The following is a 55,221-nucleotide window of genomic DNA, read 5'->3' on the forward strand; positions in this document are numbered from 1 at the left end:
ACGGGAAGCTCGACTGGCTCACGCCAGCCGCCTACGCCGCCCGTTGGGCAAGGAACGAAGAGCTTGAAGGACGCCCATTGGGGGCGTTTGATGAGGATCGGACTCCAGTGGCGGCTGGATGAGAAACGGGGGTCACGTCAGCCGCGTTCGAACGCTTGGCCGGTCCCTTGGTGCGCGCCGCCTTCTTCGCCGCGGCGGAGCGTTCGGACGGGCTGCGCCGCGCCGCGGCGCGCTTGGCTTGCTTCGACAACGCCGATTTCGACACCGTGCTCTTCGGCTCGCGCTTCAGCGCCTTCGTAACGGCGCGCGAGACACGCGGGCGGCGCGTGGTCTTGCGTCGGCCTTGGCCTGCTTCGTAGGCATAACGTGCGCTCTTGCGCGTGCTCGCCTTGGCCTTGCCCTTGGCCGGCGGCGGCAAATCGACCCCGGCGCGACGCGCCTTGGAGAGTCCGATCGCGATCGCCTGCTTGGCCGATCGGGCGCCGTGTTTGCCGTGGCGGATGTTTTCGATCTCCTCGCGCACGAATTCGCCCGCCTGGGTGGTGGGCGCCTTGTGCTCACGCTTGGCTTTCTTGACCTTCTCGACGGTGCTCTTCTTGGGCATGGCGGACCTCGCCGTTCAGAAGGCGAAAATCCGGGCGCGGAGTTCGGTTCCGGCCGCGCGCAAGCGCGGTCGAGATTGGAGCGGACGCATGCTAAGGAGCCGCCCGCATGTTCGTGCTTCAGTCTGCGGTGGTGAAGGGACGCGGCGGCATCGCGACGGCGGTGGCGCACTACGAGCGCATGTTTCGCGCCGTCGGCGTGCGCTCGGCGGTCCTGTTCAGCGGGCCCTCGATCGATGCGCTGCGCGAGCAGGGCGTCGACGTGATCGCCGCGTCGAAACTGCTGACGTCGCCGATCGCCGCTGCGCTGCCGCTGTTGCCTTCGCTTCGTCGAGAGGTGCTGGCGCGTGCGGCCGGGGCGCCCATCGTCGCTATCGTGCATAGCGATCTGACGCTCCCGGCGTTGCAGCGGCTGTTCCCCGAGGCGCGTTTCGTCACGCCGTGTCACTCGGACAAGTTCAAGCACAAGAAGGCCGCAGATCTCGTGGTCACGCTGAACGCGGCGCAGCACGAGGCCGCGCGCGCGGCGCTGACGCGCCCTCGCATCGCGCAGCTCGGCAATCCTTATGTCGCCGCGCCGCCGCCGCCGCTGCGTGAGGATGGAGCGCCGCGACTCAACTTCGTCGCCCGCTTCATCCCGACCAAGGACCCGCAGGCGTTGCTGCGCGCCGCGGCGCTCATGAGTCCGCCGCCGCCGCTTCGCTTTTTCGGCGACGGAGAGCTCGCCGGCGACTTGCGCGCCGCCGCGCAGTCGGCGGGGCTCGCCGTCGAGTTCGCCGGTTGGCGCTCCGCGCCGTTCGCGGACTTTCACCGCAACGATATTCTCGTTCTGCCGTCGCACTGGGAGGGGCTGCCGTATCTGCTGCAGGAGGCGCTGGATCACGGCGTCCCCACCATCGCCAGCGACATTCCCGGCAGCCGCACTGCGCTTGGCGACGGCGCCTACGGCGCGCTGTTCCCGCTGGGCGATGACGCGCTCCTTGCCCGCACTGCCGCCGAGGCGCTGGCGAACCTTGACGCTCTCCGGGACAGAGCGGAGAAGGGCCGCGCCGCGCTCCGGGAGCGGTACGGGGCCGAGGCGTTCTGGCGCGCCTTGTCCGCGGAATTGCAGCAGGTGGGCGAGCGTTCGCATGTTTGATTGGCGCAAAGTCTCATCGGATCCGACCAATCGGCAGGCGACGCTGGGCCTGGATGCGTTCCTCCGTTCGATCACGCGGATCGAAGAAACCTCGCGCCTCGACATGGTGCTCGATTTCTGCCGCGGCCAAGAGGTGCTCGATATCGGCGCCGGCGAGCACGACGTCTCGTTCTTCTCCGAGGAGGGTTGGGAGCACGGCCGCATCGCCAAAGTGGCGAAGCGCGTCGTCGCGGCCGAACTGATGCCGGAGCTGTGCGAGCACTACAACGCCAAGGGCTTCGACTTCCGCCAAGTCGACGCCACCAGCGACGTTGATCTCGGCGACCGCTTCGACCGCGTCTTCATCGGCGATGTGATCGAGCACGTGAACGATCCGGTCGCGCTCCTGAATTTCGCCAAGCGTCATCTGCGGCCCAGCGGACGCATCCTGGTGACGACGCCCAATCCGTTCGCGCCGCGCTTCCGCCAGCACCGCCGCCAGCGTGGGACACGCTACGTGATGGCGAACCTCGAGCACACGCGCTGGGTCTCCATCTCGAACATGCACGAGATCGTCTGGCGCGCCGACCTGGAGATGGTCGCGCTGCACTGGCCGCTGATGAAAAAGCCGAAGCAGGGCCTCGCCCGCGACTGGGCCATCTTCAGCAAGAAGCTGCTGCTTTCTTTCGCCGCTCTCGAAGACGTGTTCGTCGAGTACGCTTTTGAGCTTGCGATGCCGGCCGAGACGCGTTCGGCTGCCCGCCTCGACGCGGAAGCGGCGCAAGCGAAGTGAATTCATCGCCCGCCTGGTGAAGCCGCGACGAGTTGACGGGAAACTGCGACGAACGGGCGGCTCTGCTGCAGTGGGAGATACCCCTTGCGCCGCCGAGTTCGCTAGGCTGGCGCGATGGTGTTGCGGCAGGTCGAAACAGGGACTGCAGTCGGCGGGGCCAAAGGCCTGCTCGATCACCCCGGCTGGACGCGCTGGGGCGCGCACGTCGCCTTTTGGCTCATGTACTTCGCCTTCCGGACGGCCGCCGCCGCCGCCGATCCGCCTCACGACCCCAGCGACTTTCCCTACCTTCTGAACCGGGTGATGGTCGTCGCCAGCTACGCCGTGCTCACCGGCGCGCTGCTGGCGGTCGTCGCCGGCCCGCGCGCCAGCCGTTCGAACTGGGCGCGGAACCTGGCGCTGGTGCTCGGCGCCTTGGCGTTGGCGCCGCTGACGCAATACAGCGAGCAGGTCTGGCCGCTATGGCTCGCGAAATTCACGCCCGACCCGTACCCGTTCATCATCTATCTCTTCCAGTTCGGCTGGGCGCTGCCGCTCTGGGGGCTCACACAGGCGCTGCTCGGCTATCACTTCGAAACGATGGCGCAGGCGCGCGCCGTCTCGCGGGCGCAGGCGCTCGCCTACGACGCGCAGCTCAAAATGCTGCACTACCAGATCAACCCGCATTTCCTCTTCAACACGCTGAACGCGATTTCGACTCTGGTGCTGGAAAAGCGCAACGCGCAGGCCGAGAGCATGATCCTGAAGCTCGCCGGCTTCCTGCGCTACTCGCTCGACCGTCAACCGACCGAGATGGCGGCGTTGACCGCGGAGATGGAAGCGCAGCGCAAGTATCTCGAGATCGAGCAGACGCGCTTCGACGACAAGCTCAAAGTCAAGTTCTCGATCGAGCCGGGGCTGGAGAATGCGCGTCTGCCCAGTCTCATCTTGCAGCCCATCCTCGAGAACGCGATCAAGTATGCGATCACGCCGCGCGTCGAGGGCGGCAGCATCGACGTGAGCGCGACGCGTGATGGCGATCTTCTGCGCATCACGATCGAGGACGATGGCCCAGGCTTGCCGCCGGATGGCGATCCGCGCCGCCGGCGCGGCGTCGGCCTCGCCAACGCGCGCGAGCGGCTCGAATTGATTTATGGCGGACGCGCCGGCCTGACGGCGCGCAATCGCGAACCGCAAGGGTGTCGCGTTGAAATCTGGTTGCCTGTGGAGGAAGAACGTGTTGGCCGAACCCCTGCGCCTGCTCTTAGCTGACGACGAGCCGTTGGCTTTGCGCCGCATGAAGCTGGCGCTCGAAGACATCCCCGATGTCGAGATCGTCGGCGCCGCCAGCGATGGCGCGCAGGCGATCAACGCCATGCGCGATTTGAGGCCGGATGTCGTGCTGCTCGACATCAAGATGCCGTTGGCGGATGGCTTCGAAGTCGCGAACGCGGTCGAGGACAGCGGCGGGCCGGCGGTGATCTTCGTCTCTGCGTTCGACTCCTATGCCGTGCGCGCGTTCGAGACCTCGGCGGTCGATTACCTGGTGAAGCCGGTCGAGTTCGAGCGGCTGGCCTCGGCAATCGACCGTGCGCGTGAACGCCGGGCGGCGCAAAGCGCCGGCAAGCGCGCCGAAGAGCTGGCGGCGGTGCTCGATGCGCTGAAGAAGGAGGCCGACGAGCGCGAAGGGCCCCGCTACGAGAAGGAGTTCTGGATTCGCGACCGCGGCCGCTTCCTGCGCGTGCCGGTCGACGACGTCGAGCGGATCGAGGCGGAACGCGACTATGTGCGCCTCTATTGGGAAGGCCGCACGCTGCTGCATCGCGAAACCATGTCGCACCTCGAAGAAAAGCTCGATCCCAACGTCATGCTGCGCGTGCACCGCTCGGCGTTCGTGAACTGGAAACGCCTCAAAGCAGTGCGCCGAGACGCCAACGGCCGGTTGATGGCGGTGCTGCAGAGCGGCGATGAAGTGCCCGTGAGCCGGGCCTACGCGCAGCGCGTCATGGCGGAGATGAAAGCGCGGAGCTGAAAAGGGCGGGCGGCCGAAGCCGCCACGCCAAGGAAGGCATGAGGCGAGGGAATTCTCGCCCCGCTTTGAAGATGCTTTCACCAGCGCTTTCGGATGCGCCGGCGGAGCGCTAGAAGCGTCGCGAGGAGAGGCTCGCGGCATGCAAGGCAAAGTCATCGTCATAACGGGCGCGTTTGGCGCTCTGGGCAAGATTGTCGCGGCGCACGCGCGCGAGCGCGGCTGGACGACAGCGGCGATCGACTACGCGGCTGCGCCCACCGGGGCCGATCCGCTGACGATCGGCGGCGCGGATTTGACCGAGGCCGACTCCGCCTCGGACGCCATGCGGCGGATCGCCGAACAGGCAGGCCGCATCGACGCCTTGCTGAACATCGCCGGCGGCTTTGCTTGGAGCCAAGCAGCCGATGCAGACGTGGCTATGTGGGACCGCATGCATGCGCTCAACCTGAAGACGGCCGTCAATGCGTCACGCGCGGCGCTTCCGCGCCTCCTCGAAAGCAAAGGCGCGATCGTGAATGTCGGCGCCGCAGGCGCGCTGAAAGCGGGCGCCGGCTTCGGCCCGTACGCGGCGTCGAAGGCCGGCGTGCACAAGCTGACCGAGAGCATGGCGCAAGAGCTGAAAGGCAAAGTGCGTGTGAACGCGGTGCTGCCCTCGACGCTCGACACGCCGCAGAACCGCAAAGACATGCCGAAGACCGATCCCAAGATTTGGGTTCAGCCCGAGGAGCTGGCGCGGGTGATGCTCTTCCTGGCTTCCGACGAGGCCAGCGCCGTCACCGGCGCGCTGATCCCGGTGATGGGCCGCGTCTAATCGAACCGGCCGTGCCGGCCTTCGCCGGCGCTGAAGCGTTGTGCGCCGGAGGCGGTTTCGCCGGAGCGCAAGGTGATGATGCCGTGGGCGATTTCGTTGTCGGTGGCGGCGCTCTCGTCGAGATCCCATTGTTCGAGCGCGGAGAGGCGGTCATGGCGTAGACAGGTCTGCGGAAACGCCGCGAGCTCCTCCGCCAGCGCTACGGCGCATTCAAGCGCCTTTCCGTGTGGCGCGATGCGATTGGCGATGCCAATGGCGTGCGCTTCGCCGGCCTCGACGGCGCGGCCCGTCAGCAGCAGGTCCATCGCACGTGAGTGCCCGATCAGGCGCGGCAGCCTGATCGTGCCGAGATCGACCAGCGGCACGCCGAAACGTCTGCAATAGATTCCGAAGACCGCGGTTTCGGCCATCACGCGAAGATCGCACCAGAGCGCAAGTTCGGCGCCGCCGGCGACAGCGTGGCCTTCAATCGCGGCGATCACCGGTTTGCCGAGGCGCAGGCGCGTCGGTCCCATCGGGCCGAATGAATCCATCCCGCCGGGCTGGACGCGTTTGCCGCTCTCGCCCTCCGCCAATGCTTTGAGATCTGCGCCGGCGCAGAAGGTCCCTTCGGCGCCGGTGAGGATGGCGACGGACACTGTGTCGTCGGCGTCGAACGCTCTGAACGCCTCGTAGAGCGCCCGCGCCGTGGCGAGATCGACGGCGTTGCGCCGCTCCGGCCGGTCGATGGTGACGATGACAACGGGGCCGTCGCGCTCGGTGCGGATGCTCATGGGCGTTTCCTCCGCGCCCATTCTCGGCCGCGCCGCGGCGACGATCAATGCGCGGCTTGCTTGGCTTTACGGCGCCAGGCGTTGAGGATGAACTCGGTGTAGCCGTTCGGCTGCGCTTCGCCTTCGAACAGCAGTGTCCGCGCAGCTTGGAACGCGGCGCCGTCGAAGCCGGGCGCCATCGGCTTGTAGAACGGATCGCCGGCGTTCTGGCGGTCCACGACGCCCGCCATCCGCCGCAAGGAAGCTTCCACTTCGTCGCGCGTGACGATGCTGTGGCGCAGCCAGTTGGCGACGTGCTGCGATGAGATGCGCAAAGTGGCCCGGTCCTCCATCAGGGCGACATTGTGGATGTCCGCCACCTTCGAGCAGCCGATGCCTTGGTCGATCCAGCGAACCACGTAACCCAGGACGCTTTGCACGTTGTTGTCCAACTCCTCCAGGCGCTCCGTCGCGCTGGGCGGCCCGCTTGCGAATGGCGCGGTGAGCAACGCGGTCAAGCCGCCTTGGAAGGGATGCTTGCGCATCTCGGTTTGAAGCGCGAACACGTCCGTCTCGTGATAATGCATCGCGTGGAGCGTCGCTGCAGTCGGCGAAGGGACCCAGGCGGTGTTGGCGCCGCTCTTCGGATGCGCGCCCTTCTGCGCCAGCATGTCGGCCATCCGGTCGGGCGCAGCCCACATCCCCTTGCCGATCTGCGCGCGTCCGGAGAGGCCGCAGGCGAGGCCGATACCGACATTGCGCGCTTCGTACGCCTTGATCCAGGCAGCGTCCTTCATCGCCGCCTTGCGGATCACGGCGCCGCCGCGCATCGCGGTGTGGATCTCGTCGCCAGTGCGGTCGAGGAAGCCGGTGTTGATGAAGACGAGGCGCTTGCGCGCCGCGTGGATGCAGGCGGCCAGATTGACGCTGGTGCGCCGTTCCTCGTCCATGACGCCGATCTTGATCGTGTCGGGCGCGAGCCCCAGCATGGCCTCCACCCCCGCGAACACGTCGACCGCGAATGCGACTTCCTCAGGTCCGTGCAGCTTCGGCTTCACCACATAGATCGAACCCGCACGCGAGTTGCAGACGCCGCCGAGGCCTTTCAGATCATGGATCGCGCAGAGCGCGGTGACTACCGCGTCAAGCAAACCCTCCGGTATTTCTTCGCCGTCCGCGTCGAGGATCGCGTCCGTGTGCATATGCAGACCGACGTTCCGCACCAGCAGCATGGCGCGGCCGGGCAGCGCCAGCGTGTCGCCGTCGGGGCGGGTGTAGATGCGATCGCCGTTCAGGCGGCGGGCAATGGTCGATCCGCCCTTGTCGAAGTGCGCCGCGAGATCGCCGCGCATCAGCCCGAGCCAAGTGCGATAGGCGGCGACTTTGTCGGCCGCGTCCACGGCGGCGACGGAGTCTTCCAAATCCACGATGGTGCTGATCGCTGATTCCAGCACGATATCGGCGACGCCGGCCGGATCACGCGCGCCGATCGGGCGCCGGCGGTCGATCGCGATCTCGATGTGCAGCCCATTGTTGCGCAGCAGGATCGCTTCGGGGTTCTCAATCGGCCCGCGATAACCGACGAACCGACCCGGATGGGCCAAGCGCGTCGTGCGTCCGCCCAGGCTGACGGCGAGCCCTTCGCCATCGACGGCGTAGCCGCGGGCGTGCAGGTGGCTGCCCTCCGCGAGCGGCGCGGCCTTGTCCAGAAACGCGCGCGCGGCGGCGATGACCTTTTCGCCCCGAACCGGGTTGTAGCCGCCGCCACGTTCGGCGCCTTCCCGCTCGTCAATCGCGTCCGTGCCGTAAAACGCATCGTAGAGGCTGCCCCAGCGCGCGTTGGCGGCGTTCAGCGCATAGCGCGCGTTGCTCGCCGGCACGACCAACTGCGGGCCCGCGATGCGTGCAAGTTCGGCGTCGACGTTCGCCGTCTCGATCTCGAACGGCGCTGGCGTTCCGACGAGATACCCAATCTCGCGCAGAAAGCTCTCGTGGGCCTCCGTGTCGAAACCGTTGCCACCGGACGCCGCGTGCCAGGCGTCGATCTCCGCCTGTAGCTGGTCGCGTTTCGCTAGCAAGGCGCGATTACGGGGGCCGAACTCCGCTACGATCGTGGCGAGGCCGTTCCAGAAGCGTTCGGGGCTGACCGCCGTGCCGGGCAGCGCCTCCGTTTCGACGAAAGCGGCCAAGTCGTCGTCGATTGTCAGTCCGTTTCGCTTCATGGCTTACCCCGCTCGGCAGGGCAGTTAAACCGTCCTCGGCCGAAAGCCGCTTAGAGAAAATCCGCCGTCGCCTATAGGCGCGATGCATAGCCGGCAATCGGTTTCACTGAAGCGGCGGCGGCGCCTCGCCCGAGGGCTGCGGGTCAGTCCGGGAGCGCCGCGGCATGTGGCGCTGATCTCGCAACCAGGGCTCGACCGCACGCAGAATCGCCTCGGCCCGACGACGCCACGTGTGATAGCTCCGGAAACGCTGGTAACCCTGCTCGGCGATGGCGTTGCGCAACGCCGCGTCGGCGTGCAGCCGCGCCAGCGCGGTCGCCCACGCCGAGAGATCGTCCGGATCGCACAGCAACGCTGTTTGCCCATCCTGCAGCACTTCGCGGATGACCGGCAGGTCAGACGCCACCACCGCGCGTCGCGCCGCCATGTATTCGAACAGTTTCAGCGGCGACATCCAGCGCGCCGTGTCGGTGCGCCCATCGGCAGCCATCACCGATCGTTGGTAAGGCGCCATCAGGACATCGAAGCGCGCGAGGAGCGCAGGCACGTCCGCATGTGCGACGGCCGCTTCGTAGCGAAGGTTCGGCGGCGGGTTCGGTGTTTGCCGCTGCTCGGCGCCGGCGCCGACCACAGTGAAGGCGTGGCCGCATTCCCGCGCGAGCGCCTCGATCAACTCCACACCCTTGCCGGGGTACAAACTGCCGACATAGCCCACGCTGAGCGGCGCACCAGGCGGCTTGGGCGGCGCCGGGTCAGCGTCTCTGTCGTCCGCCCCATCGTGCGCAACCAAGATGCGTCCCTGCAAGTTAGGAAACATCGCCTCCATGTGCCGCGCCAACGCGTCCGAGATAACGATAAGTCCGACGAGCATCCGGTGGCGGACGACGCGGCGAAAAGCTTGTTGGCCGAGACCGCTGAAGGCTGAGATGTCGGTATGGACTTCGAGCAGGGTCGGCGCGCCTGCGGCGCATGCGGCCAGCGCGGCGTGCGGCGCGCGTGTCCAGACGAGATCGGCGCCGAGCCGCTGCGCGTGAAGGGCGCCCGCGATCGCGGCGGCGGTCGGGCGGGTTGCGAACGCCGGCAGCGCATGGACGTCGAAGTCGTGCTCCAGACCGTAGTGCGCCCGCAGCGCCGGAGCGAGCGGGGCCGCGCCCGCGCCATTGGCCGCGATCAGCGACACCTCTACGCCAAGCCCACTCAGCGCATTGCACATTTTGGCGACGTTGACCGTGTTCGCCTCGCGCCCTGGCATGGCGATGTTATGGATGTAGACAACCCTCATTTCTCGGAGCGCAGCAGCCCGGTCCGGCGCGCCAGTCCGCGTGCGGCGTCCATCCACGGCACCACCAAGGCTTCGCGCCCGGCGAAGTGTTTGCCCGGGTGCAGGAGCCGCTCGGCGTCGGGCAGACAGTCGAACTCGAACATGCCGCGCCATTTTTCCGGCTGGCGCACGCCGACCGCGAACACGTAGACGGACGCGAGCTTGTCGCTGTTCCAGGTAATGCGCGCAGGCGTGAGGCCTGCGTCAATCATAAGGCGTGACATCGCCAGCGGCGAGAAGCGCCAGTAATCTCCGTATTGGCTGTGAAAGGGCTGCAGCCATGGCGCGACGACGATCAGCACGTCGCGCGTCATCGCCGCCATGTTCTCAAACGCCGTGCGGAAATCGTAGATGTGTTCGAGCGTCGTGTGATTGAACACGACATCGAATCGCGCGCGCAGCGCCTCCGGAAGCGGCTGCTCCAGGTCAAGGAAAATCTCGCCGTCGGCGCCCTGGAAGCCGCGCATGTCGGCGCGGAAGTTTGTCAGCGTATAGGAGCGCGCGCGGGGAAAGTAATCGCGATAGCTCTTTCCAGCCTTGTCCTGGTCGCGCCAGGCGCTGACATTGACGACGTCGCCTTCGAACAATCCGCCCACGCGCGCGAGCTCGGCGTTCGACCACAGCCGCGGCACCCTGTGCACGCGATCGACGAACAAGGGGCGCGGCGGGGTCGCATATTCTTCTGACGCCTCGCTCATGCGCTCACTCCATCGCGACTGACTGGAAGGGGTTTGGGATGCGGCGCCAGCATGTGTCTCTTCAGGCGGGCGGCGCTGTCATAGGCCCAGCCGAATGCGGTCAACGGCAGCACGCTATGCGAAAGCGGCGCCGCGTCCGCGCCCATCAGTGTCTTCCACGCCGCATCGCCGACGCCGAAGTCGAAGGTCTCCAGGCCATGCGCGTAGCACCACGCGATCAAGTCTTCGACCAGCAGGCGCGCGGGCGAATACTGCGCCAGCGGCGAATCTGCGTAAGCCAGCATCAGGCAATAGAAGCGCCTGCCGTAGACCAGCCCCCAATGGGTCGCCAATAATTCGCCGTTCACTTCGAGCGCCGAAAGATGCACGTGCCCTGGATGCAGACGCTCGGTCATCATCTCGAAATAGCGCCGATAACCAGGTCGGTCGAAACCGTCGGCGCCGTTCTTTTCGATGTAGCGGCGCGTCTTCTGCTGCACGAAGGCCGCATACAGCCGGCCGACCTGGCTCCTGGTCTCGGCGATCAACAGACGAACTGGGCCCGCCTCGGCGAGCCGGCGGCGCTTGCGGCGGCTGTCTTTCGGCCGGTGCAAGCGCGATTTCTCGTAGCTCCGCCAATCGCCCGTGAGCTGTAGCGCATAGGCCGAGGGCGGCGCTGCTTTGCCCGATCCTGCGCATAGAGGATTGGACCGATCGCCCAAGATGAACGGCATCTTCTCCAACACCACAGTGTCGACCGGGGCGACGGCGGCGATGATGTCCTGCCAAAGCGTCTGCGCCGGCGGAACGCCGTGCGGTGCGGCAAGAACGATAGGAGCGTTGTAATCGCTGACGCCGCCGTCGAGGAACGTCAGCACGCGCGCGCCGCGGCGGACCTCGATACCAAGCGGCGCGAGGATGTGCAGACCGGCGTCATCCGTGATCGAGACGAAACAGGGCCGGACTTTTCGCGCGGCGCCGATGGTCTGCAGCCAGATGTCAAGAAATTCGCGCGTCTGGAAGACGTGCGCGCCCGGAAGCGGCGCGGCGATACTCGGCCAGATATCGCCGAATTCGTTCAGCCGAGAGCACACGCGCACGCAGCGTGCGCGAGCGGGCGCCGCCTTGCTCATGGCGCCTCCGCGAGCCGGTCCTGCATCGCCCGCCGCCGCGGCGCTCTGGCCGCCAGGGATGCGCCTAGTTGAATCATCGGCCGCTCGACGAAGCGGTGCAGCACCTCGGACAGGATCAGCGTCGACCCGAGAGCCGACGCCCCGATCAGCGCGAACGCTTCCCACTGGGAGAACGCGCCCAGCGGCAGCAGCAAATAGGCCGCCGCCTGGATCACCGGCCAATGGACGAGATAGACCGCATAAGACCGAGCGCCGAGCGCCGTGGCGGGCTTCGAGCAGAATGCCAGGCTCCAAGTCCGGACAACCGTCTGCTCGATGCGGCCCTGCGTGCGGTCGGCGATGATCAGCAGCGAGAGAAACGCAAACCAAAGCGCAATGGCGAATATGGGCTGAATCAGCGCTGCGCTGGCCAGGCATCCGACAGCGACCGCGACCGCGTAGACGCGCGCGCGCTTGAGGTCCTCGAACACTAGGCGCGAGGCGATGCCGACAAGGAAGAGGTAGCCGATCGCCGGGAAGAAACTCGGCAGATTGAAGTGGCCGAACACCTCGAGTCGCGAAAGCACCGCCAGGACCGCGATCGTCCCGACTGCGACGATGCTGCTGAACCGTCGCCGCAGCATCCAGATCAGCGCCGGCGCAATCAAGTAGAATTGCCACTCGAGCGAAAGGCTCCAGGCCGGGCCAAGAAAGCTCGTCTGCGAGAAGGGGAGCGTGGAATCGGGAATGGCGCCCTGGAACAGCAGAAGATGCGGAATCCAGTGCGCCATTTGCGCGGCGTTGACGCTTTCGAGGGTGCCGATCGCCGTGTCGTCGTACCTGAATCGCGCGTCGGCGGCCCAACTCATGTGCTCCAGCGTGGGAATCGTGAGCAGCATCGTGATCGCGCCGATCGGCAGCAGCAGCAGATAGACCGGAAAAATACGGAAGGCGCGCCGGACGATGTAGCGTCGCCAGCTCTCCTGCCTCTGGATGACCACGCTCGTGATGACGAAGCCGCTGATGATGATGAAGACGTTCACCGCCTCGGTGGCGAGAAACTGCGTGACCCAAAGACCGTTCACGGTTCTGTCGAGTCCGCAGATCTGGATCACATGCGCCAGCACCACGGCCCAGGCCAGCCAAGCGCGCAGGCCCTCGATCGCCCAGATACGTTTCCCAGACGCCGCCGCCGGCGTCTCGTAGACCGCCGCGCTCACCATGACGCCGCCCTCCTTGTCGCCGCGGGCCTATCGTGGGCAGGCGGCGGGAAACCGTAATGGCTCGTCAGCGCAGCGATTTGGCGATCGTTGCCGCCGCCGCGCGCCGTGTTCTCGTGCTGCAACGCGACACGCTGCGAACCGGGCCAGCACGTGAAGTGGCGTCGGCGTCCGATCTTTTTGAATCGCCAGCCGGCGCGACGGGCCATCCAATAGAGCCACGCGTCATCGCTCGTCGGGCAGAGTTTCGTGAACTGCGCGGCGTCACGGGCCTCGGCGTCGAGGCTGAGTGGCGGAAAAAGAACGCCGCCTACGCCGGTGGGAAAGACGAGCTCCGACATCTCGGGCTCGCGGAGCAAGCGCCAATCGGCGTACGGGCGCGGCTTTCCTTGATTGGTGAGCCGGAGGCGATGGGCGCGGTGACACGGAATGATCCGGTCCTCGGGCCGATAGGCGCGGACCAGTTCTTCGAGCCAAGTGCGAGGATAGAACACATCGTCATCGGCGGTGGCGATGAAGGCGTCGCGATGTCGGGCGAGCGCAGGGATGATCTTCTTGAACGACCGGATGTCGGGCGCCCGCTCGATCCGGAGACCAGGCAGGCGGCGGATCGACTCGGGCAGCTGCTCCGCTTCGGCTTCGGTGAGCCAGAGGATCACCGCGTCCGGCTGGATCGTCTGCTTCAGCAGGCATTTCAGCGTCAGCGTCAGAGTCGCAAAGCGCGGCGGGAACGAGGTCAGCGAAACGTAGAGCCGCGCCGGCAGGCCATGGGGCCGCGGCTTTGGCGGCGCAAGCCAGCGCGCCTGGGTCTGCGCCGCTCGCGTCAGTCCGCCGACGTCGCGCGCGAACGCGCGCAGCGGCCGCAGCCGCCGTCGAAGTGCGCGATACAAGGTCCCCCTTGAGGGCATGAAGCACGGACCCCCGGAAAACCCTTTGAACGCATTGGCGCTTTGTGCGTTCCCACTTGCCGGACGGAGCGACGGCCCTAGCTCCGCCGGTGGTGTCGTAAAGGGGAGCGGAGGCGTGGCCGATAGCGCAGCAAGCCGTGAGCGGCCGAAGGCGCTCGTCATTTCGTCCGTGCATGACCCGCGGATGAAACGGCGCGGCAGCATCCAGGCCATCGCCGACGAACTCTGCCGCAAGGGCTACGACACCTCGTTTCTCTCGATCCGCTTCAGCCCGTTCTCCTTGTTGAAGCGCGACTTGCGGTCCTCGCTCTGGCCGAAGGCGAACCGGCTCGAGCGAACCGGCGAGCTCCAATGTTATTTGTGGCGGACACCTTTCCATCCGTTCACAAGTGCCTCCCGCCTTACCCGCGAGGCCATGATCCCGCTCCACGATCTCTACGGGCGTTGGCCGGACCGCCAGGTGGACCGGATGATCGCCCAGGCGCACATCATCATCGTCGAGTCCGGACTGGGGGTGGCGCTGGCGCCGCGCATCCGTGATCTCAACCCGACGGCGCGATTGATTTATCGCGGCGCCGACACGCTGGACACGATCGGCGCGCATCCGCACCTGCAAGCGTTGCTGCAACGCTACAGCGGCGCGTTCGATTATTTCTGTCTGCTCGGCCGAAAAATGGCCCCGCAATTTGCCTGGGCCCGCGAGCGCACCTATTACGTCGGCCAAGCGCTCGACCCGCACGAGTTCGAAGCGGACAATAAAAGCCCTTACGACGGTCTGGAACCGGTGGCGGTTTCCGTCGGCTCGATGCTGTTCGACGCGGAGTTCTTCGCCATTGCAGCGCCGATGTTTCCGCACGTGCATTTCGTCGTCATCGGCTGCGGGCAGGCGCTGACGCCTCTGCCGAATTTGACCGTTCTCCCGGAGATGAAGTTCCGCGACACGATACGGTTCATCACCAATGCCACGATAGGGCTTGCTCCGTATCGCGACGTGGCGAACGCATCTTACCTGGCTGAGTCGAGCCTGAAGCTCACTCAGTACGCGCACCTGCGGAAGCCCGCGGTGTGCCCGCACTTCGCCGTCGGCGGCTTTTCGCATCGCTTCGGCTACGCGCCGGGCGATTCCGAGGAGATCGGCGCGGCCGTTTCCGCCGCACTGGCGGACGAGTTCACTGTCCCTGCCGACACGCTGAGCTGGAGCGACGCGGTCGACCGCATGCTCGAACCAACCCGTTTTCCGGACACCGCGATAGCGGCCGAGATGTTTGGCTGAGCTATTGGAAGTAGCGCTGCAGGATGCGCATCTGCGGCCGGTGCTCCGGATTGCGTATGGAGAGCGGCGCTATACTGAGCGGATAGTCCTCGTCCCACCACGGCCCTCCCGCCCAATAGGTCCAGCCGATCCAGACGTCCCGGTTCGCCGCCATGTGATCGAGCAGCGCCGTCAGTTCGCGCGCACAGCTCTCGTCGGCCCCCGCGCCGAACTCGCTCAGGAACGCCTTTTGACGGTTCTCGCGCGCCCACGCTGTGAATCGCTCGAGCCGATTGCCCGCCCTCGCGGGGCAGGCCGCATGGGTGCCGCTAGAGTCTGCGTCCAGAAACTGATGCACGTCGAGGGCCATGTTGCCGATCGGATCGCGCAGGCCGAGCATCGCCTGATTGCCGCGGCGCAGCCATGCATGCGCGCCGGACCAGCCGTTGCCGGGCGCCAGGATGAGCTGGCGCGCGCCGGCGGCGCGGATCGCTGTCATCGCCGCGTTCAGTACGCCGAGGAGCACATTCGTGTCCTGGTCGTGCGGTTCGTTCTGCAGGCCGAAGATGACATGGGACGCACGGCGATATCGCTGTGCTAGCGCGCCCCAGAAGCCGGCGAAGTGCGCCGCCGTCACCGCGCTCTCGCCGATAATCACCGCTTCGCCGCGAATGATCCTGCGCCCGTATTGATGCGGATCGAGGACGACGCGCATCTGGCGCCGTCCGCTCTCTTCGACCAGCCGATCCAGCAGCCCGAGATAGTCTTCGTTGAGTTCGCCGCCGAGTTCCGGCTGCGCCCGCTCCCAACGGAAAGGGATGCGCACCGCGTTGGCGCCTGCGTCGCGGTAATAATCGAGTTCGGCCGCGCTGGGCGAGACGAAGTCGTGATCCAGCCGCCCGGGTAGGCGGCCGCTGTTGAATTCAAGGCCTGCCAGATTGACGCCGGTGATCATGGGCGGTTGCGGCTGCGCGGCGGCGGCGCTCGGCAGCGCGGCGGCAGCGAGGAGGAGAGCTCGGCGGGAGAGCCGCATCACGCCGGCGCTGTGCGCGTCACCGCACGTCCCATGACGCGTCTGCTCTCCGTCTGCAGCCCCGCGAGCGCACCGAGCGCAAACCAGCCCAGCCCTGCCGTTTTCAAGGCGAACAGCGAAGATCCGCTAATGCAGAGGAGCGCGCAGGCGTAGACGCCCAGCATTAGCTTGTATCGCGCCGCTTCCCTGGATGGCGTGGGAATGCCGACGAACGCGCCCCAGAGCAGCACGCACATCGGCAGCCCCAGCGACGCCAGCGCGTACGCATAACCGCTGTCCACGGTGGTCAGGCTGTTCGGCGCGAGCCCGAATAATTGGTCGAGGTCGAACTCGGTCAACAGCCGCCCGGAAAGTGACAGCCGCGATAGGAAATTGTCGCCGACCTCGGGCGCCGCGTAGCTGACGCCGATGAGGATTGCGACAGCGACCAGCGGCAGCGGCGCGAGCGCCAGCACCGTCCACTTCGTAGGCAGGAAGCGCGACAGCGCGAACAGGACGACGACGGTGGCCGCGAAGCGCGCGTCCGAGGCGATGATCGAGAATGCCGCGACTGCCCCGAGGGCCGCAGCCAGTCGCCAGCGGCGCGGCTCGAGCGACAACGCGAACGCGGCCGCGAGCGCGCCGAAATTGCCCATCGAAACCGGCTCGAGAAAAACCGACGACGCGCGGTGAGCGCCGAAAAACGAGGTCAGGAAGCGCCCATCGCCGCGCTCGCCGCTGATGAAGAAGGCGGAGGTCTGGTACTGGGCCTCTTCGGCGCTCACCAGGCCGCGTCCCATGTAATAGCGCAGCACGTCGAATATCTGCGTGTAGAGCGCCGGCGCGAGCAGTTCGAGCAGCGCGATCGGGACAACGATAGCAGACGCTACAAGAAAGGCCGTCTGCGCCATGCGGGCGCCGCCGAAGCGCTGCCCGAGCGCGACGAACGCGATCAGCACCAGCGGATCGCGCACCGCCTTGAGATTGAACTCGTTTGCAAGCAAGGCGATCAGCAGGAAATTCACCGCGAGCGCCAGCAGCATGATCCAAAGCCCGCGCCGCGGTGCAAGCATCGCCATCCCAAGCGCAGAGAGCACGATGGCGCCATCGACGATGGCGATGAGATCATTCGAAACCCGCGATGCGTGCGTGTTCACGAAGCACAACGCCGCCGTGTAGGTGAGCGCCGCGATCACAAGGGCGATGGCCGGCAGATTGATCGGATGAGAAAAACGCAACATTCCCGGCGCCGCCCTGTTCGCGTCGGCCCGTGAACGCGGCGTAGTGGTTTTCGTTTCCTGGCTCAGGAAACAAAAGCACCGCGCGCACGTTTGCGCACGTTCCCTCCATGCTGCATCGGGGTCAGCTCATGGCGTTGCGGGCGCTTTTGATTTCGCTCTTCGCGTTGTGCCTATCATTTGATGCGTTCGCGCAAGCCGCCCCGGCCGCGAGTCGAACGCCGGAGGCCTACACGTTGGGTCCCGGCGACCAGTTGCATATCATCGTTTTCGGCGAAGCCGACCTCACCGGTGATTTCAGGATTGGCCCGAGCGGCAATCTGCCGTTTCCCCTGATTGGCGAAGTGGATGCGAGCGGCCTGACGGCCCAGCAGCTTGGGGGTGTGCTCGAACAGCGGCTTCGCGAAGGATACGTCCGCGCCCCGCGAGTCAGCGTGTCGATTTCGCAATACCGGCCGTTCTTCATCCTCGGCGAGGTGCAGAACCCTGGAACGTATCCGTTTTCGGCCGATCTCACCGTCGTGAGCGCGGTCGCGACGGCCGGCGGCTTCACCTATCGCGCCAATCGGCGGCGCGTCTTCATCCGGCGCGCCGGCGAAACGGAGGAGCGCGCGCTCGAACTTAACGGTGAGACGCGCGTCTATCCAGGAGACACGATCCGCATCGGCGAGCGGTTCTTCTGAGCAGTGAGAGTTCGAAACGGGCGGGTGGCAGGAGCAAAGAATGGACGGCTTGACGACGCGTACGGAAGTGGCTCGGCCCCTGGAGGACGCGACTTCCTATCCGCCCGCCGATTCGTTCGGGCTGCAGCGCGCGTTCCGCGTCCTGCGCCGCCGGCGCAACATAGTCATCGCCATCGCTGCCGCCATTACGCTGCTGGGCATCGGATACGCCGTTTTGCGTCCGGCGGTCTATGTGGCGCATGCCGAGCTGCTGATCGCACCGAATGAGCCCGGCGGCGTCGCGGGCAGCCAGGATCCGACCGAACGTCCCGACGCCAATTTCGTCGAGAGCCAAGTGGAGATCCTCCGCTCGCCGGCCTTGGCGCTGCAGCTGGTCGATCGAATGGGCCTGGAGAACGACCGCGAATGGTCGCCGGGCGGCGACAACGGCCGGATGGCCGCCGCGCGCGCGGTGCAGGCGGCGACCGAAGTCGAACGCCGCAACGGCACCTATGTCGTCGACGTCTCGGTGAAGTCGCGCGATCCGGTCAAGGCCGCGCAAATGGCCAATACCTTGGTGGAACTCTACTTCTCGTCCCGCGCTTTGGCGCGCCACCAGAACGCGGCGCGCACCGGCGACTGGATCAGCGGCCGTCTCGCAGAATTGCGCAACGAGGTGCAGCTGCGGGAAGCCGAGGTCGAAGCTTATCGCGCCGAACATGGGCTGCTGACGGTGGAAGGCTCGATGCTGACAGAGCAGCAGATGCGGGACGCGGAATCGTCCGTCGTCGCCGCGCGCACCGATCTCGCCGAGCGCGAGGCGCGCTATCGTCAGGTGCAGAGCCTGGTGAACGGCGGCGGCTCGGCCGAAACCCTGGCGGGCGTGCTGAACTCCGAAGTGATGGTGCAGCTGCGTGCGCGCCAAGCCGATGTGATGCGCCGCCTGGCCGAATACAGCGGCCGCTACGGCGATCGCCACCCGGCCATGCAGGCGGTGCGCGCCGAGCGCGCGGACATCGAAGCGCAGATCCAGGCGGAAGTGCAGCGCCAGGCGCAGAACCTCAGCAACGAGGCGGCAATCGCGCGCACACGCGTCGGCACTTTGCAGGCGCACCTCTCCGGCGTGCGCAGCCAGCTCGTTGGCAACAATGCAGAACAAGTGCGGCTGCGGGAGCTCGAGCGCAACGCCGCGGCCGCGCGCAGCGTCTACGAGGCGTTCCTGCAGCGTTATCACGAGGTCGCCGAGGGCTTCGCCGGTCTGGGCGGCGACGCGCAGGTGGTCGCGGCCGCCACGCCGCCGAGCAATCCCGCCTCGCGGCCGCTGCTGACGTTCGCGTTCCTGGCCGCGGCGCTGGGCGCGTTAGCTGGCGCGCTGGCGGCATTCCTGGTTGATCAGTTCGACACCCGCATTCACGCGGCGGAAGACATCGAAGAGAAGGCCGGCGCCGACATGCTGACGTCGATCCCGCTGCTCGGCCGCCAGGATCTCACCGCGCTGCCGCGCATCGACCGCCACCCGGCCGGCTTCGTCGCCGCCAAGCCGTTGTCGGCCTTCGCCGAGGCGATCCGAGTGCTGCGGCTGCGCATCCTGCATGCGGGATGGTCGCAGAAGGTGCGCGTTGTCGCCGTGACCTCGGCGCTGCCCGGCGAGGGCAAGAGCAGCACCGCGCTCTGCCTCGCCCGCGTGTGCGCCTTCTCCGGGCAAAAGGCGCTGCTGATCGATTGCGATCTGCGGCGGCGCTCGCTCAATCATCTGCTCAGCATCGACCCGCAGGTCGGCATCATGCAGGTCCTGCGCGGCGAAGCGCAATGGGCGTCCGCGGTGGGCGTGGACGAAGCCAGCGGCGCGCACGTGCTGCCGGCCGCGGGCGATTGCTACACCGCCGAGGACGTGTTCGGCTCGGATTCGATGAAGACGATGTTGCGCAATTTCGGCGAGAGTTACGACATCGTCATTCTCGATTGCGCACCCGTGCTGGCGCTCGCGGAAGTCCGCGACATCGCCGCTTTGGCGGACGGCGTGGTTGTCGTCGCGCGGCGGGGCCAGACCGATGCGCTGGCGTTGCAGACCGCGCTGAACGAATTGCGCGCCGTCCGCGCGCCGGTGCTGGGCGTTGCGCTGAACGGCGTGAACATGCGCGCGCCGGGCCGTTCCTCGTACGCAGACCCGCTCTATTTCAGCCACGCCGAAGCGGGAATGTACACGCTCTAGAGATCAGGCCGCTTTCGCGAGCGCGGCCTGATAGTGCGACAGCGTCTGCTCGGCGTGCGCGCGCCAGGAATAGCCGCCGGCGAAGCGCACGGCCTGCTTGCGGCGCTCGGGCGAGAGCGCGTCGAGCTCGGCCCGGATAGCGTGCGCGGCCGTGGCGGGTTCGGCGTAGCGGGTGATCTGCCCAACCCGCGATTTGCCGATCAGCTCGCGGAACGAGCCGTTGCCTTCCACCACCGGCACGAGACCGATCGACATCGCCTCGATCAGCGCCATGCCGAACCCTTCGTACTGCGAGGCGGAGACGAACAGCCCGCACGAGCGGGCGATACGCTGCAGCGCCGCTTGGTTCAGGCCGCCGTGAAAGTTCACCCGGTCGGCCACGCCGAGTTCCGCCGCGCGCTGCAGAAGATCGGAGATGCGGACGTCCCAGGGCGCGCCGACGACGTGCAGCGTGGCGTCGGCCAGTTTCGGCTCCGCCATGACCGTCAGCAGCCGGTCGATGCGCTTGTGGCTGGCGAGCCGGCCGAGGCAGAGCAGATCGGCGCCTTCCGCGACAAAGTCGCCGATCGGCCGGATGCCGTTCGGCAGCAGCGCCACGTCGTCGGCGATCATCGCCAGCCGGCGCCGGTCGAACTCGCTGTTGGCGAGGCAGATGTCGTATTGGCGCGCCGCCAGTCGCGTCACTGTATGGAAATAGACCTGCTTCGCGGTGCGCATGAACGGCGTGTGGAAGAAGGCGCCGTGCGTCGTCGCCACCAGCGCTTGACCCTTGCGGCGCGGTTGGCGAGCTACGCGGTCGAACATGCCGTCGATGCCGTGCACGTGCAGCACGTCGAACGGCTCCAGCGTCTCGCGCCGCACCAGCGGCACGAAGAAGCGCGGGTGCCCGATCATCGGCACGCGCCGGATCGGCAGCCCATGCGCCGTATCGGTTGGCGCCAGCGTGCTGTACTCGGCGTTGAACACCCGATCGAGGGTCAGAACTTCGCACTCGACGCCGAGCGAAGTCTGTTCGCGCGCCAGCTCCATCACGAAGCTCTCGAGTCCGCCAACGCTTGGATGGAACTGGCGGACGATGTGGCAGACGCGCATCACGCCCTCCGCATAAACCGCTCTCTGCAGATCAAGGCCGCCAGCACCAGCACTTCGATCGTGTAGCGCCGCCACAACCGCTTCGGCTCCCGCAGCAGGCGGAACAGCCATTCCAATCGGAGCCGGCGCCACGCAGCCGGCGCGCGTGGAGCGGCGCCGGCGATAAAGTCGAACAGCGCGCCGACGCCGATGAACACGCTCTCCCGCCGGCGGCTGCAGTCGGCGATTAGACGCTCCTGTAGCGGATTTCCCATCGCGACCAGCACAAGATCGGGACTGGCGCGCGCCACCTCCTCGATTGCCTCCGCTAGGCCTGCGTAACCATCGCGCACGCCGCAAACGAGCAGACCCGGCCATCGCTCGGCGATCCTGCGCGCGGCGGCGACGGCCACATCAGGCGTGGCGCCGAGCAGGAAGATGCGAGAACCATCAGGCAGCGCGTCGAGGACCCGAGGCGTTAAGTCCGTGCCGTTGAGGTTCTCAGGGAAACGCTCGCCCGTCGCGATCCGCGACAGAAGGTCGACGCCCACGCCGTCATTGACGATGCAGAACGCCTTGAGCTCCCGCGCCAGACCTGGATCGCGCGCGGCGCAATAGAGCAGGTGCGTGTTGGCGAAGGCGACGCGCATCGCCCGATGTTCCCGCACCGCCGCCACGATGTCTTTCACCATGGCCTCGCACGTGCTCGCGCGCACCGTGAGGGGCCCCAACCGCCGCTCCGCCGCCGCAATCAAAACGCGTTCCTGTCGCTGAACAGTAGCCGCACGGTCTTGAGCAGGATGAGCAAGTCTCGCCCGAACGACCAATTCTCGATGTAGTCGAGGTCGAGTTCGAGCCGCGCCTCGACCTTTTCGGTCGTATCGGTGCGTCCGCGCGCGCCGGCCACCTGGGCGAGGCCGGTGATGCCCGGGCGCGCATGGAAGCGGCGCGGATAGAACAAGTTGACGCCGTAGAAGACGCGGTCGTGCGCCAGCGCGTGCGGGCGCGGACCAACCAGGGACATGTCGCCGCGCAACACGTTCAACAGCTGCGGCAGCTCGTCGATGCTGGTGCGGCGCAGGAACCTCCCGAACCAGGTGACGCGCGGATCGTCCTCGCGGGTTTGGACCACTTGGCGGTCCGGGGCGGGCGCCTCGACCATGGTGCGAAATTTGTAGATTTCGAACACCCGGCCGCGAAAACCGCTTCGGGCTTGGCGGAACAGCGCCGGCCCCGGCGACGTCAGTCGGATCACCAGAGCGATCAGGAGCAAAGGGCCTGAGAGGACCAGCAAAGCCGCCGAGGCGGCGCCGATGTCGAAAGCCCGCTTTGCCGCGCCGCCGATCGGTTCGAATGCGAGCTTGTAATCATAGCTGCAGCGCCGGTGGACCAAGTGAATCGGACGCAGCGAAACCTCGCGCGCCTCGCGCTCGGCCCGGCGTCCGATTGACGTTACAATCATGTGGTACCTCGACGCTCCCCAACGTCGACAGCGCGCGTTTGTTTCCGCCCGGACTCAGCTTTGTTCAAGCTGTGACAGGACCGTGAACCCCGCCGAAGGACGTGACCTCTTGCGGAACCAGCGCTGTTAGCTGGCGCTCGGAACAGCAATAAGCGGCAGGCTTGCGCTGGCCCAATGAGGATCCGCGCTTCGAATGCGCGGCCGACATCGCCGGAAGGCCGATCCACGTGCGTGTACCGCGCTTATGCCGCGTCCGCTTCGCCGTAAGCGTTCGGGCCGCCCCGCCCTGGCGCGAAGCCGACGAGACCGTAGAAGCCGAGATAGACGAGCGCAGTCGCGGCGGCGAGCAGGGTGAATTGCCCTTCGGGCGTGGCGAACGTCCAACTCGTCGTGGGCGGATTGTCGGGGCCGCCAAGCTGGAAGTAGAAGAACGCAGCCGCAAACCCGAACGCCATCGGCACGAGTTGCAGCCACGCCGACAACGATAGATCATGCAACCGGCGCGCGTTGACGGCCAACGTCGCCACCACCCACGGCAGGGTCAGCAGCGTCCCGATCGCCGGGACTGCGCCGACGATGACGCTGACCACAGCGTTGCCGAGCGTCGACAGCCACCACTCCCGCCGCCCGGCGCGGCCCTTGAACGAACGCGGTCCGGGCCCGCGATGGCCGGCGACTTTGCCGCGCCGCTGCCATTCGTCCCGCAGCGGCCCCGCATTGGTCACCGCATTCCAGATCGCCGGCAGCACTAGCCGCGCGACGATGATGAAAATCCAGATCGCGACGATTGCGGACATCGGCGCGCCCTATGCCGTGTCCGCCGGCGCTCGCGCCTGCTTGTCTAGTCGCGGCTTCCCCGCCATGCTCCGGCCTCGGCTTGCCCGCCCCCGTTCTAGCGCGCCGCGCGCCCATGGCAACGGAGCGGGCGTTTGCGCTGCGGGGGCGGGCGTGATTATCGGCATCGATCTGGGCACCACCAACTGCGCCTGCGCGATCTTTCGTGACGGCGCCGTCGAGATGGTCCCCAACAGTCTCGGCCAGGTGCTGACCCCGTCCGCCGTCAGCATCGACGACGACAAGGTTCTGACCGGTCTAGCGGCGCGCGAGCGCCAATCGACCCACGCGCAGCTCACCGCCACCGCGTTCAAACGCTATATGGGCACGCGCCACCGGACGCAGCTCGGCAAGCTCGCCTTCAGCCCCGAGGAATTGTCGGCGCTGATGCTGAAGAGCCTCAAAGCGGACGCCGAAGCCTATCTCGGCCAATCGGTCGAAGAAGCCGTCGTCACGGTGCCGGCCTATTTCAACGACAAGCAGCGCAAAGCCACACGCCGCGCCGGCGAACTGGCCGGTCTCAAGGTCGAACGCCTCATCAACGAACCGACCGCCGCGGCGCTCGCCTACGGCCTCCACCAGCGCGACAAGCAGACCAAGTTCCTGGTGTTCGATCTAGGCGGCGGCACTTTCGACGTCTCGATCCTCGAAATCTTCGAAGGCGTCATCGAAGTGCGCGCCACCGCCGGGGATAATCGCCTCGGCGGCGAAGACTTCAACGAAGTGCTGATTGAACTCGCCCGCAAGCGCTTCGAATCCGATCTCGGCCGCTCGGTCAAGGATGACAACGCGCTCTATCAGCGATTGCGCGAATCCGCGGAGCGCACGCGCCGCGCGCTCAGCGAGTCCGCGGCAGCCGAGTTCGCCTTCGTCTGGAAGGGCAAGGAGCGCCGCTTCGAAGTATCGGCTGAAACCTTCGAAACCCAATGCGAACCGCTGCTGGCGCGTCTGCGCGATCCTGTGCTCCGCTCGCTTCGCGACAGCGATATCGCCTTTGAAGCGCTCGATGAGATCGTTCTCGTCGGCGGCGCCACGCGGATGCCGCTTGTGCGCAAGGCGGTGACGCGCATGTTCGGGCGCTTCCCTTCGGCCTCGGTCAATCCGGACGAGGCGGTCGCGCGGGGCGCTGCGGTGCAGGCGGCGCTGAAGGCGCGCCAGGTCGATTTGCGCGAGGTCGTGTTGACCGACGTTTGTCCTTATACGCTGGGCGTCGCGTCGGCGGAGAAACAGGCGGGCGGGCGCATCGTCGAGGGGCTGTTCACGCCGATCCTCGAGCGCAATTGCGTCGTGCCGGCGAGCCGCGAGGAGATCTTCTCGACTCTGATCGATAACCAGCCGGCAGTAAAATTCCCGATCTACCAGGGCGAGTCCCGCTGGGTGAAGGACAACGTCTATCTCGGCGAGGTGACGATCCCGGTGCCGCGTGCGAAGGCCGGTCATACGCCAATCACCTGCCGCTTCAGCTACGACATCAACGGCTTGCTCGAAGTCGACCTCCACGTCCCGGAAACCGGCGCGCGCCAGCAATTGGTCATCGTCGACCGCGAAGGCATGAGCGAGGCCGAGTTGGAGGAGCGCCGCAAGGCGCTGGCCAAGCTCAAAGTGCATCCGCGCGACACCGACGCGGTGCGCGCCACGCTCGCGCGCGCCGGGCGCTGCTACGAAAACCGCGTCGGCGCTGAGCGCGACTATGTCGGCCGCCTCATCAGCCAGTTCGAAGAAGTGCTGGCGCGCCAGGACCCGCGCATGTGCGAGGAAGCGCGTGTCGAGCTCAGCCAGATTCTCGATCGCCTTGAGGGCGAAACCTTTCTATGAGCGCCGAGATCTGGCGCCATCTCGGCATCGCCGAAACGGCCGACGAAGCCGAGGTGCGCCGCGCCTACGCCGAGCGCCTCAAGCGCACCAATCCGGAAGACGATCCCGAGGGCTTCAAGCGCCTGCGCAACGCCTACGAACGGGCGCTGCAGATCATCCGCTGGCGCGTTCGTTATGCGGCGATCGAGCCGGTAGAGGACAGCGGCGAGTCCGTGCTCGAAGCGGCAGGGCCAGTCGCTGTCGACGGCGCCGCGCCGGCGCAAGCTGAGTCAGCCGCGGCCGAGACCCGCGAGCCGCCGCCACGCGACGAAGTTCTCGAAGCGCATGATGCGGCGTGCCGGCGCCTGGAAGCGGCGATCCGCGACGGCGCTTCGCCCTGGGAAATGCAGGCTGCATTTCAGGCGCTCGTCTCAGGCGCGGCGATGGAGCGCCTCGGCGTCTATGTCGAGACCGAGAGGTGGCTCGCGGATGTGCTTCGCCGCTACGGCCATGGCGGGCCGGTGCTCGAGGCGGCCGTCGCGCACTTCAAGTGGGAAGACCGTTCGCACGCCGTCGGCGACCGCATCGGCGCGGGCATGCTGGCCTTCCGCGAAGGCTTGGCCGAGGACGCGAAAACGCGCGCCTTCATCGCCCGCGTGCGCGATCGCCGCCACGAATTTCACGCCGCCTACAAGGAGGCGACGCGTCCGCTGAGCGAGCGCTCCTGGCTGTCGCGGCTCGTCTCGTTTCCGCGCATCGGCCTGATGCGCCGCTTCTACGATTATATCGACGACAAGATCCCATACGCGGAGGACGAGCTCGATTACGAGGCGGGCGATTGGTGGCGGCGGCGCGCCGCCTTTTGGCGCCGCCCGCTCTCGATCCTGACTTGGCTGATGCAGATCGGTGTGGTGGTCGGCGTCATTGCGCTATTCGTGGTGCTTGCGCCGCCGAGCGCGCCGGACGCGAACAGTGCGAACATGTTCGAGGTCCGCCGCGCCTGCGCCCAGTCGGTTGAACAGCCGGCGGCGAACGGCGCCGCCTGCGCGAGCTTCCTCGAACGCGCGCCGGAATCGCTGCTGATGCGCCAGTACGCCGGCATCATCGCATTGCGCGAGGACCGCGCCGCAGATGCCGCCGCTCATTTCGAGCTGATCCTGCGCGCGAGCCCGGTGGACGCGGCGGCGCGGTACGGCTACGGCCTCGCCTTGAGCCGTAGCGCCGACCCGTCAGATCAGGAGCTTGGCCTTGGGCTGATGCGCCAAGCGCTCGCCGTCGATGACGCCGTCAGCATTTATTTCGCGCAATACGGCGTCGTGTCGGGAACGGTGCTCGCGCCGGCGGAGTCCGCCGTGACTTTCCCGGAGACGCAAATGCCCCGCTTCGACACGCCGCCGAGCGACATCGGCGTCGAGGGCCGAAGCGTGTTCGACCAGGCCTACGCGCATTTCGGCATCGCCGATCACTTCGGCGACGGCTCGGTCGTTGTGCAGTGCCTCGCTCGCACGACCGGCGCCGTGACGGACTGCCAAATCGTCGAAGAGACGCCGCTCAATGGCGGCCGCGGCGAGGTGGCGCTCCGCGTCATGGCGAGCGCAACGGTAACGCCCGCCCGCTTGGGCGGCCAACCTGTCGATGGCGTGCCGGTCCGCGTGCCCGTGCGCTTCGCCCTCGAGTGAACGCCTTGGACTACCGCGCTCGAGGCTCGACCAGGAAAGCGAGGCGAGGATCGGCGCGGGACGGCGTGATCTCGATGACCTCCGCACGCACGACGCCCTCTTTGACGAATGGATCCTCATTCACCCGGGCCTCGATATCCGTTCGGGAAGCGCCAGCCGCGAGAATCGCGCCGCCGAGCCCAGTCTCCAGATTGCCGAGCAACACAAAGACCTGATCGGCGAAGCCGTCCGCGATCCACTCCTTGTGCGCCTCCATGAGCGCGGCGGCGCGGCTTTTGTCGGCGAAGCGAAGCAAGACGACGAACATGGGTTCAGCTCTCCTTGTGGGGATCGGCGCCCGCAGCTACGCCTGCGAGCCATTCGCTCATTAGCCGCACCTCGTGGCGGAGGAATTTCTCGTCCCGAAAGGCGTTGGCGAGCACGGCCACGCCCTGGCTGCGGGCGAGGATATGCAAAGCGAGTTCGTCCGCATCCGCTTTGCGCCCGAGCAGCACGAACTGCCGGCGCAGCCAAGTGCGGAAGAGCGTGAAAAGCGCGTTGGCCCCGGCTTGCGAGGGATGAGCAAGCTTTGCGAGTTCGGTGCAGAGCGTGCCGACCGGGCAGCCGTGGCGCTTGATCTTGGCGCGATTGACGAGAAGAATCTCGACGAAGCGGCGGATGCGGGCGATCGGGTCTGCGCCGGCGAGCTCCCATCGTTCCAGCATCGCCCGCGTGCCGGCGAGTCGGCGCTCGATCACCGCGTCGAGAATCTCGTCTTTTGTTTTGAAGTGATAATAGAAATTTCCGCGCGAGATGGCGACCGCTTCGGCGATGTCCTGAAACGAGGTGTGCTCGAATCCTTGGCGATAAAAGAGATCGTCGGCGGCCGCGACGATCTCCTCACGTGTCGTGCTGGCGTTCACCTCGGCTCTCCTCGCCGCCGCTCGGCCGCATAGGTCGTGGCCTAGGACGGGTGTCCAAATGATGTAGGACGAGCGTCCGAGAGTCAAGCGGCGCTGGTGAGTGGTGGTGCGGCTTTGCTGCAGGCGCTTCGTCTCATCCCTTTCGCGATCGCCCGATCCGTGCAATGGGGCGGGACAGGAACGCCAGCGATAGAGCAGATGCGCGGGCCCCGCCGCCCGCAGCGAGATGAAGCACCAATGCCGCAAGGTCTCTCCCGCAAGTTTTCGATTGCCCCGATGATGGATTGGACGGACCGCCACTGCCGCGCCTTCCATCGCGCGCTGACGAAGCGGGCGCTGCTCTACACCGAGATGATCACCGCCGACGCCATCATCCACGGCGACCGCGCGCGTCTGCTCGGCTTCTCGGAAACCGAACACCCCGTCGCTTTGCAGCTCGGCGGCAGCGATCCGGCCAAGATCGCCGAAGCCGCGCGCATCGGCGCCAGCTTCGGCTACGACGAGATCAACCTGAACATCGGCTGCCCGTCCGACCGGGTGCAGTCAGGCCGCTTCGGCGCTTGCCTGATGCAGGAGCCGGCGCTGGTGGCCGAACTCTGGTCAGCGGCGCAGACCGCCGCGCCCGACGTCGAAGTGACGATAAAATCCCGCATCGGCGTCGACGAGCAGGAGCCGCGCGCGGCGCTGTTCGCGCTGGTCGACGCCTGCGCAGCCGCCGGCTGCCGCAGCTTCACCGTGCATGCGCGCAAAGCGTGGCTGAAAGGCCTCTCGCCGAAGGAGAACCGTGACGTGCCGCCGCTCGACTACGAGCTCGTGCGCACGCTGAAGCGCGAGCGCCGCGAACTCGAGATCGTCCTCAATGGCGGCCTGCGCGACCTCGATCACGCCATGGCGGAAAGCGCAGGGCTCGACGGCGTCATGCTCGGCCGCGCCGCCTACCAATCGCCCGCCATTCTTCTCGACGTCGACGCCCGCATCTTCGCCGCGCCCAACCCGGCCCCGAACGCGATCGCCGCCGTCGAAGCGCACATCCCCTACATCGAAGCGCGGCTCGGCGAGGGCGTCCCGCTCCACGCCATGACGCGGCACATGCTGGGCCTCTTCAACGGCGTGCCGGGCGGGCGCGCCTGGCGCCGCGTGCTGTCGACCCAAGCCGTCCGCTCCGGGGCCGATGCGAGCGTCGTTCGCGCTGCTCTTGCCGAGATCGCGCGACCCGCCGCAGATGCGGCATGAGCGGCGAGATTCTCTGGTTCATTGCAGCTTTGACCGGCGCCGGCCTCGCCGCGGGCTTCGCCGGCGGCCTGTTCGGCATCGGCGGCGGCGCCGTCGTCGTGCCGGCGCTCTATTTCGTCTTCACCGCGCTCGGCGTCGACGAAGCCGTGCGCATGCACGTCGCCGTCGGCACCTCGCTCTCGACCATCGTCTCCACCTCCTGGCGCTCGCTCGCCGCGCACACCAAGGCGGGCGCGGTCGACTATGACGTGCTGCGCAAATGGGGCCCGTGGATCACGCTCGGCGCGCTCATCGGCGCCGGCGTCGCCGGATTGGTCGACAACGAAGTGCTGCTGATCGTCTTCGGCGCCGGGCTCTTGCTGATCGCGCTGCAGATGGCGTTCTCTTCGCCCAACTGGCGCGTCTTCCGCGACTTGCCGCACGGGCTGTGGCGCGCGCTGACCGCCGGCGGCATCGGGCTCTTGTCGGCGATGATGGGCATCGGCGGCGGCGCCTTCGGTGTCACGGTGATGACGCTCGGCGGGCGCCCGATTCACCAGGCGGTGGCGACCGCCTCCGGCTTCGGCGCCGCCATCGCGCTGCCGGCCGCGCTCGGCTACGTCGCCATGGGCTGGGGCAGGGAAGGGCTGCCGCCCTGGTCGCTCGGCTTCGTCAGCCTGCCGGGCTTTGTCGTGCTGGCCGCGCTTACCGCGCTCACCGCCCCGCTCGGCGCCCGGCTCGCGCACCGCTTGCCGCAACTGGCCTTGAAGCGCGCCTTCGCCGTCTTCCTGGCGCTGGTCGCGCTCAACATGCTGCGCGAAGCCGCGTTCTAGCGCGCCTTCGCCGCCAGCCGCTCCGGCAGCGCCGCCATGATCGCGCGCCGCTCGTCTTCCGAGAGGGCGCCCCAGCGCGCGATCTCGTTCAGCGTCCGCCCGCAGCCGATGCACAGACCCGTCTCGCCGCTCACGGCGCAGACCTTGATGCAGGGCGTGGAGATCGGCTGGCTCATGGCCCCTCAGCTAAGGCCCTGAAATCCGGCCCGCAATCGCCCGCCACCGCGCCTGTATCGAATTTCGATAAATTCACATTGACTCTCGATACGCCTTATCGTATATCGATATCAGTCTGAATTCGCGGCAAGGATGCATCCGCCTCAGCGGGGCGCGGCATCTCCAACACGGGTCAGGCAAAGGTGCTGACTTGGAGGGAAAGTCCCATGCGTTTCGCTGTATTCGCCACCGGCGCCGCCGCGATCGTGGCCGTCCCCATGGCCCTGAGCGCGACTGGCCCGCAAATGTCGGGCGATCAGTTTCTGAGCGCCGTGCGCTGCACCGCCTATGAAGCCGCCGCGCAGCCCGGCGCCGAACTCGGCGCGGTCAAGATGCAGCTCAACGCCGAAGCCCGCCGCCAACCGGCCGAGACTGCCGCCCAGGCCCAAGCCGAGGCCCGCGCCATCGCTCGCCAAGCTGTGATCAGCGAATCTGGCGCGGATGGGTCTATGCTAGCGTCAGCGGCGTGCGCCGGTCCGCAATTCGCGGCCGAAGCTGCGGCTGACGCGGCGTAAGAAGGGATGCTTGAGCGCGTCGCCTTCTGTGAGGCGCGCGCGGAGGGGAGTGAGATGAAGGTCCTGATCCTAGCGAGCGCCTTTACGGCCATGTCCGCGCCGTTCGCCTTCGCCACTGAGACCGACCTGCCGTGCCAGGTCGAGGATCGGCGCGTGCCGCAGGTGCGCATCGATTCCGGCGCGCCCGGCGGCTCCGCGCCGCAAGCGACGCCGACCAACCGTCCCGCCGCGCGCGCGCCGACGACGGAGACGCAGGCCGCCGAGCGTCAAGCCGCCGAAGCCGCGCGTTCGTTCGCCGAACGGCGCCGCAGCGGCAAGCGCATTCCCGACGCCGAGTTGATAGGCCCACGCGGCGCTCTATAGTCGGCGCGCAACGCGCGCGCTTTCCGCGCGCGTCAACGGGCCGGCCATATGGATCTCAATTTCTCCGCGGAAGAGCTCGCGTTTCGCGACGAAGTCCGCGCTTTCATCGAACAGAATTATCCGAAGCACTTGAAGGGCAAGGTGCTGCGCGAAGACCTCTCGAAGGAGGACTTCCTCGCTTGGCACAAGATCCTTGGCAAGAAAGGCTGGTCCGCGCCTGCTTGGCCCAAGGAATACGGCGGCACCGGCTGGACCGCGACGCAGCGTTACATTTGGCTCGAAGAAAACGCGCGCGCCGAAACCATTCCGCCGCTCCCGTTCGGCGTCTCCATGGTCGGCCCCGTCATCTACACGTTCGGCACGCCTGAGCAGAAGCAACGTTATCTGCCTGGCATTCTCTCGGGCGAAGTCTGGTGGGCGCAAGGCTACAGCGAACCCGGCGCCGGCTCCGATCTCGCCTCGCTCAAAACCCGCGCCGTGCGCGAAGGCGATCATTACATCGTCAACGGCCAGAAAACCTGGACCACGCTCGGCCAGCACGCCGATTGGGGCTTCTTCCTCGTCCGCACCGATCCGAGCGCCAAGCCGCAAGAGGGCATCAGCTTTCTCTTGATCGACATGAAGTCGCCCGGCGTCACCGTGCGCCCGATCAAGTTGCTCGATGGCGGCTATGAAGTGAACGACGTTTTCCTCGAAAACGTGAAGGTGCCGGTCGATCAGCGCATCTACGAGGAAAACAAGGGCTGGACCTGCGCCAAATTCCTGCTCGCGCACGAACGCGCCGGCATCGCCGGCGTCGCCCGCTCCAAGCGCAATGTCGAGCGCCTCAAAGCTATCGCCAAAGCCGAGATCGGCGACGACGGCAAACCGCTGATCGAAGACGAAGACTTCCAGCGCAAGCTCAGCGAACTCGAGATCGATCTCTCCGCACTTGAGATGACCGAACTCCGGACGCTCGCGCGTGAGCAAGCCGGCAAGGGCCCCGGTCCGGAAAGCTCGCTGCTCAAGATCAAAGGCACCGAAATCCAGCAGCGCTTGACCGAACTTACGCTCGAAGCCGTCGGCAATTACGCGCAGCCTTTCCCGCGCGGCCTCGGCTCGAACGAATTCCCGGTTGGCCCGGACTATTCGAGCCACGCCGCGCCGATCTATTTCAACTGGCGCAAAGCCTCGATCTACGGCGGCTCCAACGAAATCCAACGCAACATCATCGCCAAGATGGTGCTGGGGCTTTGATGGCGATCTATCGCGCTACCCTTGTATGGGCATTGCGCGCTGCCGCTGCGATCGTCTTGGCGCTCGCGGCGTTCAGCGCCGTCCGCGCCGTCGTGATTTACGACAACGCAAGCGCCTCGCTTGAACCTGGCGAGTTGGCCTACGTGCCCACTCCCGCAGACATCGCGTTGCAGGTTGTTCCTGCCGCTGGGCTGGCTCTGCTGTCGCTTGCGTTGGCGGAGATATTGGCGATGCAACTGCGAAGCGCCCGAAAATCCTAGGAAGATCTCCAATGAACTTCGATTACACCGACGAACAAAACATGCTCCGCGACTCGATCGCGAAGTGGGCGGCTGGGCAGTACGATTTCGACAAGCGCCGCGAAGCGCTGTCGCACGAAGACGCCTGGAAAACCAATTGGGCCGCGTTCGCTGAACTCGGCCTGCTCGCAGCGCCCTTGCCGGAAGATTTCGGCGGCCTCGGCGGCGGCGCCATCGACATCAGCGTCGTCACCGAAGAGTTCGGCAAGGCGCTGATCGTCGAGCCTTACGTGCCCACCGTCGTCCTCGGCGCCGGCGCGCTCAAATACGCCGGCAATGCCGCACAGAAGGACGAACACCTCACCGCCATTGCCTCCGGCGAGCGCGTCATCGCCTTCGCCCAAGCCGAACCGAAAAGCCGCTGGACGCTGCACGATGTCGCGACCAGCGCCAAGAAGGACGGCGCGGGCTGGGTCCTCAACGGCCACAAGGCCGTCGTCCTCGGCGCGCCGCAAGCCGATCATCTCCTGATCAGCGCTCGCACCGCCGGCGCCCAGCGCGACGAGAAGGGTATTTCGCTCTTCCTCGTGCCGAAAAGCGCGAACGGCGTCTCCACCCGCGATTATCCGACCATGGACGGCACACGTGCAGCGGAAGTCTATCTCGAAAACGTCAGCGTCGGCGCAGCCAACCTGATCGGCGAGGTCGACAACGCGCTCTCGCTGATCGAACGCATCGTCGATGAAGCCAACGCCGCGTATTGCAGCGAAGCTGTCGGCTGCATGCGCATGATGTCGGACCTGACGCGCGAATACGCCAAGACGCGCAAGCAATTCGGCAAAGCCATCGCCGACTTCCAAGTGTTGCAGCACCGCATGGTCGACATGTTCATGGCGACTGAAGAGAGCTACTCGATGGCGCTGCGGGCCACCATCAAGCTCGGCGAAAGCAACGAAGAACGCGCCCGCGCCGTCTCCGCCGCCAAAGTCTCGATCGGCAAGCATTCCCGCTTCGTCGGCCAAGCCGCTGTCCAAATCCACGGCGGCATGGGCGTCACCGACGAAATGCGCGTCGGCCACTATTTCAAGCGCGTCACCATGCTCGACGCCACCTTCGGCAACGTCGACTCGCACCTGAAGCGCTACACGGCGTTGAGCGCCGCCGCCTAACCCTTGGCGCGTTTCCCCCTCTCCCTTGCGGAGAGGGGGCAGGAGGTGAGGGGCGTTCAGCCGCCGCGGTGCAGCAGGACCAGCACTGCGGGCCGCCATTCAAAAGCTCACCCGCTCCGCTGCCCGCACACTCGCCCGCGCCCCCGCGAACCGATAATCGGCGCGCGCGGCCGCAGCCTTCCATCGCCGCCACGCGCGCATCGCCACGCGGCACGCCGGGCAACCGCCTTCATCGTTTGGCAAACGCACAAGCGCTTCACGATGCGCCAGGCTCGCCGGGGTCTTGATATCCCATGCGAGGCCGAGCCTCTGCAGCAACAGGATGAACCACCAACCCGGATCAGGTTGATCTTCCGATAAGCCTATGCGCGCTGAGCCCGGGAAGGCGTGGTGATTGTTGTGCCAGCTTTCGCCCATTGAAAGCAGCGCAGCGATCGGCACATCGCGGCCTTGAACGCCGGCGCCGTTCACGCGCCAGCGCATCGGCCCTTCATTGTGGGCGAAATAGCCGATCAACCAATGTCCGGTCACGCACGCAGCCACGCGCGCCGCAACGCCCCAAACCACCCAACTCCAGCCGCCGAAGGCGAACAGAACGAGGGCGATCGGCAATTGCTGCCACATCCAAGTTCGCTCCATCCACCGGTAGACGGAATCTTCGGCGATGCGCCGCTCGGGCTGAAAGCGCGGCGGATGATCGAGTTTCAAATCGCAGTGAAGCTGCCACCATCCGTCCGTGACAATGCCGCGGCCGTGTTTGAGATAATCGTGGCAACGGGACTGACGCTGCGCCCAATCGCGCAGATCGTGCTGGCGCATCAGGCCGAATGGCCCAGCCATGCCGACGAGCACGCCCGAATAGACAAGCGCGTATTCGAACCACAGCGGACATTCGAAACTGTTGTGGATCAGGCGCCGGTGCATGCCGACGGAGTGTCCAGTGCAGAGCGTAACGGCGCTCAGCAGGACAAACACTGCAAGCGCGCTCCAGCTGAAAACGAACGGCCCAATGAGAAGGGCGGCCGTCGTCATCGAACCGATCCAGATCGATTTGACCGGGCTCCACCTCACCTGCCCGAGGCTGGCGTCCGTCTTTTCATCGGCGATGATGCGCTCAGATCCCAGCCGCCAATCCATCGCCGTCTTCCTTCAGCCGCGCGCGCCCTTGAGCTTCTTGCTTTCGCGCTTCAGCGGTCGTGACACCGGGCAGACTTCCTGCACGAAGCCGTTCAGCGTGTTGACTAAGCTTTCGCGCACGAGCGCGTAGTGCACGAACTGACCGCGCTTCTCGCCGCGGATCAGCCCAGCGTTTTCCAGCACCGACAGGTGCTTGGATATGGCCGGCTTGCTCATGGAGAAGCGCGCCGCGATCTCGCCCGCAGTAAGTTCTGCCTCAGCCAAATAGGCCAGGATCTTCCGCCTCGGCGTGGAGGCAAGCGCGTCGAAAATGGTGTCGGTCATCTGAGCATTTAACTAATTGCCTAATTATCTACTTCGTTGGCGCCGCCTGTCAAGCCGCCGGTGAGGACCCGGCATTTTCCTCGGACGGCGAAACGCCACTCGACGCCACCTTCGGCAACGTCGACTCGCACCTGAAGCGCTACACGGCGTTGAGCGCGGCGGCTTGATCATCTGCCTCAGCGTACCGCAGTAGCCGCAGCCTCATCCGTCATCCTGGGGCGCGCGTAGCGCGAGCCCAGGATCCAGGGGCGACCGCTGCGGTGTTGGCCCCTGGATCCTGGGCTCTCAGCTTCGCTGAGCCCCAGGATGACGGGGATAGAGGCGCGCTCTATCCCCCATGTTTTCGCGCAAAATTCCAATGCAACCAACGCTCGCGCCAAAATCAATCCGACCGCGCCGAAACGGAGCTATAATGCCCTCGCTTTCACACGAGAGGATTTCGAAGAGCTCCGAAGCTTTGAAATGTGAGGGCTGCGGTCGAGCGTGAGGCTTTGCGAAAGCGAAGCCTGAAGCCGGCGGGGTCATAACCGCCGGGGCCTGCGTCTTCTTCGGAGAAGGCGACACACGCCGCCGGCCGAGCCGCCTCCAGGAGTGAATACACCTCCCGCGACGGCGCCGGCGAGCACAGACCGTAACGGGGCGCGTTCGACGCGCAGCGTTGCTCGAGCGATCGAGCAGCGCACACTAGGCACTACCCCAGCGCGTCCGACGCGCCCCGCCTCTCATTAGGGGCAGTAGGCAGTGGGCAGTAGGCAGTAGGAATTTTGAGCACCGGCGTCTGCCGGCGCGCCAACGCGCCTATTGCCTACTGCCGACTGCCTACTGCCTAAACATGTCCGAATCCGGCGAGACGCTAACCACCGAAAGGCCCATATTGCCCTCATGCTCGACGCAGACACCTGCCACGCCGCGTGCGACGCCAAGGACCGCCGCTTCGACGGCCGGTTCTATATCGGCGTCACCTCGACGGGCATCTATTGCCGCTGCATCTGCCCGGCGCGCACGCCGAAAAAGCAGAACCGCACTTTTTGGCCGAGCGCCGCCGCCGCCGAAGCCGCTGGCTTTCGCCCATGTCTGCTCTGCCGCCCCGAGCGCGCGCCCGGTCTTGCGCCGATCGACGCGCCCGCGCGCCTCGCCGCCGCCGCGTACGCCCGCATTGAAGCCGGTGCGCTCGAAGAGCAGGGGCTCGAAGCCCTGGCCGAAGAGCTCGGCGTCACCTCGCGCCATCTGCGCCGGGTGATGAACGCGCAGTTCGGCGCAAGCCCGATCGACATTGCGCAAACCGGCCGTCTGCTCGCCGCGCGGCGCCTGCTCAACGAAACTGCGTTGCCGATCACCGAGATCGCCTTCGCCTCCGGCTTCCGTTCCTTGCGCCGCTTCAACGCGACGATGAAGGACCGCTACGGAGCGCCGCCCTCGAAGATGCGCGGCCGCAAGAGCATCGAACGCGGCGAGACCTTCACCGTCAGCCTCTCGCCGCGCGGCGACTACAACATCGCGCCGATCCTGCAATTCTTGAGTCTGCGTGCGCTGCCCGGCGTCGAGATCGGCGGCGCGAAAACCTATGCGCGCGCGCTGAAATGGGGCGATGCGCTGGGCTGGCTCGAAATCGGCATGGGCCCGAAGGGCCTCGCACTGACGCTTTCGGAAAACCTCGCGCCGCACTTGCGCCCGCTCGTCGCCAACGTGCGCGGCGCCTTCGATCTCGATGCGGAAATGACCGCCGTCGATGCGCACTTGGCGGCTGATCCCGAATTCGCCGGCGATGTGAAACGCGAGCCCGGCGTGCGCGTCCCCGGCGCGCTCGACGGCTTTGAAACCGCGATCCGCGCCGTGCTCGGCCAGCAAGTCACCGTCATCGGCGCGCGCACGCTCACGGAACGGCTCGTCGAGCGGTTCGGCGCGCGCACCCCCGGTTTCCAGCCCGCAAATGGCGGCGAACTCACGCACGCTTTTCCGGATGCGAGCGCGCTCGCGAACGCGGGCGCAGACGCAATCGCCAAGATCGGATTGCCGAAGAAGCGCGCGGAGACGTTGCATCATCTCGCCGTCGCTTCCAGCGAAGGCAGGCTCCCGCTCGCGCGCGGCGCCATCGCAGCGGGCAGAGCGGCGCTTTCGACCATTCCCGGCATCGGCCCCTGGACCGTTGAATACATCGCGCTGCGCGCGCTCGGCGATCCTGACGCCTATCCCGCGAGCGACATCGCCCTCATCAACGCGCTCGGCCGCAAAGGCGAGACGCTCGAGCATCTGAAACCCTGGCGCGCCTACGCCGCGATCCGGCTCTGGCGTCGCGCCGCCAAGAAAGGACTGCGGCCATGAGCATTAGCACCGTGTACGAAAGCCCCTGCGGCCCGCTCACGTTGATTTCGAACGGCGCGGCGCTCACTGACTTGCAGTTCGAGAACCCGCGCTATCCGTACGCGCCTGCGCCCGCAGGCGCCGACGCCGTCCTCGACAAAACTCGCCGCCAGCTCGACGCTTACTTCGCCGGCAAGCTGCGCGCGTTCGATCTGCCGCTCGCGCCCAAGGGCACGCCGTTCCAGCAGCGCGTCTGGCAGGCGTTGCTCGCCATCCCGTATGGGGCGACGCGCAGCTACGGCCAGCAGGCGGCGGCGATCGGTTCTCCACAGGCTTCGCGCGCCGTCGGCCTCGCCAACGGCAGGAACCCGATCGCCATCGTCATCCCCTGCCATCGCGTCATCGGCGCCAATGGCAGCCTCACCGGCTATGGCGGCGGCATGGAGCGCAAGCAGCTCCTGCTGGAACTGGAACAAGGTCAGCCGCTGCTCCGCTGATGATTACCGAACATCAACGGCGTTATGCCGTCGCGGAGGCCGCAAAGGGCGTGCTAAAGAGCCGCTCCTTGGACGAACCAGCGGGACGGGAGACCACCTGATGCGGAAACTGTTCGCGGCCTGTGTGTGCGCATTGGCGCTCGGTGCGCCAGGCGTCAGCTCGGCGCAAAGCGAAGAAGGCTGGCGCTACGAGTTCACCGCCGATGGCGTCGCCACCGCGACCCAGCGCGATGAACGCGGCCGCGTCACCGCCACCATCACCTGCCGTCCGCCCGAAGGCGATATCGTCATCAGCGACTTCACATTCGGCCGCCAGGGCCGCCGCGCCAGCACTGCTGCTGTCGGCATCGGCCAGCTCACGGTCAACGTTCCCGCCGCAACCAGCGGCCGCGGGCGCAACCAGGCCGTCACCATCAATCTGCCCCAGCGCCCGCCGATCCTCGCCGGCGTGCAGCCGAACGATCGTCTCTCGGTCACCGTCAACGGCCGCACCAACACTTATCTCGCCGGCAGCGCGCAGAAGATGCGCGAAGTCGCCTTCGCCTGCTGGGGCAGCTGAGTCCTTCTGTTGCGGAGCGCCCGGCTTGGCGCCTAACATCATGAAGGTGGGGTTGAGGGAGCCGCCGGGGGGCGGTGCGCGTGTTCGCATGGATTGGGCTGACCCAAGCAGTTATCGTCTCTCGCGCTCGGATGCGCGCAGCATCTGCGCCGTGTTGAAGGCCGAGACGCGTCCGGGATCGGATGAAGAGTTCGAGACGCTGATGCGCGACTTCGCGTATCAGGTCCGCGACGTCGAAGTCGGCTGCGACTCCTACGTCGTCACCCGCATGATCGGCTCGCGCAATCACTTCGCGATGCACGCGCAATTCACCAGCATGGAAGCGTTCGAGCGCCACGCCGACACGCTGCACATGGCCAAAGCAATGCCGCGCCTAAGCGCGTTGCTGGCGGCGCCGATTTCGATGGAGATATTTCTCGCCGTATGAGCCGCGGGGCCCGTGGCCGACGACGCCTGGGGCGAAGTTGACGACGATCGCAAGCGCGAACGAAACCGCCGCGATCAGCGCGCTCGCCCAGTCCGGCAGCGCGCCGCCGCGCAGCACTTCGAGCGCGATGAAAGCGGCGATCCCCGCCGCGCCGGCGCCGAAGGCGAGCCGCGTGCGCGTCTCCGCCCCCCGCGCGCGCCAGAACACCCAGTGCGCGAACGCGACGATCGCCGGCGCCAGAAATCCAAGCGGCGCGTGGTGCGCGCTCGCCGCGGCCGCCTCCCGCACGCTCCAGTACGGCGTCAGCCACAGTGCGCCGATGAACAGCAACGCGCCGAGCGCCATCAGCCCGAGCAGGGTGGCGACGCCCATACGCGCATGCGCCGAGCCACGGCGCGAGCGGGATGCGATCACGAGCGAGGCGGCCAGCCACACGGCGATGTGCGCGCCGGCCTCGACGAAGCCAATCGGCGAAAGCAGCGTCGCGCCGGCCGAGAAGTAAAGCCGCAGCACGAGGCTGGCGGCGCAGACGCCGGCGACGAACGCAATCGTCTCGAACAGACCCGCCGTAAACGGGGCGTGTGCGCGATCGGCGAAGGCGGCGCCGAAAGCGAGCAGCAGGCCCGGGACGCCGATGCCGGCGACGAGCAAAGCCCAAGCCGGCCAAATCGGGCTTTCGTTCAGCAGGAGCTGCGCCGCGTCGATTGATAAGACAGCGGCGGCGAGCGCGGCGATGCAGGCGAAGCTCCGCCACGCGGCGTCAGGAAGGCGCGCATTGAGCAGCGAAAGCCCAAGAGCCGCGGCCGCGAACGCGAGCGCGGCAAAGGGCGCGGGCAGCGCGAGCAGGATTGCGCCGCTGAGCGCGGCGAAGGCGGCGATCGCGAGAACCCACAGGGTCACCCTGAGCGCGGCGAGCCCGCCGCGCCGGCGCAGCGCCGCGAGCGCGATCAGCCCGCCCAGCGTCGCCGCAAGCGCCACAAGCGCGCCTGCCGCCGCGAAGCGGTCGGCGAGGCCATGGCCGGCATAGTGGAGGGCGCCGATCGCGAGAAGCGGCGCAAGCGCGCCGGTGCCAGCGATAGCGACGCCGCGCGGGCCGAGTTGGGGCGCGCGCACGAATGCGATGGCCAGGAAAATCGCCCCCGCCCACGCCGCCGCCGGCGTGAACCAGATCGCGGCGGCGGTCTGGCCGCTCAGGACAAAGAGCCCGATCAGCGCCGCGCCGAAGGCGGCAAGGTGCAAGGTCTCGAGCCGCAGGCTCAGCGCGCCCGTGATCGCCGCGGCCGTGACGATCAGGCCGAACGCCGCGCCCGCCGCGCCGATGATTCCGATCTGGCTGGCGAGCGCCAGCGACATGCTGGCCATGACCAAAGCCATCGCCGAGCCGGGTGCGGCTCGGCGCAGCTGTGCGTGCGCCAAGCCGGCGACGCCGCAGAACGCGACGAAAACGGAATAGACCACCGGTGATGCGTGCGCCACGCCGAGCACGAAGCCCGCCAGCGCCCAGCCCGCGCCGGTGATGACACCGGCCCAAGCCGACGCGCTCCAATCTGACCGCAGCGCGAGCAGGATCATCGCCAATGCGACAGCGAGGCCGCTGGCGATGATGGCGGACTGGGTGACGCCGAACAGAAAAGCGAGCGCGGGCGCGGCGGCCACCACGCCTAGGATCACGCCGCGCAGTTTGCTGGGCAGGGCTTGCGGCGCATCGACTTGGAGCGGCGCGCCGGGCGAGCGCCAAGCCTGCGCCGCGCGGGCCGACGGCGGCGGCGTCAGCGTTACGACATCGGCGTCGACCGGGGTGACAGCGCCCTGCGCCCGGCGGCGCGGTGCGGCGGCGCGACTGTCGGCGGCGGCGAGCTCGGCCCGCAGCCGCTCGACGTCGCCCTCGAGCTGACGTTGCCGCCGCAAGAGATAGACGAAGCCGAGTCCAGTCGCCGCCAGCTGCAGCGCGAAGAGGATCCAGAGCCCCATGAGGCGCGCTTCCTAGACGAACAGCGCCGGTATGGCACACCAAAACAGCTAGCCTGGTGCGCGGAACCGGCAACCTGTTGCCCGCAAGCGGCAGTGACGATTAGTCCCCGGCGGCGCCTATTCTGCTGATTTGCGGAGGAATTTCTGCGTCTGACCGGCGCCGCTCTGGTACGCCTCGCCACCGGCCGGGTCCGTGATTTCGCGCCAGTTGTCGCGCACGGCCTCGGCGCTCGCGCCGGTCCCCAGATAGGCGCCATCGGTTTCCACGATTTGAGCCAAGGCGAAGACGCCCGCGCCCGCCGTCAGTATTGCGCCGGTGGGAGCTTCTTGCGACGCGAGATAAACGACGCCCGGCGTCACGTGCTCGGGGGCGAGCTTAGTCAACATCTCGGGCGGCATCAGCGAGTCCGTCATCCGCGTGGCCGCCACTGGCGAGATCGCGTTGACGCGGATGTCGTTCTTGCCGCCTTCGAGCTTCAGCGTATTCATGAAGCCGACCAGCGCCAGCTTGGCCGCGCCGTAATTGCTCTGGCCGAAATTGCCGTAGAGTCCGGTCGACGACGTCGTGACGACGATGCGCCCGTAATTCTGGCTGCGCATGATTTCCCAGACCGCCTTCACCGGCTTAACCGTGCCCATCAGGTGCACGTCGACGACGGACGCGAAGTCCGCCACCTCCATCTTGGCGAAGCTCTTGTCGCGGAGGATGCCGGCATTCGCGATTAGCACGTCGATGCGGCCCCACTTCGCCACCGCCCGTTCGACCATTGCGGCAACGCCTGCATCGTTCGTGACCGATGCGCCGTCGGCGATGGCTTCGCCGCCCGCCGCTGCGATTTCAGCGACGACCGCTTCCGCCGCCGCGGACGAACCGCCCGAACCATCGACCGCAGCGCCCAGGTCGTTGACCACCACCTTCGCGCCGCGGCGCGCGAACTCGAGCGCGTGGCTGCGGCCGAGGCCGCCGCCAGCGCCGGTGACGATGACGACCTGCCCGTCGAAGCGAATGTCCGCGCCCATTATTTCCTGCTCCAAGCCACGCTGAAGGTTTGATGAAGTTTGCAGCCGCCAGGGTCAAGAATGCCCTGGCGCCAAGGGCGCGGCGCAAACAGCGCCACGGAGGAAGAGCGGGGCGGGCGTGACATATACGTCGGATAATGCGCGAAGGCTCGCCGCTGTCGCGCTGCTGGTCGCGCGCCTGTTCTCCGACGTTAGCCTGCGGCGATCATGGTTGCGTTGCCTGCGCAGCTTTTCCAGTAGCGATCAGGCGCCGCCGGCGTGGAGTTCGGCGCCCAGCGCGTCGGCGCGCCGCGCCAGCTTGCGATGCGCTTTCCGTAGCGCCTTCGCCGCCCGTTGCGGCGCCTTGCCCTCGCCGACCAGGGCCGGGGCGGCTTCGATACGCTCGAGCAGCAGCGCTGCATTGCGCTCGCGTCCGAGCAGGTCACCTAGTTTCGCTCCCGCTTTCCGCCTAACTGGCGCCGGCCAGACGCCTTCGAGCAGCACCGCGGCGTAAAGTCGGTCCTTCTCACGCTTGCGCCAGACATGGCGGCGCGCCGTCTCCGCGTCGGATTGCGCGCCTTTATAGGCGCGCCGCGCCCGCCGCGCGATGCGCTCGCCGCCGCGCCGGATCTGCCGCAACGACGCTTCCGGCCAGACTTGCGCCAGCGCCAACAGGTCTTTCAAACCAGCTCGCGCGCTGTCCGCATTGAGCGCTTCGGAGGCCGCGCGCTCCGCTTCGAGCCCGTCCGCCAGCGCCTTCAAGGCGGCCGCGGTCTTGCCCCGCGCCGTCATGCTGATCTTGTTCGCCGTCTCCGCCAGCGCGCCCATGTCGCGCGCGTGCCCCAACGTGCGCATGACGCCGCGCGCGGTGTCGTTGAACACAGTCGAAAGTCCAGGCGCACAGGCGCGGCCGACCCGCGCCAGCGCCCGCGCGCGTTTCACATGAACGCGGCATCGATGCAGGGCGCCTTCGCTCTGCGCACAAGAGTCGAGTTCAGTGATCGCAGCGCGCAGTTCCTCGGACATCGCGGCGCGCAAGTCGAAAGCCGCTTCCGGCGTTCGCATGAATGACCCCCGTCAGCGTCCGCGTCAGCCCCGCGGCGCCGCACTGATCTTCTTGAGCGCGCCGGAAAATGCAAGCAGCGGCTGGCCAAGTTGTGTGACAATGCCGCGCACGAAAATCAGCGAGCGCGTCTCGCGCAGCACTTCGCCTTCGGATTCCACGGCGCCATCGAGCCCGCCGGCGGATAGGAATTCGCAATTACAAGTCAGCGTGACCGCCTTTGCGCCGCGCAACACGTTGTGAGCGATGGAGAAAAGCGAAAAGTCGGCGAAGCTCATCAAGGCGCCGCCGTGAATCGTGCCGCCGCCGTTCAAGTGTTCGCGGCGCGGCTGGAAGGCCGAGCGCGCGCGGCCGTCTTCGAGCTTGAAGCAGAACGGCCCGATGGCGGTTTCGTAAGGATCGGCGCCTGCGCTCCAGGTGAGCCAACCGGCGAACGGGCCGTCTTTAAGCTCGACCGGTCCCTCATATGCCCCCAAGCCGTCGTTCATGGGTTTCCCTCCGGCCCGGCGTGCTGGCATGTTAGGCGCCTGGCGGCAAGGCAGGGGCCGATGCGTCTTATGTTCGCGATGCTGGCGATGCTGGCGTTGGCGCAGTGCGCCACGCCGGAGGACGAGCGCTTCCGCGTCGGCGAGTCGCCGCGCGCCTTAGTCATCATCGGCGTCGCCGAGGCGCCGACGAACACCCAGCCGCGCTACGCGATGCTGTGGCGCAGGCTCGAAGCCGACGGCGGGTTTGCCGCGTTCGACGACGACACCGCGTTCGAAGCGCGCACACACATGCGCAAGTCCGTCCGCGTACGGGGCGTGCCGGGCGAGTTTACGATGGCGGAGGTCGAGCCGGGCGTTTATGCGCTCGACAGCGTGTTCGCCCTCATCCGTGACCGGCGCGTGGATTATTCGGCCAACGGCGTCATAGAGGGCCCCGAGCGGCCGAGCTTCGAGGTGCGCGCAGGCGAAGCCGTCTATCTCGGCATTTGGGAGCTCAACCTGCAGGACGTGACGCCGGTGGCGCGGCTCTGGCGGCTCGAACAGGCCGACGTCGACGCGGCCATGCGGCGGTCCAACGCGGCGGTCGGGCCCGTCACGCCACGGCAAGCACAAACGCGCGTGGCGCCTTGCGCGCCGCACCGGCTGAACACACGATCGCTTCGAGAGATTTGCTGAGGCCGCATGTTTCGCACGCTCATCATCGCCCTGGCTCTGGCGCTCGCCGCGGCGCCGGCCGCTTTCGCCCAAGCGCTGTTGACGCCGGCGCAGTTCCGGGACGCCGCTATTGAAATGTTGCGGCGCATCGACCCGCAGGCCGAGATTGCAGTGCGCGACGAGTTGAGCATCAACGTACGCCGCGAAACCGAGGCCGAGTTGCCGGAGTTCTACATGAACTTCGATCAGGCGTATGCGGAGTACCGCGCCAATCCAGCCTCACGCGACCGCATCCTGGAGCGCTGGGTGCGCTTCGCGATCAGCCCGCCGGGCGACGCTCGATCGGCGGACCGCGTAGTGGCGCTGGTTCGGCCGCGCGCCATGGTCGAACAACTCGAGGCAGAATCCAGACGCGAACGCGCCGCCAACGGTCACGAGCCGGACGGACCGATTTGGCGCCCGTTCGACGGCGATCTCGTTGAAGTCCTGGTATTCGACAGCGAGGAGGCCGTTCAATACGCCATGACAAGCTCGCTCGCCGAGATCGGCCTTACACCCGACCAGGCCTGGGCTTTGACTGATGCGAACACTCGCGCGCGCATCGGTACGCTGGAGGGTGGGGCCGTGGGCGGCTCCGATCGGCTCATCTACATCACCGGCGGCAATGGCCTTGCGCCCAGTTCGCTCTTGAACGGCGGCGTCTGTTCCAATGGCGCGGAGCGTTTCGCTTTTCTGGTGGTGGAGCGCAACGGCTACGTCTCCGGCGATCGCGATGATCCCGTCGCGCTGCGGCAGTTTCGAGAGATGCTGTCGTATTTGCGGGCCAATGGCGGCGCCATGTCGGTCACCCCACTTGGCTGCCTCGACGGCAGGGTTGTCGAAATCGATCTTACGGAATGAAGTGGCGCCATGGATACCGAAACCCTCTCCGAACTGCTCGCCGCACTCCGCCGTTTCGTCAATGAGCGGCTGATCCCGCTTGAGGCAAAAGTGGCGGAGGAGGACGCGATCCCCGAAGACGTGCTGCGCGAGATGCGCGAGCTTGGACTGTTCGGGCTGTCGATCCCGGAAGAATACGGCGGTCTCGGCCTCTCGATGGAAGCGGAATGCCGCGCCATGTTCGAGTTCTGCCGCGCATCGCCCGCCTTTCGTTCGGCGTTCGGCACCAATGTCGGCATCGGCAGCCAGGGCCTCGTCATGTTCGGCAGCGAGGCGCAGAAGCAGAAATATCTCCCCGGCATCGCCGCGGGCGAGATCGTCACCTCGTTCGCGCTGACCGAGCCTGAAGCGGGATCTGACTCCGCCTCGGTGCGCACGCGCGCCGAGTTCAAGGGCGATCACTACGTCCTCAACGGCTCCAAGCGCTACATCACCAACGCTGCGCGCGCCTCGCTGTTCACCGTGATGGCGCGCACCAATCCGGAGGTGAAAGGCGGCGGCGGCGTTTCCGCGTTCCTCGTGCCGCGCGATCTCGAGGGCGTGTCCGTCGGCAAGCCCGAGAAGAAGATGGGCCAGCAGGGCGCGCACATCCACGATGTGAACTTCGACAACGTCAAAGTGCCGGTCGAGAACCGGCTCGGCGAAGAGGGCCAAGGCTTCCGCGTCGCCATGCAAGTGCTCGACCGCGGCCGGCTGCACATCTCTTCGGTGTGCGTCGGCGTCGCCGAGCGGCTGATCGAGGAGAGCGTGCGCTACGCCGCCGAGCGTAAGCAGTTCGGCCAGCCGATCGCCAGCTTCCAGATGATCCAGGCTATGCTCGCCGATTGCCGCGCTGAGGCGAACGCCGGCCGTGCCATGGTGCTGGAGGCGGCCCGTAAGCGCGACGCCGGCGGTGATGTCACGATGGATGCGGCGGCGGCGAAGCTGTTCTGCTCGGAGATGGTCGGGCGTGTCGCCGACCGCGCGGTGCAGATCTTCGGCGGCTCTGGCTATGTCGCGGATTTCGGCATCGAGCGCTTCTACCGCGACGTCCGCATCTTCCGCCTCTACGAAGGCACGAGCGAGATCCAGCGCATCATCATCGCTCGCGAGATGATGAAGCAGGGCGGCTGACTGCCTTAACTCCCGATGAACACCGCAGTCCGGCGCTCTCGGCAAGCGCAGTCGTGTTTCCTTTTTGTCAAACCCTGCTCGGGAATAACCAGGGCAAGGGTGGACATCCGTCTGTGCTGGACCGCGTTTTCAGGGGCTCGCTCGCCGGCCGCATCGCCGCGGCGGTGCTGATCTCGACCACGCTGGTGACGGCGGCGAGTTCGGTTGCAGCCTTCATCGCCTACCGCAACGCCGCGCTGCATGGGGCGTTGGAGACGACGCTCGCCTATTTGCAGGAGCGGCGGAAGGTCGAAGAAGGCGTCTACGATCGCATCAGCGACGCCCATGGCGTGGCGACGCGGCTCTTCCGCGAGCGCATGGCCGAAGCCGATTATCGCGCAGTTTCCTATTTCGACCGCCTGTTTCCGATACACGCTGACGGCACGCGCCGCAGCGCCGATCTGTTGTTCGACGGCGGCCGCGCCGCCGATGGCGAAGCGGTGCGCGGCGTCGGGGCGTTCATCGCGAACGCGCGCGGTCTGACCCCGCAGGAGAAGATGGAGCTCTACGTCGCCTACACTGTGCTGCGCGATATCGGCCCGGTGCTGTCGCGCGTCGACAACGTCTACTTTTTCACGCCCACCGACAGGGCCGTGGTGTTCGCGCCTAGCCGGGAAGACCGGCTGCTCTACTATCGGCGCGACGCGCCGGCTTCGTTCAGCTTTCAACACGAGGAGTTCGCCGTCATCTCGACGCCGGCCGCGAACCCGACCGGGATCACGCGTTGCACCGGCCTGCGCCGGCTGATGTCGGACCCGACCGGCGAGCGGCGCTCATCGGGTTGCTCCACGCCGCTCGATGTCGATGGGCGCCGGCTCGGCGCCTGGGGATCGAGCATCACCCTAGCGGAGGGCCTTCGCGCGTCCGTGCAGAATGCGCTCCCCGGCACCAGTAACGTGATCCTCGACCGGCACGGCGCGCTCACCGCACATGCCGGCTTGCTGCATGGCGACGTGAGCGAGCAGACCGAAGCGCTCTCGGACCGCTTGGGCGTAGACCGCATCAACGCCTACATTCGCGCCTCCGGCGCCGAGAGCGGCATCATCCCTGGCGTAATCAACGGCAATTACGTCGTGTTCGCGCGCATCGCTGGCCCGGAGTGGATGTTCCTCTCGCTCGTGCCTGAAGAGGCGGCCGCACGACGCGCCAGCCAAGGCGCGGGCGTCGTGCTGCTGATCGGCGCCGGCGCGGTGCTGGCGCAGGTTCTGCTGCTCGCATTCCTCATGTACAGATGGGTGGTCGAACCGGCGCGGCGGCTGACGATCGCAGCGCGCTCGAGCGAGGGGCTTTGCATCGAAAGCCTCGCCACTCGCGAAGACGAGATCGGCGAACTCGCGCGCGCACTGGCCGCCCGCGACAAGCGCGATCACGAACGCATCGAGCAGCTCGCCGACGCCTCGTCGAAAGCGGAGGCGGCAAGCGTCGCCAAGTCACAGTTCTTGGCGACGATGAGCCACGAACTGCGCACGCCGCTCAACGCCATCATCGGCTACAGCGAAATGATGCGCGAGGACGCCGAGCTCGACGGGCGCGGCGGCGACATCGCCGACCACGATCGCATCCTGATCGCGGCGCGCCGCCTGCTGCACTTGATCAACGAGATTCTCGATCTGTCGAAAATCGAAGCCGGCCACATGCAGCTCGAGGTGCAGCCGACGGACGTCGCCCGGCTTGCGCGCGAAGCCGTCGAAGCGGTGCGGCCGCAAGCCGAACGCAACGGCGACAGGCTCGTTCTGGATTGCCCGGAAGGTTTGCCGCTGGTGCGCGCGGACGGCTTCAAGCTTGGCCAGTGTCTGTTGAACCTTCTGTCCAACGCGGTGAAGTTCACCAGCGATGGGGAGATTTCGCTGCGCGTCCGCGTCGATGGCGATCGCGTGACCTTCGCTGTGGCCGACAGCGGCATAGGTATCGCGCCCGAAAAGCTCGCTGGCTTGTTTGAACCGTTCGTTCAGGCGGATTCCTCCACGACGCGCAATTACGGCGGCACCGGCCTCGGCCTCGCCATCACCCGTGAGATCGCGCGTCTGATGGGCGGCGACGTCACCGCCGAGAGCGCGCCCGGCGAGGGATCGACCTTCACGCTGACGATCCGTTCCGCGCCTGAGGCGCAGGAGGCGGCCCGCGAGACGACTGCAACGATGCAGCCGGCCTAGCCGTCGCTCAGTCGGCGGGCGCGAGGTCGGCGAGCATCTGCCGGGCGATCTCGCGTTCGCCCATGATCACGCGGTCCGCGCCGCTGGCTTTGATGTGCTCGACTTCCGCATCCAGGTGCGCGCGCGCGACGATGCGCAATCTGGGGTTCAGCTTGCGCGCGTGCGCGACAATCTCGCCCGCTTCCAGCCCGTTCGGCACCGCCACCAGGATGTGTCGAGCGTCTTCGATCCCGGCGGCGCGCAGCACTTCGTCGCGTACGGCGTTGCCGAGGATGGCGGCGCCGCCCGCAGTGCGGATCGCCTCGACCCGTTCGAGATCGGCTTCGATCACGACCGCAGGCGCGCCTTGTGCCTGGAGCGCATCCGCGACGCGGCGGCCGACGCGGCCATAGCCGACGACAATGACGTGATCCTTCTCGCTGACGCGATACGGGGTCGCGGCGGCGATCGCTTCGGGGGGAACGGGTTCCGCCGCCGTGTCTGTCCGCTGCGCCGCCGCCTCGCGCGCCAGCCGGCGTGCGCGCAGGTGGGCGGCGAGCGCGAACGCAGCAGGATTGAGCATGATCGACAGGATCGCGCCCGCCAAAACCAGGTCGCGCGCCGTTTCGGGGATCAAGTTGAGGCTGAGTCCCAGCGTGATCAGGATGAAGGAGAATTCGCCGATTTGCGCCAGGCTCGCGCTGATCAGCAGCGCCGTGTCGGTGGGATAGCGGAACGCCCGGACGATCACGAACGCGGCCACCGACTTGCCGACGACGATGATGAACAGTGTCGCCAGCACCGCGAGCGGGTGTTCGAGCACGACCATGGGATTGAACAACATGCCGACCGAAACGAAGAACAGCACCGCGAATGCGTCACGGAGCGGCAAGGTGTTGTCCGCGGCTTGATGGCTGAGTTCCGATTCCTTGAGGATCATGCCAGCGAAGAAGGCGCCCAGCGCGAACGAGACATCGAACAGGACCGCCGCGCCGTAGGCGACGCCGATTCCAATCGCCAACACCGACAACGTGAATAGTTCGCGTGATCCCGTGCCCGCCACGCGCGCAAGCGCCCAAGGAATGACCCGCCGGCCCACGATAAAGGTGAGCGCCGTGAACACGGCCAGCTTGCCGAACGTGAGCGCGAGCGAAATTGCGATGGAACCGCCGCCGGGGGCCGCGTCGGCTGCTTGGGCCGCTGGGTCGGAGGGCGCGACGCCAGGTAGGACTTGCGCCAGCACAGGCAGCAGCACCAGCGCGAAGATCGTGGCGATGTCCTCCACGATCAGCCAACCCACGGCCACATGGCCGCTGCGCGTGTCGACCAGCTGGCGCTCTTCTAGCGCGCGCAGCAACACGACCGTGCTGGCGACCGAGAGCGCCAGGCCGAAGACGAGGCCTCCCGCCAATGGCCAGCCGAGGAAGTAAGCCAGCGCCATGCCCATCATCGTCGCGACGGTGATCTGCGCCACGGCGCCGGGAATGGCGATGTTCCTGACCGCGAACAAATCCTTGTACGAAAAGTGCAGTCCCACGCCGAACATCAGCAGGATGACGCCGATCTCGGCGAGTTCGGCGGCGAGATCGGCGTCGGCGACAAAGCCCGGCGTGAACGGTCCGACAATGACGCCGGCGACGAGATAGCCCACGATCGGCGGAAACCGCAGCCGATTGGCGATCATGCCCAGGATGAAGGCGAAGACGAAACTTGCAGCGATGGTGGCGATGAGCGGAGTATGATGCATCACGGTGTTGGTAGAGGAAGGAGGCGGCCTCCGCCAACACTGCATCCGCCGAGCCGCCGCTGCAGCCCGAGGTGGACACTCCGCGTCCGCGTTGGCTAGCACCGGTTCATGGCGGCGAGGGCGTCACGATTGGATCGGCTGACGGCGGAAATCGCCGCCTGCCGCGCTTGCGCGCTGCCGCACGAGCCGCGCCCCGTCGTGTGGGTCCATCCCGCCGCGCGCATCCTGATCGCGGGCCAGGCGCCCGGCCGCCGCGTCCACGAGAGCGGCGTTCCGTGGAACGATCCGAGCGGCGACCGTCTACGCGACTGGCTGCAGATGGATCGACGACAATTCTACGACAAGCGCGCTATCGCCGTCGCCGCGATGGGCTTCTGCTATCCTGGCACGGTGAATGGCGCCGATCTGCCGCCGCGCCGCGAGTGCGCGCCGCTGTGGCGTCCGCGCCTGCTGCCGCTGCTGAAGAATGTGCGTCTCACGCTGCTGGTCGGCGGCTATGCGCAACGCTATCATCTCGGGCGAGCGGTGAAGCCGACGCTGGGGGAAACGGTGCGCGCCTGGCGCGACTATCCGGCCGACGTCATGCCTCTGCCGCACCCATCGTGGCGGAACAGCGCATGGCTCAAACGCAATCCCTGGTTCGAAGAGGACGTGCTGCCGGAATTGCGGCGCAGAGTGTCATCGGCCTTGCGCTGATGCTGCTCGCCGCCTGCGCGCCGACGGTACAGCAGGCGGGCTCACCGGTCACCGGCTTTGGGGGGCCGCGCTTCGCGGTCGCAAACGAACGCTTCGTCTCCTTCGATGGCGCCGAGCTTGGCCTCACGGCGTGGCTGCCGCCCGACGGCGCAGAACCGCGCGCCGTGATCATCGGCCTGCATGGCATGAACGATTACGCCAATACGTTCTATCTCGCTGGCCCTTGGTTCGCAGAGCGCGGCGTCGCGCTTTACGCCTATGACGCGCGCGGGTTCGGCCGCTCTCCGAACCGCGGCATCTGGGCGGGCGAGCGGCTCATGACGGAGGATCTGCGCACCGCCGTGCGCGTGGCGCGGCGCGCCCATCCCGGCGCAACCGTCGCCGTCGTCGGCGATTCGATGGGCGGCGCCGCGGCGATCGCGACGTTCGGCGCCGAAGGCGCGCCCAACGTCGATCGTCTGATCCTGGTCGCGCCCGCCGTCTGGGGCTGGTCGACGCTGCCGGATCATTACGCGCTGACCCTCTGGCTCGGCGCCCACACCTTTCCCTGGCGTGCGGTAGAGCCGCCGCGCAACGTGACGCGCCGCATCTCCGCTTCCGACAACCGCGAAGCGCTGCTCCAGGCGGGTCGCGCGCCGCACATGATCTGGTCGACGCGCATCGACGCGCTCTATGGCCTCGTCAGCCTCATGGAGACGGCCCACGAGCGCGCCGCCCGTCTCGATGGCGAGGTGCTTTTCCTTTACGGCGCGAACGATCAGATCATCCCGCGCCAATCCGCCATCGCGGCCGCCCGGCGGCTGCCGCGCAGCGCCCGCACCGCCTATTACGAGAACGGCTGGCACTGGCTCTTGCGCGACCTGCAGCGGGAGGTCGTCTATGCCGACATCCTAGCCTTCATCGAAGACGCCGACGCGTCGTTGCCGTCGCAGGCGCCGCCGCTTTTGCCCCAGGTTCAAGCAAATCGTTAACGGGATTGGCCTAAGCTGACCGCACCATGGCGGTCGCTCTGAAGGCCTTGTTCGACAAACGCCGGCTCGCGCTGACGCGCGCGCGCTTCCGCGCCTGGTGGGAGGGCGAAGCGTTCGACGAAGGGGCCGCCGTCGCCGAGATCGAGGCCGGCCTCGCCGCCGCCAATGACGAAGCGGCGGACTTCGACGACGAATTGTTCGACGCGCCCGCCTACGAGCCGCCGCCGCGCTTGGTGGCGCTGTCGCTGTTGTGGGGCGAAGGGCGCATTCGCCCGGGCGACTCCACCGCAGACAAGCTCGAGCCTGCTCGCATCGGTCTCGCGCCCGAAGGCGTGCTGGCGGTGCTGGGGCCTGGCCATATCGGCCCGCTCGCCGCGGTCGCCGCCGCCCATCCCGGCCAGATCGAAGTGTTCGAGTGGCGCGAGGAGACGTTCGAAGCGCTGAAGCACGCCATCGCCAAGGCGGAGCTTGGCGGCCGCATCGCCGCAAGCCGCATCGACCTCGAAGCGCATGTGTTCACGCCGAACCATTTCGACGGCCTCCTGAGCACTGACGACTTCGCCTATTGCAGCTATCCGCCTCATCTGGCGCAGCAGATTATGAAGTGCCTGAAGCCGGGCGCCAGCGCCGTGGTCGAATGTTATGTCGGCCTGCGTATCGCCGAACTGCCGACCGCGTTCGCGACCTCGTTCGCCGAGCCGCACATCCGCGCCCATGGCGATCTGTTGCAATTCTTCACCGATACGGGCCTGAGGCTCGAAGCCGACGAGGACGTCACCGAGGAATTCCTGGCGACCGCGCGTCAGAGCTTCAGCCAGCTGGGCGAGAAGCTTTCGAGCGCCACGGATTTCGGCGTGATGGCGGCGCAGGAGTTGGCCTGGGAAGCGGAGGCTTGGCGGATGCGCCTGCGCCTTCTCACGCAGCGCCGGCTCGAGCGGCGCCGGTTCATCCTGCGCAAGCCGCGCGAGGATGAGCCAGCTCAGGACGAGACGGAAAACGCGAACGCGCCGGCCGGCTGAATCTCGACCGACACCGTTTCACCCAGCGCCGAGCGCGGCGGCGCGAGCGCCCGCCAGACGACGCCGCCGGATCCGATCCGCACCACATCATGAGCCCCGTGCGGCCGCACGCTAAGCACGCGCGCGCCGTCGCCGGGGATAAGCCGCAGCGCCTCGGCCCGCACGGCGGCGCGTGCGCACGCCCCCTCCGGCAAATGCGCGGCCTTGATCGCGCCGAATGGCGTCGCCATCGCGCCGTGCTCGACGCGGCCTTCGAATACGTTGATCGGCCCGAGCGCCGCCGCCGCATCGATCGAGGTCGGCGCATCGTACGCTTGGCGCGGCGCGCTTTCCTGCAGCAGCTTGCCCGCCTTCATGATCGCGAGCCGGTCCGCCACCTGCAGCGCGTCCTCGGCGTCGTGCGTGACGAACAGGGTCGTCGTCCGCGCCTCCATCAGCGTGGCGAGCGTCGCGTCCCGCAATTCTGCGCGCAGCACCGGGTCGAGCCCTGAGAACGGCTCGTCGAGCAGCACCGCGCGCGGCGCCGGCGCCAGCGCCCGCGCCAACGCCACTCTTTGCTGCTCGCCGCCGGAGAGTTCGTGCGGATAGGACCCGGCGCGGTGTTTCAGGCCGACACGATCCAACCATTTCAGAGCGGTGGTCTCGCGCTCGGCGCGGCCGAGCTTGTTCAAGCCGAAGGCGACGTTGGCGCCGGCGGTGAGGTGCGGAAACAGCGAATAGTCCTGGAACACCATGCCCACGCGCCGCTCTTCGGTAGCGACCGCGCGGGCCGACGACGACATCACCTCGTCGCCGATGCGGATCTCGCCCGCATCGACCGGCTCGAGGCCGGCGATCAAGCGTAGGATCGTCGACTTGCCCGAGCCAGATGGCCCGAGCAGGGCCAGCACTTGCGCCTCCGGCGCAGTGAGCGAGACATCGTCGAGCGCGCGCACGCCGCCGTAGCTGCGGCGCACTCGAGAGAGCGTGACCAGGCTCATCGCTGTGCAGCGTGCTCCAGCGCCGGCCGCTGGCCTGGACGCGAGCGGCCGATGCCGCGCGACAGCAGCAGGATAGGCGCGAGCCCCGCCAGGAAAATCAGCAGCGCCGGCGTGGCCGCTTCGAGCAGACGCTCGTCGCTAGCATAGGCGTAGGCCTTGACGGCGAGAGTGTCGAAATCGAACGGGCGCAGGATCAAGGTCGCCGGAAGCTCCTTCAGAATCTCAACGAACAGGATCAGCGCGGCGGCTGCAAGGCTCGGCGCGGCGATGGGGAGATCGATCTGCGCGAACCGCCGCCAAGGCCCCGCGCCCAGCGTGCGGGCGGAGGCGTCCAAGCCCTTCGACAGGCGTGCGAGACCTGCATCGATCGGCTGCACGCCGGCCGAGGCGAAGCGGGCGGCGTAGCTCCAGATCAGCGCGAACATGGCAAGGCCCGCGCCGAGCCCGCCGATCCAGCCGGCTTCTCTGGCCACGCCGAACAAGGCGAGAGCGCCCATCGCGATCACCGCGCCGGGCGCCGCATAGCCCATGGCCGCGGCGTAGAGCGAGACCTTGCCTATGCCGCTGGCGCGCCGCGCGGCGACGGCGATCGCAGATGCCAACACAAGCGTCGCCAAGGCGCCGCCGCCCGACAGAAGAATCGAGTTGAGAAAAGGCCCGGCGACATCCTCGACATTGGCATGCAGCAGCGCAAGACGCGTGAGCCAAGCTAACGGCGCCAGCGCGCCGAAGCCGATCAACGCACCGCAGAAGACGATCGCCAATGTCGAACCGAGCGGCCCGAGCCCGTAGCGCGGCAGCGGCCGCCAGCGCGAGGACGCGCCCGCATAGGACGCACGCCCGCGCGCCCACCGCTCCAGCACCAGAAAGACGAGCGCGCCGAGCAGCAGCACGGCGGAGATCTGCAGCGCCACGCTCGGGGCGCCGTGCGCGTACCAGGCGCGGAAGATCGCCGTTGAGAGCGTCGTCAGCCCGAAATGATGGGCCGCGCCGTAATCGGCGGCGATCTCCATCATCGCCAACGCGCCGCCCGCGGCGATGCCCGGCCGCGCCAGGGGCAGTGCAACACGCCACAGCACCGTCGCCGGCTTGGCGCCTAAGGTGCGCGCCGCTTCGAGCGCGCACGAGGATTGGCTCGCGAACGCCGCGCGCGCGGCGAGATAGACATAAGGATAGAGTCCGATCGCGTAGACGAAGGCCGCGCCCCAAAAGCCTTCGACCGGAATTGGGCTGACGCCGCCGGCCCAGGTGAGGCTCGCATAGGCGTAGGCGAGGATGTAGCTCGGCGCAGCGAGCGGCACGACCAGCAGCCATTCGAACACCTGCCGGCCCGGAAAACGGCAGAGGCTCACCAGCCACGCCGCCGCCGCGCCGAACACAATGGCGCCGCCGCCGCCCGCCAGCATCAGTGCGGCGGTGCCGATCGCGCCGTCGCGCAACAAATCGCCGCCGAACGCGGCGCCGGCGTCCGCGCGCGTCAGCGCCAAGCCGAACACGGCGAGCGCCGGCGCCGCGCAGATCAACGTCGCCAGTGTCGCGACCAGCGCGACGCCGTCGATGCGCAGGCCAAGCTTGGAGGGCGCGAGAACGCCGGCTTCGCTCATCGTCCGCAGCCCCGCTTGCGCATCAGCGCCAGCCCACCTCTTCGAAGATCCGCGCCGCTTCCGCCTGGTGACGGCCGAGCGCGTCGAGCGGAATCTCTTCTTCCTTGAATGTCC

The 55,221-nt window shown here is 67.2% G+C and carries 55 protein-coding genes (1 of these 55 only partly in view); 28 read left to right on the top strand and 27 right to left on the bottom strand.

The features are described 5' to 3' along the window. Positions 1-31: 31 nt before the first annotated feature. Positions 32-604 (bottom strand): DUF6496 domain-containing protein, encoded by a 573-nt coding sequence (locus tag VEA80_RS01175; protein ID WP_325058850.1) that lies wholly within the window; start codon positions 602-604, stop codon positions 32-34. Positions 605-711: 107 nt separating this feature from the next. Here VEA80_RS01175 and VEA80_RS01180 point away from each other — a divergent pair, with 107 nt between their 5' ends. The 5 genes from VEA80_RS01180 to VEA80_RS01200 all read left to right on the top strand — a co-directional run bounded on the left by VEA80_RS01180 (position 712) and on the right by VEA80_RS01200 (position 5,334). Further along, positions 712-1,740: a glycosyltransferase gene (locus VEA80_RS01180; protein ID WP_325058851.1), complete on the top strand. Its 1,029-nt coding sequence runs from the start codon at positions 712-714 to the stop codon at positions 1,738-1,740. Further along, positions 1,733-2,512, top strand: coding sequence for a class I SAM-dependent methyltransferase (locus VEA80_RS01185; RefSeq protein WP_325058852.1), 780 nt, complete (start codon positions 1,733-1,735; stop codon positions 2,510-2,512). The genes VEA80_RS01180 and VEA80_RS01185 overlap by 8 nt, the downstream gene beginning before the upstream one ends. Before the next feature lie 114 nt (positions 2,513-2,626). Then, a complete protein-coding gene (locus tag VEA80_RS01190) occupies positions 2,627-3,763 on the top strand; it encodes a sensor histidine kinase (RefSeq protein ID WP_325058853.1) in 1,137 nt (378 codons plus the stop codon). After that, positions 3,729-4,523, top strand: coding sequence for a LytTR family DNA-binding domain-containing protein (locus tag VEA80_RS01195; RefSeq protein ID WP_325058854.1), 795 nt, complete (start codon positions 3,729-3,731; stop codon positions 4,521-4,523). The genes VEA80_RS01190 and VEA80_RS01195 overlap by 35 nt, the downstream gene beginning before the upstream one ends. A gap of 139 nt (positions 4,524-4,662) precedes the next feature. Then, on the top strand, positions 4,663-5,334 hold the full coding sequence (locus VEA80_RS01200) for an SDR family NAD(P)-dependent oxidoreductase (RefSeq protein WP_325058855.1): 672 nt from the start codon (positions 4,663-4,665) through the stop codon (positions 5,332-5,334). Here VEA80_RS01200 and VEA80_RS01205 read toward each other — a convergent pair. The 7 genes from VEA80_RS01205 to VEA80_RS01235 form a co-directional block, all read right to left on the bottom strand. After that, positions 5,331-6,107 carry a crotonase/enoyl-CoA hydratase family protein gene (locus VEA80_RS01205; protein ID WP_325058856.1) on the bottom strand — a complete coding sequence of 259 codons (777 nt, stop codon included), beginning with the start codon at positions 6,105-6,107 and terminating at the stop codon, positions 5,331-5,333. The two genes, VEA80_RS01200 and VEA80_RS01205, sit on opposite strands and share 4 nt — an antisense overlap. A 44-nt stretch (positions 6,108-6,151) precedes the next feature. After that, positions 6,152-8,308: a malate synthase G gene (locus VEA80_RS01210; protein ID WP_325058857.1), complete on the bottom strand. Its 2,157-nt coding sequence runs from the start codon at positions 8,306-8,308 to the stop codon at positions 6,152-6,154. Positions 8,309-8,411: 103 nt separating this feature from the next. Beyond that, positions 8,412-9,590 (bottom strand): glycosyltransferase family 4 protein, encoded by a 1,179-nt coding sequence (locus tag VEA80_RS01215; protein ID WP_325058858.1) that lies wholly within the window; start codon positions 9,588-9,590, stop codon positions 8,412-8,414. Then, positions 9,587-10,327: a hypothetical protein gene (locus tag VEA80_RS01220; RefSeq protein WP_325058859.1), complete on the bottom strand. Its 741-nt coding sequence runs from the start codon at positions 10,325-10,327 to the stop codon at positions 9,587-9,589. Before VEA80_RS01220 ends, VEA80_RS01215 begins: the two co-directional genes overlap by 4 nt. Continuing rightward, positions 10,324-11,439, bottom strand: a complete 1,116-nt coding sequence (locus tag VEA80_RS01225; RefSeq protein WP_325058860.1) for a GNAT family N-acetyltransferase — start codon at positions 11,437-11,439, stop codon at positions 10,324-10,326. Before VEA80_RS01225 ends, VEA80_RS01220 begins: the two co-directional genes overlap by 4 nt. Then, entirely contained in the window at positions 11,436-12,641 is a 1,206-nt protein-coding gene (locus VEA80_RS01230) for an acyltransferase (protein WP_325058861.1), read from the bottom strand. The genes VEA80_RS01225 and VEA80_RS01230 overlap by 4 nt, the downstream gene beginning before the upstream one ends. Next, positions 12,635-13,528 carry a hypothetical protein gene (locus VEA80_RS01235; protein WP_325058862.1) on the bottom strand — a complete coding sequence of 298 codons (894 nt, stop codon included), beginning with the start codon at positions 13,526-13,528 and terminating at the stop codon, positions 12,635-12,637. The genes VEA80_RS01230 and VEA80_RS01235 overlap by 7 nt, the downstream gene beginning before the upstream one ends. Positions 13,529-13,661: 133 nt before the next feature. Here VEA80_RS01235 and VEA80_RS01240 point away from each other — a divergent pair, with 133 nt between their 5' ends. Further along, positions 13,662-14,819, top strand: a complete 1,158-nt coding sequence (locus VEA80_RS01240) for a hypothetical protein (RefSeq protein WP_325058863.1) — start codon at positions 13,662-13,664, stop codon at positions 14,817-14,819. Position 14,820: 1 nt separating this feature from the next. Here the strand turns inward: VEA80_RS01240 and VEA80_RS01245 are convergent, their stop codons facing one another. After that, the gene (locus tag VEA80_RS01245) at positions 14,821-15,831 is read right to left on the bottom strand and encodes a glycoside hydrolase family 5 protein (RefSeq protein WP_325058864.1); all 1,011 of its coding nucleotides are present in this window, start codon (positions 15,829-15,831) and stop codon (positions 14,821-14,823) included. Further along, positions 15,831-17,051 carry a hypothetical protein gene (locus VEA80_RS01250; protein ID WP_325058865.1) on the bottom strand — a complete coding sequence of 407 codons (1,221 nt, stop codon included), beginning with the start codon at positions 17,049-17,051 and terminating at the stop codon, positions 15,831-15,833. Before VEA80_RS01250 ends, VEA80_RS01245 begins: the two co-directional genes overlap by 1 nt. 107 nt (positions 17,052-17,158) lie before the next feature. On the opposite strand from VEA80_RS01250, the gene VEA80_RS01255 reads away from it, so the two are divergent. Both VEA80_RS01255 and VEA80_RS01260 read left to right on the top strand, forming a co-directional pair. Then, the gene (locus VEA80_RS01255) at positions 17,159-17,731 is read left to right on the top strand and encodes a polysaccharide biosynthesis/export family protein (protein ID WP_325058866.1); all 573 of its coding nucleotides are present in this window, start codon (positions 17,159-17,161) and stop codon (positions 17,729-17,731) included. Positions 17,732-17,771: 40 nt separating this feature from the next. Continuing rightward, positions 17,772-19,922: a GumC family protein gene (locus VEA80_RS01260; protein ID WP_325058867.1), complete on the top strand. Its 2,151-nt coding sequence runs from the start codon at positions 17,772-17,774 to the stop codon at positions 19,920-19,922. Between the two features lie 3 nt (positions 19,923-19,925). On the opposite strand, the gene VEA80_RS01265 is transcribed toward VEA80_RS01260, so the two are convergent. The 4 genes from VEA80_RS01265 to VEA80_RS01280 form a co-directional block, all read right to left on the bottom strand. Next, positions 19,926-21,014, bottom strand: a complete 1,089-nt coding sequence (locus VEA80_RS01265) for a glycosyltransferase family 4 protein (RefSeq protein WP_325058868.1) — start codon at positions 21,012-21,014, stop codon at positions 19,926-19,928. Beyond that, on the bottom strand, positions 21,014-21,685 hold the full coding sequence (locus tag VEA80_RS01270) for a WecB/TagA/CpsF family glycosyltransferase (RefSeq protein ID WP_325058869.1): 672 nt from the start codon (positions 21,683-21,685) through the stop codon (positions 21,014-21,016). The genes VEA80_RS01265 and VEA80_RS01270 overlap by 1 nt, the downstream gene beginning before the upstream one ends. Before the next feature lie 59 nt (positions 21,686-21,744). After that, positions 21,745-22,455, bottom strand: coding sequence for a sugar transferase (locus VEA80_RS01275; RefSeq protein WP_325058870.1), 711 nt, complete (start codon positions 22,453-22,455; stop codon positions 21,745-21,747). A 242-nt stretch (positions 22,456-22,697) separates the two neighbouring features. Next, positions 22,698-23,252 (bottom strand): DUF805 domain-containing protein, encoded by a 555-nt coding sequence (locus VEA80_RS01280; protein ID WP_325058871.1) that lies wholly within the window; start codon positions 23,250-23,252, stop codon positions 22,698-22,700. A gap of 151 nt (positions 23,253-23,403) precedes the next feature. Between VEA80_RS01280 and VEA80_RS01285 the strand changes: the two genes are divergently transcribed. Then, a complete protein-coding gene (locus VEA80_RS01285; RefSeq protein WP_325058872.1) occupies positions 23,404-25,104 on the top strand; it encodes a molecular chaperone HscC in 1,701 nt (566 codons plus the stop codon). Further along, positions 25,101-26,762: a hypothetical protein gene (locus tag VEA80_RS01290; RefSeq protein WP_325058873.1), complete on the top strand. Its 1,662-nt coding sequence runs from the start codon at positions 25,101-25,103 to the stop codon at positions 26,760-26,762. Before VEA80_RS01285 ends, VEA80_RS01290 begins: the two co-directional genes overlap by 4 nt. Before the next feature lie 10 nt (positions 26,763-26,772). Here the strand turns inward: VEA80_RS01290 and VEA80_RS01295 are convergent, their stop codons facing one another. Both VEA80_RS01295 and VEA80_RS01300 read right to left on the bottom strand, forming a co-directional pair. Continuing rightward, positions 26,773-27,069 carry a YciI family protein gene (locus VEA80_RS01295; RefSeq protein WP_325058874.1) on the bottom strand — a complete coding sequence of 99 codons (297 nt, stop codon included), beginning with the start codon at positions 27,067-27,069 and terminating at the stop codon, positions 26,773-26,775. 4 nt (positions 27,070-27,073) lie between these two features. Continuing rightward, entirely contained in the window at positions 27,074-27,664 is a 591-nt protein-coding gene (locus VEA80_RS01300) for a TetR/AcrR family transcriptional regulator (RefSeq protein ID WP_325058875.1), read from the bottom strand. A gap of 237 nt (positions 27,665-27,901) precedes the next feature. Between VEA80_RS01300 and dusA the strand changes: the two genes are divergently transcribed. Both dusA and VEA80_RS01310 read left to right on the top strand, forming a co-directional pair. Then, positions 27,902-28,897 (top strand): tRNA dihydrouridine(20/20a) synthase DusA, encoded by a 996-nt coding sequence (gene dusA / locus VEA80_RS01305; RefSeq protein WP_325058876.1) that lies wholly within the window; start codon positions 27,902-27,904, stop codon positions 28,895-28,897. Then, on the top strand, positions 28,894-29,709 hold the full coding sequence (locus VEA80_RS01310) for a sulfite exporter TauE/SafE family protein (protein ID WP_325058877.1): 816 nt from the start codon (positions 28,894-28,896) through the stop codon (positions 29,707-29,709). Before dusA ends, VEA80_RS01310 begins: the two co-directional genes overlap by 4 nt. On the opposite strand, the gene VEA80_RS01315 is transcribed toward VEA80_RS01310, so the two are convergent. Next, on the bottom strand, positions 29,706-29,885 hold the full coding sequence (locus tag VEA80_RS01315) for a DUF1289 domain-containing protein (protein ID WP_325058878.1): 180 nt from the start codon (positions 29,883-29,885) through the stop codon (positions 29,706-29,708). The genes VEA80_RS01310 and VEA80_RS01315 overlap by 4 nt on opposite strands. Before the next feature lie 207 nt (positions 29,886-30,092). Here VEA80_RS01315 and VEA80_RS01320 point away from each other — a divergent pair, with 207 nt between their 5' ends. The 5 genes from VEA80_RS01320 to VEA80_RS01340 are packed head-to-tail and all read left to right on the top strand — an operon-like array spanning position 30,093 to position 33,447. Beyond that, a complete protein-coding gene (locus tag VEA80_RS01320; protein ID WP_325058879.1) occupies positions 30,093-30,440 on the top strand; it encodes a hypothetical protein in 348 nt (115 codons plus the stop codon). Between the two features lie 54 nt (positions 30,441-30,494). After that, a complete protein-coding gene (locus VEA80_RS01325; RefSeq protein ID WP_325058880.1) occupies positions 30,495-30,803 on the top strand; it encodes a hypothetical protein in 309 nt (102 codons plus the stop codon). Positions 30,804-30,851: 48 nt separating this feature from the next. After that, entirely contained in the window at positions 30,852-32,039 is a 1,188-nt protein-coding gene (locus VEA80_RS01330) for an acyl-CoA dehydrogenase family protein (protein WP_325058881.1), read from the top strand. Then, positions 32,039-32,299 (top strand): hypothetical protein, encoded by a 261-nt coding sequence (locus VEA80_RS01335; RefSeq protein ID WP_325058882.1) that lies wholly within the window; start codon positions 32,039-32,041, stop codon positions 32,297-32,299. Before VEA80_RS01330 ends, VEA80_RS01335 begins: the two co-directional genes overlap by 1 nt. 11 nt (positions 32,300-32,310) lie before the next feature. Beyond that, entirely contained in the window at positions 32,311-33,447 is a 1,137-nt protein-coding gene (locus VEA80_RS01340) for an acyl-CoA dehydrogenase family protein (protein ID WP_325058883.1), read from the top strand. Between the two features lie 99 nt (positions 33,448-33,546). On the opposite strand, the gene VEA80_RS01345 is transcribed toward VEA80_RS01340, so the two are convergent. Both VEA80_RS01345 and VEA80_RS01350 read right to left on the bottom strand, forming a co-directional pair. Then, positions 33,547-34,584, bottom strand: a complete 1,038-nt coding sequence (locus VEA80_RS01345; RefSeq protein WP_325058884.1) for an acyl-CoA desaturase — start codon at positions 34,582-34,584, stop codon at positions 33,547-33,549. Between the two features lie 12 nt (positions 34,585-34,596). Further along, positions 34,597-34,908, bottom strand: a complete 312-nt coding sequence (locus VEA80_RS01350) for a metalloregulator ArsR/SmtB family transcription factor (protein WP_325058885.1) — start codon at positions 34,906-34,908, stop codon at positions 34,597-34,599. A gap of 882 nt (positions 34,909-35,790) precedes the next feature. On the opposite strand from VEA80_RS01350, the gene VEA80_RS01355 reads away from it, so the two are divergent. The 4 genes from VEA80_RS01355 to VEA80_RS01370 all read left to right on the top strand — a co-directional run bounded on the left by VEA80_RS01355 (position 35,791) and on the right by VEA80_RS01370 (position 38,692). Continuing rightward, positions 35,791-37,230 carry an AlkA N-terminal domain-containing protein gene (locus VEA80_RS01355; protein WP_325058886.1) on the top strand — a complete coding sequence of 480 codons (1,440 nt, stop codon included), beginning with the start codon at positions 35,791-35,793 and terminating at the stop codon, positions 37,228-37,230. After that, positions 37,227-37,706 (top strand): methylated-DNA--[protein]-cysteine S-methyltransferase, encoded by a 480-nt coding sequence (locus VEA80_RS01360; RefSeq protein WP_325058887.1) that lies wholly within the window; start codon positions 37,227-37,229, stop codon positions 37,704-37,706. Before VEA80_RS01355 ends, VEA80_RS01360 begins: the two co-directional genes overlap by 4 nt. Positions 37,707-37,806: 100 nt before the next feature. Beyond that, positions 37,807-38,265: a hypothetical protein gene (locus tag VEA80_RS01365; protein WP_325058888.1), complete on the top strand. Its 459-nt coding sequence runs from the start codon at positions 37,807-37,809 to the stop codon at positions 38,263-38,265. Between the two features lie 88 nt (positions 38,266-38,353). After that, positions 38,354-38,692 (top strand): putative quinol monooxygenase, encoded by a 339-nt coding sequence (locus VEA80_RS01370; protein ID WP_325058889.1) that lies wholly within the window; start codon positions 38,354-38,356, stop codon positions 38,690-38,692. Here the strand turns inward: VEA80_RS01370 and VEA80_RS01375 are convergent. From VEA80_RS01375 to VEA80_RS01390, 4 genes are all read right to left on the bottom strand, one after another. After that, the gene (locus tag VEA80_RS01375) at positions 38,639-40,663 is read right to left on the bottom strand and encodes a hypothetical protein (protein WP_325058890.1); all 2,025 of its coding nucleotides are present in this window, start codon (positions 40,661-40,663) and stop codon (positions 38,639-38,641) included. The genes VEA80_RS01370 and VEA80_RS01375 overlap by 54 nt on opposite strands. A 117-nt stretch (positions 40,664-40,780) precedes the next feature. Next, entirely contained in the window at positions 40,781-41,683 is a 903-nt protein-coding gene (locus VEA80_RS01380; protein WP_325058891.1) for an SDR family NAD(P)-dependent oxidoreductase, read from the bottom strand. Between the two features lie 243 nt (positions 41,684-41,926). Continuing rightward, entirely contained in the window at positions 41,927-42,727 is an 801-nt protein-coding gene (locus tag VEA80_RS01385) for a CHAD domain-containing protein (protein WP_325058892.1), read from the bottom strand. 24 nt (positions 42,728-42,751) lie between these two features. Beyond that, entirely contained in the window at positions 42,752-43,213 is a 462-nt protein-coding gene (locus VEA80_RS01390; protein WP_325058893.1) for a PaaI family thioesterase, read from the bottom strand. Positions 43,214-43,273: 60 nt separating this feature from the next. Here VEA80_RS01390 and VEA80_RS01395 point away from each other — a divergent pair, with 60 nt between their 5' ends. From VEA80_RS01395 to VEA80_RS01410, 4 genes are all read left to right on the top strand, one after another. Further along, complete coding sequence (locus VEA80_RS01395) at positions 43,274-43,888, top strand: hypothetical protein (RefSeq protein ID WP_325058894.1); 615 nt, start codon at positions 43,274-43,276, stop codon at positions 43,886-43,888. 6 nt (positions 43,889-43,894) lie between these two features. Further along, positions 43,895-44,767 carry a hypothetical protein gene (locus tag VEA80_RS01400; RefSeq protein ID WP_325058895.1) on the top strand — a complete coding sequence of 291 codons (873 nt, stop codon included), beginning with the start codon at positions 43,895-43,897 and terminating at the stop codon, positions 44,765-44,767. Positions 44,768-44,776: 9 nt separating this feature from the next. Then, entirely contained in the window at positions 44,777-45,919 is a 1,143-nt protein-coding gene (locus VEA80_RS01405) for an acyl-CoA dehydrogenase family protein (protein WP_325058896.1), read from the top strand. Between the two features lie 113 nt (positions 45,920-46,032). Then, on the top strand, positions 46,033-48,111 hold the full coding sequence (locus VEA80_RS01410) for a HAMP domain-containing sensor histidine kinase (RefSeq protein ID WP_325058897.1): 2,079 nt from the start codon (positions 46,033-46,035) through the stop codon (positions 48,109-48,111). Between the two features lie 7 nt (positions 48,112-48,118). Here the strand turns inward: VEA80_RS01410 and ybaL are convergent, their stop codons facing one another. Beyond that, positions 48,119-49,837, bottom strand: coding sequence for a YbaL family putative K(+) efflux transporter (ybaL, locus tag VEA80_RS01415; protein WP_325058898.1), 1,719 nt, complete (start codon positions 49,835-49,837; stop codon positions 48,119-48,121). A gap of 108 nt (positions 49,838-49,945) precedes the next feature. Between ybaL and VEA80_RS01420 the strand changes: the two genes are divergently transcribed. Genes VEA80_RS01420 through VEA80_RS01430 form a run of 3 tightly spaced genes read left to right on the top strand, consistent with a single transcriptional unit; the run spans position 49,946 to position 52,523 of the window. Then, complete coding sequence (locus VEA80_RS01420) at positions 49,946-50,533, top strand: uracil-DNA glycosylase family protein (RefSeq protein ID WP_349257191.1); 588 nt, start codon at positions 49,946-49,948, stop codon at positions 50,531-50,533. Next, on the top strand, positions 50,455-51,504 hold the full coding sequence (locus VEA80_RS01425) for an alpha/beta fold hydrolase (RefSeq protein WP_325058900.1): 1,050 nt from the start codon (positions 50,455-50,457) through the stop codon (positions 51,502-51,504). Before VEA80_RS01420 ends, VEA80_RS01425 begins: the two co-directional genes overlap by 79 nt. A gap of 26 nt (positions 51,505-51,530) precedes the next feature. After that, positions 51,531-52,523 (top strand): hypothetical protein, encoded by a 993-nt coding sequence (locus tag VEA80_RS01430; RefSeq protein ID WP_325058901.1) that lies wholly within the window; start codon positions 51,531-51,533, stop codon positions 52,521-52,523. Here the strand turns inward: VEA80_RS01430 and VEA80_RS01435 are convergent. The 3 genes in view from VEA80_RS01435 to VEA80_RS01445 are tightly spaced (at most 22 nt apart) and all read right to left on the bottom strand, a layout consistent with a single transcriptional unit that may run on beyond the window. Further along, positions 52,484-53,503 carry an ABC transporter ATP-binding protein gene (locus VEA80_RS01435; RefSeq protein ID WP_325058902.1) on the bottom strand — a complete coding sequence of 340 codons (1,020 nt, stop codon included), beginning with the start codon at positions 53,501-53,503 and terminating at the stop codon, positions 52,484-52,486. The two genes, VEA80_RS01430 and VEA80_RS01435, sit on opposite strands and share 40 nt — an antisense overlap. Next, entirely contained in the window at positions 53,500-55,107 is a 1,608-nt protein-coding gene (locus tag VEA80_RS01440) for an iron ABC transporter permease (RefSeq protein ID WP_325058903.1), read from the bottom strand. Before VEA80_RS01440 ends, VEA80_RS01435 begins: the two co-directional genes overlap by 4 nt. A gap of 22 nt (positions 55,108-55,129) precedes the next feature. Continuing rightward, positions 55,130-55,221, bottom strand: the 3' portion of a protein-coding gene (locus VEA80_RS01445; RefSeq protein ID WP_325058904.1) for an extracellular solute-binding protein. The gene runs 919 nt beyond the window's last position; the window shows 92 of its 1,011 coding nt (coding positions 920-1,011); its start codon lies off the right edge, out of view; the stop codon is at positions 55,130-55,132.

This window comes from Vitreimonas sp., from assembly GCF_035627415.1.
Taxonomy (GTDB): domain Bacteria; phylum Pseudomonadota; class Alphaproteobacteria; order Caulobacterales; family Aquidulcibacteraceae; genus Vitreimonas.

Excerpts from the sequence above, each read along its gene's own strand:
- VEA80_RS01360 (WP_325058887.1), top strand. The coding sequence starts at position 37,227 with ATGAGCATTAGCACCGTGTACGAAAGCCCCTGCGGCCCGCTCACGTTG.
- VEA80_RS01180 (WP_325058851.1), top strand. The coding sequence starts at position 712 with ATGTTCGTGCTTCAGTCTGCGGTGGTGAAGGGACGCGGCGGCATCGCG.
- VEA80_RS01260 (WP_325058867.1), top strand. The coding sequence starts at position 17,772 with ATGGACGGCTTGACGACGCGTACGGAAGTGGCTCGGCCCCTGGAGGAC.
- VEA80_RS01275 (WP_325058870.1), bottom strand. The coding sequence starts at position 22,455 with ATGATTGTAACGTCAATCGGACGCCGGGCCGAGCGCGAGGCGCGCGAG.
- VEA80_RS01355 (WP_325058886.1), top strand. The coding sequence starts at position 35,791 with ATGCTCGACGCAGACACCTGCCACGCCGCGTGCGACGCCAAGGACCGC.
- VEA80_RS01390 (WP_325058893.1), bottom strand. The coding sequence starts at position 43,213 with ATGAACGACGGCTTGGGGGCATATGAGGGACCGGTCGAGCTTAAAGAC.
- VEA80_RS01265 (WP_325058868.1), bottom strand. The coding sequence starts at position 21,014 with ATGCGCGTCTGCCACATCGTCCGCCAGTTCCATCCAAGCGTTGGCGGA.
- VEA80_RS01175 (WP_325058850.1), bottom strand. The coding sequence starts at position 604 with ATGCCCAAGAAGAGCACCGTCGAGAAGGTCAAGAAAGCCAAGCGTGAG.
- VEA80_RS01245 (WP_325058864.1), bottom strand. The coding sequence starts at position 15,831 with ATGCGGCTCTCCCGCCGAGCTCTCCTCCTCGCTGCCGCCGCGCTGCCG.
- VEA80_RS01315 (WP_325058878.1), bottom strand. The coding sequence starts at position 29,885 with ATGAGCCAGCCGATCTCCACGCCCTGCATCAAGGTCTGCGCCGTGAGC.
- VEA80_RS01205 (WP_325058856.1), bottom strand. The coding sequence starts at position 6,107 with ATGAGCATCCGCACCGAGCGCGACGGCCCCGTTGTCATCGTCACCATC.
- VEA80_RS01340 (WP_325058883.1), top strand. The coding sequence starts at position 32,311 with ATGAACTTCGATTACACCGACGAACAAAACATGCTCCGCGACTCGATC.
- VEA80_RS01185 (WP_325058852.1), top strand. The coding sequence starts at position 1,733 with ATGTTTGATTGGCGCAAAGTCTCATCGGATCCGACCAATCGGCAGGCG.
- VEA80_RS01225 (WP_325058860.1), bottom strand. The coding sequence starts at position 11,439 with ATGAGCAAGGCGGCGCCCGCTCGCGCACGCTGCGTGCGCGTGTGCTCT.
- VEA80_RS01190 (WP_325058853.1), top strand. The coding sequence starts at position 2,627 with ATGGTGTTGCGGCAGGTCGAAACAGGGACTGCAGTCGGCGGGGCCAAA.
- ybaL (WP_325058898.1), bottom strand. The coding sequence starts at position 49,837 with ATGCATCATACTCCGCTCATCGCCACCATCGCTGCAAGTTTCGTCTTC.
- VEA80_RS01330 (WP_325058881.1), top strand. The coding sequence starts at position 30,852 with ATGGATCTCAATTTCTCCGCGGAAGAGCTCGCGTTTCGCGACGAAGTC.
- VEA80_RS01350 (WP_325058885.1), bottom strand. The coding sequence starts at position 34,908 with ATGACCGACACCATTTTCGACGCGCTTGCCTCCACGCCGAGGCGGAAG.
- VEA80_RS01210 (WP_325058857.1), bottom strand. The coding sequence starts at position 8,308 with ATGAAGCGAAACGGACTGACAATCGACGACGACTTGGCCGCTTTCGTC.
- VEA80_RS01400 (WP_325058895.1), top strand. The coding sequence starts at position 43,895 with ATGTTTCGCACGCTCATCATCGCCCTGGCTCTGGCGCTCGCCGCGGCG.
- VEA80_RS01215 (WP_325058858.1), bottom strand. The coding sequence starts at position 9,590 with ATGAGGGTTGTCTACATCCATAACATCGCCATGCCAGGGCGCGAGGCG.
- VEA80_RS01325 (WP_325058880.1), top strand. The coding sequence starts at position 30,495 with ATGAAGGTCCTGATCCTAGCGAGCGCCTTTACGGCCATGTCCGCGCCG.
- VEA80_RS01320 (WP_325058879.1), top strand. The coding sequence starts at position 30,093 with ATGCGTTTCGCTGTATTCGCCACCGGCGCCGCCGCGATCGTGGCCGTC.
- VEA80_RS01435 (WP_325058902.1), bottom strand. The coding sequence starts at position 53,503 with ATGAGCCTGGTCACGCTCTCTCGAGTGCGCCGCAGCTACGGCGGCGTG.
- VEA80_RS01425 (WP_325058900.1), top strand. The coding sequence starts at position 50,455 with ATGGCTCAAACGCAATCCCTGGTTCGAAGAGGACGTGCTGCCGGAATT.
- VEA80_RS01405 (WP_325058896.1), top strand. The coding sequence starts at position 44,777 with ATGGATACCGAAACCCTCTCCGAACTGCTCGCCGCACTCCGCCGTTTC.
- VEA80_RS01430 (WP_325058901.1), top strand. The coding sequence starts at position 51,531 with ATGGCGGTCGCTCTGAAGGCCTTGTTCGACAAACGCCGGCTCGCGCTG.
- VEA80_RS01220 (WP_325058859.1), bottom strand. The coding sequence starts at position 10,327 with ATGAGCGAGGCGTCAGAAGAATATGCGACCCCGCCGCGCCCCTTGTTC.
- VEA80_RS01230 (WP_325058861.1), bottom strand. The coding sequence starts at position 12,641 with ATGGTGAGCGCGGCGGTCTACGAGACGCCGGCGGCGGCGTCTGGGAAA.
- VEA80_RS01420 (WP_349257191.1), top strand. The coding sequence starts at position 49,946 with ATGGCGGCGAGGGCGTCACGATTGGATCGGCTGACGGCGGAAATCGCC.
- VEA80_RS01270 (WP_325058869.1), bottom strand. The coding sequence starts at position 21,685 with ATGGTGAAAGACATCGTGGCGGCGGTGCGGGAACATCGGGCGATGCGC.
- VEA80_RS01335 (WP_325058882.1), top strand. The coding sequence starts at position 32,039 with ATGGCGATCTATCGCGCTACCCTTGTATGGGCATTGCGCGCTGCCGCT.
- VEA80_RS01290 (WP_325058873.1), top strand. The coding sequence starts at position 25,101 with ATGAGCGCCGAGATCTGGCGCCATCTCGGCATCGCCGAAACGGCCGAC.
- VEA80_RS01345 (WP_325058884.1), bottom strand. The coding sequence starts at position 34,584 with ATGGATTGGCGGCTGGGATCTGAGCGCATCATCGCCGATGAAAAGACG.
- VEA80_RS01395 (WP_325058894.1), top strand. The coding sequence starts at position 43,274 with ATGCGTCTTATGTTCGCGATGCTGGCGATGCTGGCGTTGGCGCAGTGC.
- VEA80_RS01250 (WP_325058865.1), bottom strand. The coding sequence starts at position 17,051 with ATGTTGCGTTTTTCTCATCCGATCAATCTGCCGGCCATCGCCCTTGTG.
- VEA80_RS01280 (WP_325058871.1), bottom strand. The coding sequence starts at position 23,252 with ATGTCCGCAATCGTCGCGATCTGGATTTTCATCATCGTCGCGCGGCTA.
- VEA80_RS01365 (WP_325058888.1), top strand. The coding sequence starts at position 37,807 with ATGCGGAAACTGTTCGCGGCCTGTGTGTGCGCATTGGCGCTCGGTGCG.
- dusA (WP_325058876.1), top strand. The coding sequence starts at position 27,902 with ATGCCGCAAGGTCTCTCCCGCAAGTTTTCGATTGCCCCGATGATGGAT.
- VEA80_RS01380 (WP_325058891.1), bottom strand. The coding sequence starts at position 41,683 with ATGGGCGCGGACATTCGCTTCGACGGGCAGGTCGTCATCGTCACCGGC.
- VEA80_RS01370 (WP_325058889.1), top strand. The coding sequence starts at position 38,354 with ATGGATTGGGCTGACCCAAGCAGTTATCGTCTCTCGCGCTCGGATGCG.
- VEA80_RS01295 (WP_325058874.1), bottom strand. The coding sequence starts at position 27,069 with ATGTTCGTCGTCTTGCTTCGCTTCGCCGACAAAAGCCGCGCCGCCGCG.
- VEA80_RS01310 (WP_325058877.1), top strand. The coding sequence starts at position 28,894 with ATGAGCGGCGAGATTCTCTGGTTCATTGCAGCTTTGACCGGCGCCGGC.
- VEA80_RS01440 (WP_325058903.1), bottom strand. The coding sequence starts at position 55,107 with ATGAGCGAAGCCGGCGTTCTCGCGCCCTCCAAGCTTGGCCTGCGCATC.
- VEA80_RS01385 (WP_325058892.1), bottom strand. The coding sequence starts at position 42,727 with ATGCGAACGCCGGAAGCGGCTTTCGACTTGCGCGCCGCGATGTCCGAG.
- VEA80_RS01255 (WP_325058866.1), top strand. The coding sequence starts at position 17,159 with ATGCTGCATCGGGGTCAGCTCATGGCGTTGCGGGCGCTTTTGATTTCG.
- VEA80_RS01200 (WP_325058855.1), top strand. The coding sequence starts at position 4,663 with ATGCAAGGCAAAGTCATCGTCATAACGGGCGCGTTTGGCGCTCTGGGC.
- VEA80_RS01375 (WP_325058890.1), bottom strand. The coding sequence starts at position 40,663 with ATGGGGCTCTGGATCCTCTTCGCGCTGCAGCTGGCGGCGACTGGACTC.